This is a genomic window from Streptomyces sp. NPDC057486 (assembly GCF_042802415.1).
Taxonomy (GTDB): domain Bacteria; phylum Actinomycetota; class Actinomycetes; order Streptomycetales; family Streptomycetaceae; genus Streptomyces; species Streptomyces yanii.
Genome location: NZ_JBHVEE010000059.1, coordinates 1 through 55,305, shown reverse-complemented (window position 1 = coordinate 55,305; position 55,305 = coordinate 1). Strand labels below are relative to the sequence as shown.

At 68.7% G+C, this 55,305-nt stretch carries 56 protein-coding genes and 7 pseudogenes (1 of these 63 only partly in view); 28 read left to right on the top strand and 35 right to left on the bottom strand.

Annotated elements, in window-relative coordinates:
* From ACFU6I_RS25875 to ACFU6I_RS25865, 3 genes are all read right to left on the bottom strand, one after another.
* Window positions 1-99, bottom strand: the beginning of a protein-coding gene (locus ACFU6I_RS25875; protein WP_384370996.1) for an LLM class flavin-dependent oxidoreductase. Its footprint begins 768 nt before the window's first position; 99 of the gene's 867 nt are visible here — the first part of the coding sequence; the start codon lies at window positions 97-99; its stop codon lies off the left edge, out of view.
* Window positions 100-142: 43 nt separating this feature from the next.
* Window positions 143-598, bottom strand: a complete 456-nt coding sequence (locus ACFU6I_RS25870; RefSeq protein WP_384370994.1) for a hypothetical protein — start codon at window positions 596-598, stop codon at window positions 143-145.
* 359 nt (window positions 599-957) lie between these two features.
* Window positions 958-1,395, bottom strand: a complete 438-nt coding sequence (locus ACFU6I_RS25865) for a hypothetical protein (RefSeq protein WP_384370992.1) — start codon at window positions 1,393-1,395, stop codon at window positions 958-960.
* 341 nt (window positions 1,396-1,736) lie between these two features.
* On the opposite strand from ACFU6I_RS25865, the gene ACFU6I_RS25860 reads away from it, so the two are divergent.
* Window positions 1,737-2,213 (top strand): transposase, encoded by a 477-nt coding sequence (locus tag ACFU6I_RS25860; protein ID WP_384370990.1) that lies wholly within the window; start codon window positions 1,737-1,739, stop codon window positions 2,211-2,213.
* Between the two features lie 303 nt (window positions 2,214-2,516).
* Here ACFU6I_RS25860 and ACFU6I_RS25855 read toward each other — a convergent pair whose 3' ends face one another.
* Window positions 2,517-3,440 carry a Ku protein gene (locus ACFU6I_RS25855; RefSeq protein WP_384370988.1) on the bottom strand — a complete coding sequence of 308 codons (924 nt, stop codon included), beginning with the start codon at window positions 3,438-3,440 and terminating at the stop codon, window positions 2,517-2,519.
* Window positions 3,441-3,630: 190 nt separating this feature from the next.
* Between ACFU6I_RS25855 and ACFU6I_RS25850 the strand changes: the two genes are divergently transcribed.
* Window positions 3,631-3,837 carry a hypothetical protein gene (locus tag ACFU6I_RS25850; RefSeq protein ID WP_384048069.1) on the top strand — a complete coding sequence of 69 codons (207 nt, stop codon included), beginning with the start codon at window positions 3,631-3,633 and terminating at the stop codon, window positions 3,835-3,837.
* Window position 3,838: 1 nt separating this feature from the next.
* Here the strand turns inward: ACFU6I_RS25850 and ACFU6I_RS25845 are convergent, their stop codons facing one another.
* A complete protein-coding gene (locus ACFU6I_RS25845; protein ID WP_384370986.1) occupies window positions 3,839-4,081 on the bottom strand; it encodes a hypothetical protein in 243 nt (80 codons plus the stop codon).
* Window positions 4,082-4,417: 336 nt separating this feature from the next.
* On the opposite strand from ACFU6I_RS25845, the gene ACFU6I_RS25840 reads away from it, so the two are divergent.
* From ACFU6I_RS25840 to ACFU6I_RS25820, 5 genes are all read left to right on the top strand, one after another.
* Window positions 4,418-5,032: a transposase gene (locus tag ACFU6I_RS25840; protein WP_384370984.1), complete on the top strand. Its 615-nt coding sequence runs from the start codon at window positions 4,418-4,420 to the stop codon at window positions 5,030-5,032.
* 435 nt (window positions 5,033-5,467) lie between these two features.
* On the top strand, window positions 5,468-6,187 hold the full coding sequence (locus ACFU6I_RS25835; protein WP_384370982.1) for a hypothetical protein: 720 nt from the start codon (window positions 5,468-5,470) through the stop codon (window positions 6,185-6,187).
* Window positions 6,188-6,348: 161 nt separating this feature from the next.
* A complete protein-coding gene (locus ACFU6I_RS25830) occupies window positions 6,349-6,528 on the top strand; it encodes a hypothetical protein (RefSeq protein WP_384370980.1) in 180 nt (59 codons plus the stop codon).
* Between the two features lie 215 nt (window positions 6,529-6,743).
* Window positions 6,744-7,079 carry a hypothetical protein gene (locus tag ACFU6I_RS25825; protein WP_384370979.1) on the top strand — a complete coding sequence of 112 codons (336 nt, stop codon included), beginning with the start codon at window positions 6,744-6,746 and terminating at the stop codon, window positions 7,077-7,079.
* A 197-nt stretch (window positions 7,080-7,276) separates the two neighbouring features.
* Window positions 7,277-8,665 (top strand): hypothetical protein, encoded by a 1,389-nt coding sequence (locus ACFU6I_RS25820; RefSeq protein ID WP_384370977.1) that lies wholly within the window; start codon window positions 7,277-7,279, stop codon window positions 8,663-8,665.
* Window positions 8,666-8,749: 84 nt separating this feature from the next.
* Here the strand turns inward: ACFU6I_RS25820 and ACFU6I_RS25815 are convergent.
* Together ACFU6I_RS25815 and ACFU6I_RS25810 are read right to left on the bottom strand one after the other, a co-directional pair.
* Window positions 8,750-9,292 (bottom strand): annotated as a pseudogene (locus ACFU6I_RS25815) (flavoprotein).
* Window positions 9,293-9,383: 91 nt separating this feature from the next.
* A complete protein-coding gene (locus ACFU6I_RS25810; RefSeq protein ID WP_384370975.1) occupies window positions 9,384-9,518 on the bottom strand; it encodes a hypothetical protein in 135 nt (44 codons plus the stop codon).
* Between ACFU6I_RS25810 and ACFU6I_RS25805 the strand changes: the two genes are divergently transcribed.
* On the top strand, window positions 9,517-10,548 hold the full coding sequence (locus ACFU6I_RS25805) for a phosphotransferase (protein ID WP_384370973.1): 1,032 nt from the start codon (window positions 9,517-9,519) through the stop codon (window positions 10,546-10,548). The two genes, ACFU6I_RS25810 and ACFU6I_RS25805, sit on opposite strands and share 2 nt — an antisense overlap.
* On the opposite strand, the gene ACFU6I_RS25800 is transcribed toward ACFU6I_RS25805, so the two are convergent.
* The 6 genes and pseudogenes from ACFU6I_RS25800 to ACFU6I_RS25775 form a co-directional block, all read right to left on the bottom strand.
* The gene (locus tag ACFU6I_RS25800) at window positions 10,545-11,579 is read right to left on the bottom strand and encodes a glycosyltransferase (protein WP_384370971.1); all 1,035 of its coding nucleotides are present in this window, start codon (window positions 11,577-11,579) and stop codon (window positions 10,545-10,547) included. The genes ACFU6I_RS25805 and ACFU6I_RS25800 overlap by 4 nt on opposite strands.
* Window positions 11,580-11,585: 6 nt before the next feature.
* Window positions 11,586-12,200: a hypothetical protein gene (locus tag ACFU6I_RS25795; RefSeq protein ID WP_384370969.1), complete on the bottom strand. Its 615-nt coding sequence runs from the start codon at window positions 12,198-12,200 to the stop codon at window positions 11,586-11,588.
* Complete coding sequence (locus ACFU6I_RS25790; RefSeq protein WP_384371000.1) at window positions 12,194-12,316, bottom strand: hypothetical protein; 123 nt, start codon at window positions 12,314-12,316, stop codon at window positions 12,194-12,196. The genes ACFU6I_RS25795 and ACFU6I_RS25790 overlap by 7 nt, the downstream gene beginning before the upstream one ends.
* A gap of 26 nt (window positions 12,317-12,342) precedes the next feature.
* A pseudogene (locus tag ACFU6I_RS25785) lies at window positions 12,343-12,460 on the bottom strand (IS5/IS1182 family transposase); the annotation flags it as partial.
* Window positions 12,461-12,538: 78 nt separating this feature from the next.
* Entirely contained in the window at window positions 12,539-12,670 is a 132-nt protein-coding gene (locus tag ACFU6I_RS25780) for a hypothetical protein (protein WP_384370967.1), read from the bottom strand.
* A gap of 21 nt (window positions 12,671-12,691) precedes the next feature.
* On the bottom strand, window positions 12,692-12,829 hold the full coding sequence (locus ACFU6I_RS25775; protein ID WP_384370965.1) for a hypothetical protein: 138 nt from the start codon (window positions 12,827-12,829) through the stop codon (window positions 12,692-12,694).
* A 113-nt stretch (window positions 12,830-12,942) separates the two neighbouring features.
* On the opposite strand from ACFU6I_RS25775, the gene ACFU6I_RS25770 reads away from it, so the two are divergent.
* From ACFU6I_RS25770 to ACFU6I_RS25760, 3 genes are all read left to right on the top strand, one after another.
* Window positions 12,943-13,065 (top strand): hypothetical protein, encoded by a 123-nt coding sequence (locus ACFU6I_RS25770; protein ID WP_384370963.1) that lies wholly within the window; start codon window positions 12,943-12,945, stop codon window positions 13,063-13,065.
* Window positions 13,066-13,218: 153 nt separating this feature from the next.
* Complete coding sequence (locus ACFU6I_RS25765; RefSeq protein WP_384370961.1) at window positions 13,219-14,130, top strand: GNAT family N-acetyltransferase; 912 nt, start codon at window positions 13,219-13,221, stop codon at window positions 14,128-14,130.
* A 92-nt stretch (window positions 14,131-14,222) separates the two neighbouring features.
* Window positions 14,223-14,411, top strand: coding sequence for a hypothetical protein (locus tag ACFU6I_RS25760; RefSeq protein WP_384370959.1), 189 nt, complete (start codon window positions 14,223-14,225; stop codon window positions 14,409-14,411).
* 19 nt (window positions 14,412-14,430) lie between these two features.
* On the opposite strand, the gene ACFU6I_RS25755 is transcribed toward ACFU6I_RS25760, so the two are convergent.
* Together ACFU6I_RS25755 and ACFU6I_RS25750 are read right to left on the bottom strand one after the other, a co-directional pair.
* The gene (locus tag ACFU6I_RS25755; protein ID WP_384370957.1) at window positions 14,431-15,270 is read right to left on the bottom strand and encodes a transposase family protein; all 840 of its coding nucleotides are present in this window, start codon (window positions 15,268-15,270) and stop codon (window positions 14,431-14,433) included.
* 64 nt (window positions 15,271-15,334) lie between these two features.
* On the bottom strand, window positions 15,335-15,790 hold the full coding sequence (locus ACFU6I_RS25750; protein WP_384370955.1) for a hypothetical protein: 456 nt from the start codon (window positions 15,788-15,790) through the stop codon (window positions 15,335-15,337).
* A 202-nt stretch (window positions 15,791-15,992) separates the two neighbouring features.
* On the opposite strand from ACFU6I_RS25750, the gene ACFU6I_RS25745 reads away from it, so the two are divergent.
* The 3 genes and pseudogenes from ACFU6I_RS25745 (at window position 15,993) to ACFU6I_RS25735 (ending at window position 18,752) form a co-directional block, all read left to right on the top strand.
* Entirely contained in the window at window positions 15,993-16,436 is a 444-nt protein-coding gene (locus ACFU6I_RS25745; protein ID WP_384370953.1) for a hypothetical protein, read from the top strand.
* 203 nt (window positions 16,437-16,639) lie between these two features.
* Window positions 16,640-16,937: pseudogene (locus tag ACFU6I_RS25740) on the top strand (hypothetical protein); the annotation flags it as partial.
* Between the two features lie 414 nt (window positions 16,938-17,351).
* Window positions 17,352-18,752 (top strand): hypothetical protein, encoded by a 1,401-nt coding sequence (locus ACFU6I_RS25735; RefSeq protein ID WP_384370951.1) that lies wholly within the window; start codon window positions 17,352-17,354, stop codon window positions 18,750-18,752.
* Between the two features lie 303 nt (window positions 18,753-19,055).
* Here the strand turns inward: ACFU6I_RS25735 and ACFU6I_RS25730 are convergent.
* The 4 genes and pseudogenes from ACFU6I_RS25730 to casB all read right to left on the bottom strand — a co-directional run bounded on the left by ACFU6I_RS25730 (window position 19,056) and on the right by casB (window position 22,187).
* Window positions 19,056-19,743 (bottom strand): annotated as a pseudogene (locus ACFU6I_RS25730) (Ku protein).
* Window positions 19,676-20,425 carry a type I-E CRISPR-associated protein Cas5/CasD gene (cas5e, locus tag ACFU6I_RS25725; RefSeq protein WP_384370949.1) on the bottom strand — a complete coding sequence of 250 codons (750 nt, stop codon included), beginning with the start codon at window positions 20,423-20,425 and terminating at the stop codon, window positions 19,676-19,678. Before cas5e ends, ACFU6I_RS25730 begins: the two are co-directional and overlap by 68 nt.
* Window positions 20,422-21,549, bottom strand: coding sequence for a type I-E CRISPR-associated protein Cas7/Cse4/CasC (gene cas7e / locus ACFU6I_RS25720; RefSeq protein ID WP_384370947.1), 1,128 nt, complete (start codon window positions 21,547-21,549; stop codon window positions 20,422-20,424). The genes cas5e and cas7e overlap by 4 nt, the downstream gene beginning before the upstream one ends.
* On the bottom strand, window positions 21,549-22,187 hold the full coding sequence (gene casB, locus ACFU6I_RS25715; RefSeq protein ID WP_384370945.1) for a type I-E CRISPR-associated protein Cse2/CasB: 639 nt from the start codon (window positions 22,185-22,187) through the stop codon (window positions 21,549-21,551). Before casB ends, cas7e begins: the two co-directional genes overlap by 1 nt.
* A gap of 64 nt (window positions 22,188-22,251) precedes the next feature.
* Here casB and ACFU6I_RS25710 point away from each other — a divergent pair, with 64 nt between their 5' ends.
* The 5 genes and pseudogenes from ACFU6I_RS25710 (at window position 22,252) to ACFU6I_RS25690 (ending at window position 30,553) form a co-directional block, all read left to right on the top strand.
* Window positions 22,252-22,398, top strand: a complete 147-nt coding sequence (locus tag ACFU6I_RS25710) for a hypothetical protein (RefSeq protein WP_384370943.1) — start codon at window positions 22,252-22,254, stop codon at window positions 22,396-22,398.
* Between the two features lie 714 nt (window positions 22,399-23,112).
* Entirely contained in the window at window positions 23,113-23,568 is a 456-nt protein-coding gene (locus ACFU6I_RS25705; protein ID WP_384370941.1) for a S1 RNA-binding domain-containing protein, read from the top strand.
* 702 nt (window positions 23,569-24,270) lie between these two features.
* Window positions 24,271-24,618, top strand: a pseudogene (locus ACFU6I_RS25700) (ATP-binding cassette domain-containing protein); the annotation flags it as partial.
* 40 nt (window positions 24,619-24,658) lie between these two features.
* Window positions 24,659-25,804 carry a HupE/UreJ family protein gene (locus tag ACFU6I_RS25695; protein ID WP_384370939.1) on the top strand — a complete coding sequence of 382 codons (1,146 nt, stop codon included), beginning with the start codon at window positions 24,659-24,661 and terminating at the stop codon, window positions 25,802-25,804.
* Between the two features lie 45 nt (window positions 25,805-25,849).
* Window positions 25,850-30,553: a PQQ-binding-like beta-propeller repeat protein gene (locus ACFU6I_RS25690; protein WP_384370937.1), complete on the top strand. Its 4,704-nt coding sequence runs from the start codon at window positions 25,850-25,852 to the stop codon at window positions 30,551-30,553.
* Window positions 30,554-30,557: 4 nt separating this feature from the next.
* Here the strand turns inward: ACFU6I_RS25690 and ACFU6I_RS25685 are convergent, their stop codons facing one another.
* From ACFU6I_RS25685 to ACFU6I_RS25670, 4 genes are all read right to left on the bottom strand, one after another.
* Window positions 30,558-30,983, bottom strand: a complete 426-nt coding sequence (locus ACFU6I_RS25685) for a hypothetical protein (protein WP_384370936.1) — start codon at window positions 30,981-30,983, stop codon at window positions 30,558-30,560.
* Window positions 30,984-31,437: 454 nt separating this feature from the next.
* Window positions 31,438-32,196, bottom strand: a complete 759-nt coding sequence (locus ACFU6I_RS25680) for an SDR family NAD(P)-dependent oxidoreductase (RefSeq protein ID WP_384370934.1) — start codon at window positions 32,194-32,196, stop codon at window positions 31,438-31,440.
* Window positions 32,197-32,252: 56 nt separating this feature from the next.
* Window positions 32,253-33,221: an alpha/beta hydrolase gene (locus tag ACFU6I_RS25675; RefSeq protein WP_384370932.1), complete on the bottom strand. Its 969-nt coding sequence runs from the start codon at window positions 33,219-33,221 to the stop codon at window positions 32,253-32,255.
* Window positions 33,222-33,294: 73 nt separating this feature from the next.
* Complete coding sequence (locus ACFU6I_RS25670; RefSeq protein ID WP_345509812.1) at window positions 33,295-33,612, bottom strand: antibiotic biosynthesis monooxygenase; 318 nt, start codon at window positions 33,610-33,612, stop codon at window positions 33,295-33,297.
* 144 nt (window positions 33,613-33,756) lie between these two features.
* Here ACFU6I_RS25670 and ACFU6I_RS25665 point away from each other — a divergent pair, with 144 nt between their 5' ends.
* Both ACFU6I_RS25665 and ACFU6I_RS25660 read left to right on the top strand, forming a co-directional pair.
* Window positions 33,757-34,662: an AraC family transcriptional regulator N-terminal domain-containing protein gene (locus tag ACFU6I_RS25665; protein WP_384370930.1), complete on the top strand. Its 906-nt coding sequence runs from the start codon at window positions 33,757-33,759 to the stop codon at window positions 34,660-34,662.
* 157 nt (window positions 34,663-34,819) lie between these two features.
* Entirely contained in the window at window positions 34,820-35,461 is a 642-nt protein-coding gene (locus tag ACFU6I_RS25660; RefSeq protein WP_384370928.1) for a class I SAM-dependent methyltransferase, read from the top strand.
* Here the strand turns inward: ACFU6I_RS25660 and ACFU6I_RS25655 are convergent.
* Window positions 35,413-36,303 carry an AraC family transcriptional regulator N-terminal domain-containing protein gene (locus ACFU6I_RS25655; protein ID WP_384370926.1) on the bottom strand — a complete coding sequence of 297 codons (891 nt, stop codon included), beginning with the start codon at window positions 36,301-36,303 and terminating at the stop codon, window positions 35,413-35,415. The two genes, ACFU6I_RS25660 and ACFU6I_RS25655, sit on opposite strands and share 49 nt — an antisense overlap.
* Window positions 36,304-36,497: 194 nt before the next feature.
* Here ACFU6I_RS25655 and ACFU6I_RS25650 point away from each other — a divergent pair, with 194 nt between their 5' ends.
* From ACFU6I_RS25650 to ACFU6I_RS25635, 4 genes are all read left to right on the top strand, one after another.
* Window positions 36,498-37,040: a (2Fe-2S)-binding protein gene (locus ACFU6I_RS25650; protein ID WP_384370924.1), complete on the top strand. Its 543-nt coding sequence runs from the start codon at window positions 36,498-36,500 to the stop codon at window positions 37,038-37,040.
* Complete coding sequence (locus tag ACFU6I_RS25645) at window positions 37,037-38,026, top strand: FAD binding domain-containing protein (RefSeq protein WP_384370922.1); 990 nt, start codon at window positions 37,037-37,039, stop codon at window positions 38,024-38,026. Before ACFU6I_RS25650 ends, ACFU6I_RS25645 begins: the two co-directional genes overlap by 4 nt.
* A 45-nt stretch (window positions 38,027-38,071) precedes the next feature.
* Window positions 38,072-40,246 carry a xanthine dehydrogenase family protein molybdopterin-binding subunit gene (locus ACFU6I_RS25640; RefSeq protein WP_384370920.1) on the top strand — a complete coding sequence of 725 codons (2,175 nt, stop codon included), beginning with the start codon at window positions 38,072-38,074 and terminating at the stop codon, window positions 40,244-40,246.
* A gap of 73 nt (window positions 40,247-40,319) precedes the next feature.
* Window positions 40,320-41,303: an XdhC family protein gene (locus tag ACFU6I_RS25635; RefSeq protein WP_384370918.1), complete on the top strand. Its 984-nt coding sequence runs from the start codon at window positions 40,320-40,322 to the stop codon at window positions 41,301-41,303.
* A gap of 36 nt (window positions 41,304-41,339) precedes the next feature.
* Here the strand turns inward: ACFU6I_RS25635 and ACFU6I_RS25630 are convergent, their stop codons facing one another.
* The 3 genes from ACFU6I_RS25630 to ACFU6I_RS25620 form a co-directional block, all read right to left on the bottom strand.
* Window positions 41,340-41,501: a hypothetical protein gene (locus tag ACFU6I_RS25630; RefSeq protein WP_384370916.1), complete on the bottom strand. Its 162-nt coding sequence runs from the start codon at window positions 41,499-41,501 to the stop codon at window positions 41,340-41,342.
* 66 nt (window positions 41,502-41,567) lie between these two features.
* Entirely contained in the window at window positions 41,568-41,912 is a 345-nt protein-coding gene (locus tag ACFU6I_RS25625) for a transposase (protein WP_384370914.1), read from the bottom strand.
* Between the two features lie 217 nt (window positions 41,913-42,129).
* Entirely contained in the window at window positions 42,130-42,708 is a 579-nt protein-coding gene (locus ACFU6I_RS25620; protein ID WP_384370912.1) for a TetR/AcrR family transcriptional regulator, read from the bottom strand.
* 92 nt (window positions 42,709-42,800) lie between these two features.
* On the opposite strand from ACFU6I_RS25620, the gene ACFU6I_RS25615 reads away from it, so the two are divergent.
* Complete coding sequence (locus ACFU6I_RS25615) at window positions 42,801-43,247, top strand: anthrone oxygenase family protein (protein ID WP_384370910.1); 447 nt, start codon at window positions 42,801-42,803, stop codon at window positions 43,245-43,247.
* Window positions 43,248-43,570: 323 nt separating this feature from the next.
* Window positions 43,571-43,996 carry a DUF4267 domain-containing protein gene (locus ACFU6I_RS25610; RefSeq protein ID WP_384370908.1) on the top strand — a complete coding sequence of 142 codons (426 nt, stop codon included), beginning with the start codon at window positions 43,571-43,573 and terminating at the stop codon, window positions 43,994-43,996.
* On the opposite strand, the pseudogene ACFU6I_RS25605 reads toward ACFU6I_RS25610, so the two are convergent.
* The 6 genes and pseudogenes from ACFU6I_RS25605 to ACFU6I_RS25580 all read right to left on the bottom strand — a co-directional run.
* A pseudogene (locus ACFU6I_RS25605) lies at window positions 43,994-44,485 on the bottom strand (transposase); the annotation flags it as partial. The gene ACFU6I_RS25610 and the pseudogene ACFU6I_RS25605 sit on opposite strands and share 3 nt — an antisense overlap.
* A 70-nt stretch (window positions 44,486-44,555) precedes the next feature.
* Window positions 44,556-44,984, bottom strand: coding sequence for a hypothetical protein (locus ACFU6I_RS25600; RefSeq protein WP_384370906.1), 429 nt, complete (start codon window positions 44,982-44,984; stop codon window positions 44,556-44,558).
* A gap of 189 nt (window positions 44,985-45,173) precedes the next feature.
* Complete coding sequence (locus ACFU6I_RS25595; RefSeq protein ID WP_384370904.1) at window positions 45,174-46,406, bottom strand: MFS transporter; 1,233 nt, start codon at window positions 46,404-46,406, stop codon at window positions 45,174-45,176.
* Between the two features lie 57 nt (window positions 46,407-46,463).
* The gene (locus tag ACFU6I_RS25590) at window positions 46,464-47,048 is read right to left on the bottom strand and encodes a DUF5825 family protein (protein ID WP_384370902.1); all 585 of its coding nucleotides are present in this window, start codon (window positions 47,046-47,048) and stop codon (window positions 46,464-46,466) included.
* Complete coding sequence (locus tag ACFU6I_RS25585; RefSeq protein ID WP_384370900.1) at window positions 47,045-48,952, bottom strand: RiPP maturation radical SAM C-methyltransferase; 1,908 nt, start codon at window positions 48,950-48,952, stop codon at window positions 47,045-47,047. Before ACFU6I_RS25585 ends, ACFU6I_RS25590 begins: the two co-directional genes overlap by 4 nt.
* Before the next feature lie 53 nt (window positions 48,953-49,005).
* A complete protein-coding gene (locus ACFU6I_RS25580) occupies window positions 49,006-49,131 on the bottom strand; it encodes a hypothetical protein (RefSeq protein WP_256223277.1) in 126 nt (41 codons plus the stop codon).
* Between the two features lie 194 nt (window positions 49,132-49,325).
* On the opposite strand from ACFU6I_RS25580, the pseudogene ACFU6I_RS25575 reads away from it, so the two are divergent.
* Window positions 49,326-50,303, top strand: a pseudogene (locus ACFU6I_RS25575) (IS110 family transposase); the annotation flags it as partial.
* A gap of 195 nt (window positions 50,304-50,498) precedes the next feature.
* Here ACFU6I_RS25575 and ACFU6I_RS25570 read toward each other — a convergent pair.
* The gene (locus ACFU6I_RS25570; protein ID WP_384370898.1) at window positions 50,499-52,868 is read right to left on the bottom strand and encodes a hypothetical protein; all 2,370 of its coding nucleotides are present in this window, start codon (window positions 52,866-52,868) and stop codon (window positions 50,499-50,501) included.
* Window positions 52,869-53,229: 361 nt separating this feature from the next.
* On the bottom strand, window positions 53,230-55,305 hold a 2,076-nt coding region (locus tag ACFU6I_RS25565; protein WP_384370896.1), incomplete at its 5' end, for an Ig domain-containing protein.

The following is a 55,305-nucleotide window of genomic DNA, read 5'->3' as shown; positions in this document are numbered from 1 at the left end:
CCCGTCCCACCCGGACTCCTCGGCTGCCGCCGCGACGGTTGCCACGTTTCGGGGGTCGGCGAAGTCGCCGAAGTTCGGGATATTGATCGAGAAGCGCATCCGGGCATCGTGGGCTATCCCCACCTGCCCAGGCAACGGGTTATCAAAGGTGCACGGCGTACCGGCCGTCTGGCTGTTTGCGCAGCCAGCCCCGCTCGGCGAGCCGGGTCAGCTTCCCCCGCAGCGGCTCCAGCTTGCCCCGCACCCCGATGTCCAGGCCCAACGTCTTGCCGACGGCCCGGGTCACCACCGGCGCCCGGGCCTGACGGACCGCGGCCAGGATGCGCTGGTACTCCGGCGGCAGCACGGCCTCGTCCACGCCGCCCTCACGGTGCGGGACCAGCAACACCGCACGTCCCGCCACCTGCACCTCGGCCGGTGCGGCTGCCGCCTGCTCGTCGGCGAACTGTTCGGCCATGCGCCGCCAGACCCGCTCGGCGACGGCGAGTTCGTCTCGCTCGTCCCGCACCTGATCAAGCTGCTTGACCAGCTGTTCTTCGAGTTCGTCCAGTTCCGCGCGGCGCGCGGCGATCCGTTCTGCGATCTCGGACTCCACCATGAAGCGGAGAGTAGGTGGCGCCGAGGCCGCGGCGCGGAGGAAACCGTAAAGTCGCCCCCCCAGACACCCCGTCAGATGATGACGACCGCAGACTCTCGCTCGCGGCCAGCGTGAGTACGCCCCACACCCCTCACGCCAGCCCCTCCGACCAGCACGTTCGAAGCTGGCGAAGGTTCAGTGAACGGCGAAGGGGTCGTTCGTTCACGGCCCGAGGGCATCGAGCGGCTTCACGCGGTGGAAATCGAGCTGCCACGCCACCGGGTGTTCCTCTCCAGGCCAGAGAGCGACCAGAACGCAGGTGTCGTGCTGCCCACGTGACGGCCGCCGTGCCCGAATCGTTGAGGTGAGCATGGGGGCGATTAACGGATGCCCTTCAGTCGGCGACACAAGGTCACAGTGGGCGCCGCGATAGCAAGCGCAAAGAAGACGCCGGCGCTGATCACGTACGATTCCGTCTGACCTTGACCGAGCGCGTACAGACCACCGGCTGCACCGCCGCCAGCAAGGCCCAGTGTGGGTGGCCAGTAGCCAGCGGCCAATCCGATGATCACCACCGCCATCGCCGGCATGCTTGCGAGAAAAAGCACCCACCCATGCAACTCGTAGCCGTCCGCTGCCACGCAGCCGCCGCGCGGTCCCCGCCTGCAGCCACCCTCGATGAGCCCGGCGATACCCCAGCTCACAGCGAGCCCCACCACGACGCCGATCGGGACCCACCACCAGCTTGTCTCGTCGAACGACCCGTTTCCCGACGAGCGCCCCGCGCCCGTCCTCGCCTTCCCCCTATGTCCCAGCACGGTGTGATTGTAGGGACCGGCGCAAGGGGCGGAGCAGATTCCTCAAGGAGTTCCCCGAGAGAGCTGTGCACGCGCAGCCGGACCCTCCTCCGGCAGTGGAGGGCGCGCGAAATCCGCCACAGGTGACCTGTCTCGCTGAAGGTGAGCCAGTCTCGGTCCATGTGAACCATCTGGTCGCACGTCTCAGAGCCTGTCGGGTGGCTGATCATGTGTGATGCGTGACGGTCGTGATCTGCCTTCGGGGCGTGGCGACGGCCCCGGAATGATCACGTGGTGTGTGCCAGTGCGACAACTCCGAGGCCGTCAGCGGCCCATGCTGTCCGTCCAGCCTGACCGATGAGATGTGGGAGATCATCAAGCCGCTCCTTCCCGTGCGTGACCTGCGAAAAGGCGGCGGGATGCGCAGGTACGGAGACCGGTTGGTGCTCGACTCGGTGTTCTACGTGCTGCGGTCGGGCTGCCAGTGGCGGATGCTTCCGCGCGATCTGATGCCCTGGGACGCGGCCCACCGCTGGTTCACCAAGTGGCGCCGGGACGGTACCTGGGACCGCGTCCATGACGAGCTCCGCCGCCGGGTCCGGATCGGGGCCGGGCGGGATCCGCAGCTTGCCGTCGAGGCCGAGTTCACCGACCAGCGCGACCCCGGACAGGCACTCGGTGGGCAGCTGGCCGGCTGCGGACAGGGTGGTGCAGGCGATCGCGAGGTCCAGGCTGGGGCTGCAGACGTCGTGCTCGCCGATGCGCATCTCAGCTTCGCCGGGCCTGGTTGCGCTCGCCGGCCTTCGCCTGAATCCGCGCAATGTCCATCCGAGCCCTGACGAGGACGGCGACTACGGCGAGGCCGCAGCTGCTCCGCTCGCACGGAGAGGACTCGTCGTCGTAGGCGAGGACGATCACAGTCCTCTCCGCGCGAGCGGAGGTGAGCCGATCGCCAGGCCGATGTAGACGCTCTGGTTGGCGTCCTTTCCGCGCGAGCGAAGCCGGATGCGTCCGCGTCGCCAAGGAGTACAAGGCCCCCCGTCGCGCCAGCGAAAGACGGACGTCAACGAGAGCTGACCGGCCAGTGCGCCGCCGCGTAGTGCTCGGCGATGCCAGGCACCGATCTCGGGGTGCTCGCGCAGTCAGGCGCTGCGCGGTTTCCGCCCAGCAGTCTTCTTCGCCGCAGCTTTCTTGGCTGGCGTCTTCTTCGCTGTCGTCTTCTTCGTGGCGACCGTCTTCTTGCGGGGCGTCATCTCGTGGACGGTGGCGCGCTCGCCGGTCTCCCCGCGGGCCTCGCGGGCCTTCTCCACGCTGGCGTTCAGGGCGGCCATCAGGTCGACGAGCTGTCCGGGCTGCTGCGCCTCGCCCTCAGCCGGTTGGGCCGGTTCCTTGCCTTCAGTCTTCGCCTCGATCAGTTCCTCCAGGGCGGCCCTGTACGCGTCCCGGAACCCAGAGATGTCGTCGGCGGTCATGGAGTCGATCAGCTGCAGGGCTCGCTCGATCTCGCCCTCATCCAGCTTGGTCTCCTTCGGGGCCAGCTCAGCGGAGTCGCGGATCTCGTCCGGCCATCGCATCTCGTGGAGCACGATGACGTTGTCGCGGACGCGCAGCAGGCCCAACCGTTCGCGGTTGTGCCAGGCGAACTTCGCGACGGCCACCTTGTCGGAGCGCTCCAGCGCCTTGCGGAGCAGGGTGTACGGCTTGGCGGCTACCTGCCCATCGGCTGCCAGGTAGTAGCTGTCACCGATTCGCACCGGGTCGATCGAGTCGGCGTCCACGAACGCCATGATCTCGATCGCCTTGGCTGTGGGCAGCGGCATCTGGTCGAGCTCTTCGTCCGTGACGGCAATCGTTTCGTCCTTGGTGAGCTCGTAGCCCTTGCCGATCTCCTCCTGCGGCACGACCTCACCGTCGATCTCGCACACCTTCCGGGTGCGGACTCTGCCCATGTCCTCCAAGTGGACCTGGTGGAAGCGGATCGAGTGATCCTCCGTAGCCGCAATCACCTTGCAAGGGATCGTGACCAGGCCAAAGCTGATGGCCCCGCTCCAGATCGTCGACGGCATGCATACCTCCAGGCCCCCCTGCGGTCCGGTCGGGCGGCAGTCCAGCCGCAGCCGGGAGAGACATCTCGGCCACCACCCGCACACCGATCCTCGTGCCTCATACACCGATCCTCGTGCGTCTTACACCGATCCGCATGCCGGACTGGGCCAGCCGGATGCGGCCGCCGACGCCCCGGGCCACCCTGGAGGCATGAGCGCCCCGATAGTCGTTTACGGCCCTTCCTCAGCAGGCGGTCGGGCGGTCACCATCAACGGTGCGATCGCTGGCCTCGCCCGCGACGACCGTGACCTCGTCGAGTTCCTGAGGTGGGCCGGCCTCGACGACGCCTGGGATCTCCTCGACGACCCGCACTGGATCGAGTGGCGCGGCGGACGGGCTCACCGGTACGAAGGTTGAGTCAGGTGCGGTACACCAGGAACAGGAGCACCCCGACTGCGATTGCGGCGGTGATCCACCGCTCGATGGAATCCATGTCCGCCCATCCCTGGGTGCGGTGGCAGTCGATGCGATCGCCGACCGGGGTGCGGCCCCCGTGATCGCTGTCTCGGTGAGCGGCCTGAGCGTCGAGCGCTTCGCCGTAGGTGCGAACGCGCGGGGACGTGGTGCGGCACTGTCCGCACCAGTGGCTGAACGATGCCATATCGGGCTGTCTCCTCGATATTGGTCACGATGCTGTGCCTTTCACGTGTACCGGGGCCTGGGGGCGGAGGGTGGTCACTTCGGGGTTTTTGGGCCAGGGGGTGTAGCTACGGGGCCGCTACGGCTGTAGGGGTGACCGCTACGTCGCAGGTCAGAGGCGTAGCTACATCGGTAGCTACAGATCCGGCGGGGGTCGGGGGCTGGAGGTCGGAGAGGGGGCCGAGTACACGTTCGAGGTCCTCTCGGTGGACCCCACGGGTGACGCCCTCAGGGCCACCGGGGATGGCGCACTTCGGGGCGCGCACGGAGGCCCTGGTGGGGACGCCCCGCACGTGCAGTGCGTTGCGCACCTGGATGGGGCCGCGGGTGGTCACCGATCCGGCCTCCCGGAGGGCCTTCACGACGGCGTTCAGGCGTAACCGGCCAGCCGCCCAAGGGCCGCACCTGGGGCCGGCGCGGAATCACTCCCACGGTGCGGGTGTCCGGCCGCAGCCGTGGCCGCCTCTCGGTGGCCGGTCTGCTGTGCTTCCGACCAGGCCTGCCCGCCCGCCTGTGCTACCGGCTTCGCCGGCACACCGGCCGCAAGGGCGATCGTCGCTCGATGAGCGAGATGGACTACATCCGCTTGCTCGACGGCGCCCACCAGCTGCTCAAGGCCCCGCTCATCGTGGTGTGGGACCGCCTGAACACTCACGTCTCGAAGACGATGAAGGCGCTCGTGACCGAGCGGGCATGGCTGACGGTCGTCCTTCTGCCCGGCTACGCACCCGACCTCAACCCGGTCGAGGGCTTATGGGCGCATATCAAGCGGAGCCTGGCCAACCTGGCCACCCGCACCCTCAGTGAGCTGGAGACACTGCTCCGCAAGCGGCTCAAGTCGTTGCAGTACCGGCACCGCATCCTCAACAGATTCCTCGCCGGAACCGGCCTCACCCTCGACAGACCGAACTGACCTCGAAGCGCCGAAGTCAGTAGTCACGGGCCTGGTGTGGACTGCGGGCGGGGTCTTGATCGTTCTGGGGTGATCGCCTGTCAGGTCCGCTCCTGGGTTCGTCCGGATTCGCCGACACCTTCGGTAGCCGTTCCGTTCCCCTTCTGGCCAAGGACACCGAGCGCGTCGTTGACTTGTTGGAACACAGCAACGGTTTTGTGAAGGGACAAAGACGTGCGCGCACGGGGCATCAACTACGACACCGGGTTCCTCCCTGGGGCAGAACTCTCCCGTAAGAGCTTCATCCCTGAGACGGTCCAGCACGACATGGTGGTGATCTCCCGGGATCTCCACTGTGACGCCGTTCGTATCTCCGGGCGAGAGCCTGAACGGCTGAGCATCGCTGCCCGACACGCTGCAGACGCTGGCCTTGAAGTCTGGTTCGCCCCCTTTCCCGTGGACCTTCCCCCCGACCAGTTGCTCCTGTTCTTCGCCGACTGCGACCGTCGGGCCGAAGCCGTACGGGAGGCTGGCGCCGATGTGGTGTTCGTTGCCGGCTGCGAGATCAGCGCGTTCTGCGGCGGTTTCCTCCCGGGCGACACCTACGGCGACCGTATGCGGGCCATGGCTGCCGCCGACATGGAGTGGTGGTCCTCCCTCGGTCCGGTGCAGGAGCGCCTCAACGAATTCCTCGCTCATGTCGCCGGGAGTGTCCGCACCCACTTCGGGGGGCGGGTCACGTACGCCTCCGCTCCCTGGGAGTTCGTCGACTGGCGTCCGTTCGACCTCGTCGGCATCGATGCCTACCGGGCTGCCTACAACGCCGACAGCTTCCGCGACGAGCTGCGTGCGCACCTCGCCCACGGCAAGCCCGTCGCGGTGACCGAGTACGGAACCTGCGCATACCAGGGCGCGGGAGAGCGCGGCGGCATGGCCTGGCAGGTGCCGCACGGCGCGGTGCCGGACGAGGAAGAGCAGGTGCGCTACTTCACCGAGCTGCTGGACATCTTCGAGGAGGAAGGCGTGGACACCGCGCTCTGGTTCACCTTCGCCGGTTACAGCAGGCCGGGGGAGCAAGACCTTGGCTCCTACGGCGTCGTCCGGATGCTCGATGAGACCCGCTGGGAACCGAAGAAGGTATTCCACACAATGGCAGGCAGGTATCAACGTAGCTGAAGCGCCAAGCCCCCAGCCCATGGCCGTGCCTGCTCTGCAGCGCCCGATCGTCCGTCAGGTCTGGGTGGGGACTGCTCGGAATCGCCGACGCGGCCGGTAGTCGCTCCCTACGCTCCGGAAGAACCGCTGGATGCGGTGAGGTGCCGGGAGGCGAGTTCGGGGTGGCCGATGTGCCGGTGTCGGTGATGGAACGTCGGGTAGTGCTGGAGGAGCGGGCGGAGCAGTTACGCAAGGAACTTGCCGGGACCGAGGCGGAGGTGGCCAGGATGGAAGCGGCCGAGGTCGTCTTCCGGCAGTACCCGGCCGACCGGGAGGACGGCCATTCCGGTCAGGAAGCCTGAGACCAGGCGTTGGAGGAGCCCACCGGCGGGAATGGTGCACCTGTCGCGGCCACGCCGGGGAGCCGGAGGGATGCTGCTGGTGCCGCACCGCACCGAGGGCATGGGCGTCGAGACGCTGCCGGAGGACTACCAAAAGCTCATGGCGATCGTCGCCGGTCGCACCGAGCCGGACCGTAGGCGCATCAGAATCCGCACTTCCCTTAAGGAGATCCCCCATGCCCGCCCCCGCCCCTCGACCCCACGTCATGGCCCTACTGTTCGACACGGACTTCGACCGACCGTCGGGTACCCGTATCTTCCGACATCTCGACGGTCGCCCATTTACCGATGAAGAACAGGCGCTCGCCGATAACGCCACTCTCGAAGAATTCCAGGCCGCCGGTGTCCGCGTCCACAACCCCGAAGCCGGCGCAGCCGCTGCCGAACTCGCGAAGCTGGTGCATTCCTACGCCCTGCGGAATCACCACGCCCTCGTCCAGTTCATGACCCACGAGGACATGCCCGAGTACGACCGGCTGTGTGGCATCGTCGTCGCGGGCGCCGATTCATGATCCACAAAAAACTGAGAGAACAGGCCAGAGGCCCATAACAGGAACAGCCGGCCGGTGGCGGGGCCGCCCCGCCACCGGCCGCGCGCTGTCCAGGACAGCCTGGGCCACGCGCCCCTGCGCACTTGCGTGCGCCACTCTCCCCGTCCGTACGGTCCAGTTGATGGCGAACTGCCCACTCACACCATGAGGGAGAGCTGTTGAAGCCGACCGAGGAAGTGCTCCAGGACCTGACCCAGTCCTCGAACGTCTCCGTCCACTCCGACGACTCGCTCGTAGGCAAGGTGGAGGCCGCCATCGCGGCGGACGACGAGAAGCGGAAGGAGAACGAGAACGAGCCGCTCCGTCGGAAGCCCGTCCTCGTCCCGATCCGGCAGACGGAGCTGCCCCGGCAGTTCGAAGTGACTCTCTGGGACGTACTCCACAGGCTCGCCCGGGCCACCTCCCTGTCGTGGCGCGGTGCGGGACGGGGACTGGCGGAGCACTGGGGTGCGCTCAAGTACACCCAGGCCCTGGCCGGCGGCAGCGACTCGTTCCTCGGCCTCACCGACGAAGGCCACCGCATCGCGGACCACTACAAGTCGCTGCAGTCCGGCGAGCTCGGCGTCGGCTTCGCGCTCACCTTCGCCGAACACATGCTGCGCCACCGTTTCCCCGACCACTCGGTGACGATCATCCCCGCCGGCACGGCATTACGGGCAGGCTGGGCCCTCACCAGCAGGGACAAGGGCGAGAAGGTGAAATACCGCTATCGTCCCCAGTATTTCGCCGAGATCTGGCGACCGGGCGAGCCATCCTTCGCCATCCCTCTCGCCTGCAAGGGCAACCACGGCAACTCCGCCACCTCCGCCGACCAGCTGGCCTCCGCCTCTGCCCACGCCGAAGCGGTCCACATCGGCGCGTGGAACAAGACTCCCAGCCTGCTGTTCAGCACGGAGCTCCCGACGGACGGGGGCACGATGACCGTCCACGCTCTCCAGGCACCGGGCCACGGAGGCCGACTGTCCCCGGCGGAGGGCCGGCAAGCGAACCTGAACGCCCCACCGTTCCAGGCGAACGTGATGCCTGACATCCACCCGCCGGCCAAGGGCCTGGTGGCGCCCGATCCGGTACGGGGCTGCCACGTGCAGCCGAAGGACTACGCCTGGTTCCACGAGTCCCTGGCCCACACCACGGCGGCGGGCCTCATGGCCTTCACCGGCTCCGGCCGGGCCACCGCCCGTCACCTGACCGACCGGCAGGGCCGCAAACGCTTCACCGGTCTCGAACACGCCGCCAGCACGAGCGTCCAGGACGCCGCCCACACGCTACTCGGGATCGAGTACGTCGGTACCGACCACGTCTTCCGGCTGAACGGCCCCCGCGTCGAGGCGTTCTCCGGCGTGGACAAGGACGTCTTCCGTCTCCTCGCCAGGGGCGACGTCGAGGAGTACCGCGCCATCGTCCACGCGGGCCGCCACACCAGCCCCCGACTCACCTTCGACAAGGACTGGGGCGGCCCCGTCTCCGTCCACGCCGACGGTTCGGTCTTCGCTCTGCGGTTGCTGCCGGGGCAGGACGAGGAATCCTGCCAGCACTCGTCTCGGTGACGTACCTCTGACGGCAGGTCCGTCCGGATGGCCTCTGGGCGGAGCGGACCGCTTGACGGCCAGGAATGCGCGCCTCGACCCGAGTCACCGTCCGAAGAGACCTGCGCTCCTGTCCTCCAGCAACTCCAACGCCTCCCCCCACCGGAAGCGTTCCGCTCCCCCGCCCGCCTTCGGACGGTGCGGCTCGTACGACCCGACCAGCACGCCCATCTCCCGCAGCTGCTCCAGGTTCCGGCCGTACGCCGGATGCGCGGCCATGGCCGCGTTCACGCACGGCAGCACGGCCGTCGGGATCCCCAGCCCGTACGCCTCGCACAGGATGCCCAGGGCGAGCGTGCCGGCGATCCCGGCGGCCCACTTGTTGATGGTGTTGAACGTGGCCGGGGCGACGGCGATGGCGTCGACGGACGGGAGCGGGCGCGGATCGCCGGGGCTGCGCCACGCCGAGCGGATCGGGTAGCCGGTCCGGGCCTCGATCGCGTCGGTGTCGAGGAACTTGAGACCCTGGGGTGTGGCTACGACACCGACACCCCAGCCTTACTCCTGCGCGGCGGTGATCAGCTTGTGGGCGTCACCCGCGATGCCGGCGGCGCAGACGACGACGTACAGGAACGGCTGTGCGGTCACTCGACGACTCCCAGTCAGCAGACGATCGTACAGAGGCCCAGGAAGCGTACGCGGCCGGTCCGTTCCTCCGGCGGCCCCAGCGCTCACCTCGTCATTGTCTCCTTGCCCGGATACCGGTCCTCGCTCGTGCGACCCCGTCGAGCACCATGGTGGTGATCTTTGCGCGGACTTTCTGCGCGAGCACTCCGAGCTCCCGTATCGTCGCCGGGGTGACCGGGGCTTCCATGACAAACAGGGTGAACCTCCCTTCCGATGATCTCGCCGTGCTGATCGGCGCGTTCGGGCTCGGCGAGGTGACGGCCCACCGCCACCTCGCCGAGGGCTTGATGAACGTGAACTGGCGGCTGGAGACCACCTCGGGCTCCTTCGCCCTCAAGCGGGTCACGGACGTGCCGCTCGACAGGCTGCGTCGGAACCTCGCGGTACTGCCCGGGCTCGCCAAAAACGGCGTGCCCGTGGTCGTGCCCGTGGAGGCGTCGTCCGGTGGTGTCGTGGTCGAGGCCGGGGGCAGCGGGTACTGCCTCTTCCCGTGGGCTTCCGGAGAGCACGTCCGCGGAACGGACCTTTCCCTCGCCCAGGTGGAGGCGCTCGGTGCGCAACTTGCCCGGCTCCACCTCGCGCTCCGGCGTGCCGTCGGCCTCGAGCGGCTACCGCCTGCTTCCGCAGCGGTGCGGGCGGAGGTCGTCACGCCCGAGCGGGCCGTCGAGAAGGCCGACCGGCTGGCCTCCGCCGTCCAGGAGGAGGGGGCGGGTGATCCTTTCGACGTCCTTGCCGACGACGCCCTTGTCAGGCGTCGGGGACTGCTCGGCGAGTACGCGCACCTGCGCCCGGGCGACGACGTCCCGAGGGGGCCGCACGGCTGGACGCACGGGGATTTCCAGTACCGGAACCTTCTGTGGGCAGGCGGCGAGCTGACCGCCGTCCTCGACTGGGACCGGCTCGGTGTCCGCCCGTACGCGGAGGAGGTCGTCCGTACGGCACAGGTGCAGTTCGGAGTGGAGGGCGTCTTCAACCTAGAACAGGTGTCGGCCTTCGTCACCGGCTACCGGTCAGCGGTCCCGTTGGAGCCGGCTGCCCTGCTCGATGCCGCACGCCGCCTGTGGTGGAAGCGGATGACGGACTTCTGGCAGCTCGAATTCCACTACTACCGGCACGACCTCTCCTGCGACGACCTGTTCGTCGCCGACGAGGCGCTCCTCCACTGGTGGACGGAGCGCCTCGACGGGGTGGAACGGACGTTCACCGGGGCTTCCTAGATCCCCATCCCCCGGAGCTCGGGCAGGCACGGGCGGGTGAACCGCATCGCTCGGTGCCGAGCCTGTCTTCCCAGGGCTTCGGCGTCGGTCTCGCGGATCGCTCGCCCCCACTCTTCGAGTCCGGCGGTGACGGGCAGGACGATGCCCGTGCCGCCGATCGCCTCCGGGATGCCTCCACGGTCGGTCCCGATGCTCGGGACACCGTGGAGGGCGGCTTCGACGATCACGCGTGGGAAGGCGTCCTCCACGGTGGAGGGGACCAGCAGCAGACGGTGGCTGCGGTACAGGGGTTCCATGTCGTACAGGCGGGGCACGTAGGTGACGTTCGGGTAGGCGGCGAAGTCGGAGGCGGTGTCCCACCAGCCCTCGACGAGGGTGAAGCGCTGTTCCGGCATGAGGCGGACGAGCCGGTGCAGGAGGTCCGCGCCCTTGGCGGATATGGGGTTGATCAAGAGCACGGCGGTGGTGCGGTGGTGTGCTTCCGCGGTCGGCCCTGGCGGGGAGAAGGGCGGGTACATCAGCTCGATGCGGGTTCCGGGCGTGTGTGGCACCCGGGTTCGGACGAACTCCGACACGGCCAGTCCGTAGTGGGGGCGGCCTGCGAGCACGCCCAGGCCCGTGGAGGAGACGGAGTGCAGCAGGCCGGCCACGAGCGCGGTCGGCCGGGCCAGTGCGGCAAGCTCCGCCGAGCCTTCCTGCGAGGTGAACACGGCCTCGGGGCGGAGCGCGGCCAAGAGGTCTCCGAAGACGTGCTCCACGTTGTTCTGCGACAAGGCCGCGCATTGGATCCCGTTCCACCGGTAGTGCAGAGCGCCGTCGACCTCGTCGTACGGGACGTGCTGGGCGTCCAGATGCACTCGCATCCCGGGGAGTTGGCCAGGGCCGCCCCAGGGGGCCTCGTACGAGCCGAGGTATGTCACGTGCCAGCCTGCGGCGGCGAGTTCCTCGGCGAGGAGCTGCTGTGTGACCTCGGCACCGCCGATGAGGAACGGGGGCGGGGTGCGGCGCCAGGCGAAGAGGGCGGTGGGCATCGGCGGTCACCTCGCCCAGTGGGTGACGAGGGCTTCCACGGCCTGGGCGACATCGTCCGGGCCCGCGTTGGCCGCCAGGACGGTGATCTCTCGGGCCACGGGCGGTCGGGGTGGGCGGACGAAGTAGTCGCGGGCGTGCCGGAGGAATCCGGGCTCGTGGAGGAAGTAGTCGGACTCGGCGGCAGTGTGCCCCGCTGTCTTGCGGCGCAGGTGGAGGGCTTCGGCCTGCACGTCGAGATAGAGGGTGTGGTCGGGGCGCAGGAAAGGCAGCGCTCCGAGCCGTTCGTGGAGCCGGTGGTGGACGTCGTACCCGAACAGGGCGTGCAGGGCGTACGTGTGGGCGAGGAGCGTATCCACGGACCGGTCGAGGACGACGAGGTCCCGGCCGCTCTCGGCGGCCTCGGCGACCCTGGTGGCCTCGATCTCCATGAACCTCTCGAAGGCTGCGAGTTGGGCCGCCGCGGAGTCGGTGCGGGCCGGTGGGATGTCGTCACGGTGGGCAATGTGCTTGACGTAGCAGTCGGAGACGAACGCTCGCGAGCCGAGATCGGTCTGGCGGAGGTGGCGTATCGCCGTGGACTTGCCGGCGTAGGAGGGTCCTTCCAGAGCGATGATCAGCACGTCCGCTCCTCCGTCCGGTAGAAGCGTTCGGCGTAGAGCCCGGGGCCGTCGAGGAGGTCGGACGCCGTGGTGAAGGCGTGCCGGATCGGCCGGTACATCTTCCGAGCCGGGTGCATCTGCGAACCGTGCATCCGCAGGACGGTCGGACCTTGCTGAGGACGCGCCAGTTCTTCAGGTGCGCGAAGCCGTGCTCGACCGGGGCCCGGACCGCGGCCAGCACCTTATTTCGACAGCTTCTGGCCCCTGGTCAGGGGCTTGTTGTCGAGATCGACGCCTCCGGCAAGATCTACGTGGCCTGGCAGGACTTTCCGCACCAGCTGCTCATCCAACGACATCGTCTACTCGACCTCGACGAACGGCACCACCTGGTCCGCGGTGACCCGGGTGCCGATCGGCGCGACCAGCAGCACGGTGGACCACTTCATCCCGGGCTTCGGCGTCGACCACGCCACCTCGGGCAGCACCGCCAAACTGGGGCTGTACTACTACTTCTACCCCAACAGCAGCTGCACCGCGTCGACCTGCCAACTGGAGGTTGGCTTCACCTCCTCCACCGACGGCGGCGCGACGTGGAGCGCGGCGCAGACGGTGGCGGGCCCGATGTCGCTCTCGCAGATCGCCTCCACCACGCAGGGCTCCGTGGTGGGCGACTACATGTCCACCTCCGTGGTGAACGGCAAGAGCGTGGCCATCTTCGCGGTCGGCCAGACGCCGACCGCGAGGCCAGGCCTTCGACGAGGGCATGTACATCGTGGGCGGCGGCCTCGCCGTCCTGGCGGGCACCGTCGCCACCCAGGCCGACCCGGTCGTCTACACCGCGCACACCGCCAACGGCAACGCCAGTTTCTACCGCAACGCAAACTGACCTGATCACAGGCCGCTGACCTGGTAGCACAAGGGGCCGGCCGGCCCGCGGCATCCCACCGCGAACCGGCCGGCCCTCCCTCATCGTCACCTACTGCCGCGGCGCCGCCTAAATCCGCTGGCCCCCATCGCCTCGTCCTGCGACAGTGCGAGGATGGACTGGAGAGCCGTATCCCCCGCGGACGTCGACGCCCTCACCGAGTTGCTCGGCCGGGACGAGGAGGCGACGGTCGGCCGCCGCGAGAGCGGGCCGGCGGAGGTGCGCAGCATGCTGGCAGCCCCCGGCCTCGACCTGGCCACCCGCACGTGGGCCGCGTCGGCCCCCAACGGCAGTCTCCTCGGCTTCGCCGCCCTCCACCCCGCGCCCCAGCCGGGCGAGCTGCGCGCCCAGCTGGTCGTAGCCCCGCGCCCAGAGGCACCTGCCGTCACCGCCGCGCTCCTGGACCGCCTCGACGCCTGGGCCGCCCACGATCTCCCCACCCACGACACACCGGTGACGCTCTATCAACTTCCAGGATGCCGACCCCGCGACCAACTCCTCAGCCGCGGCTGGACCGTCGTCCACAGCAGCAGCCGTCTCACCGTTGCCCTGGACTTCCTCGGCCTCCCCGAACACCCGGCATCCACGGCGCCCACGGTGCGCGTGGCCCGGAACGAGACCGACCTCCGCACCGTCCATTCCGTGCTGAACGAGGCCTTCACCGGCGACCCGGAGCACCCCCACCCGGACTTCGAGGACTTCCACCACGCCCAGCGCCGACGCGAGGGCTACAACCCCGACCTGTGGCTCCTCGCCGAACTCGACAGCGTCTCCGCCGGCGCCCTCATCGCCCGCGACCCCGTCGACCGCGCCTGGATCGCCTGGTTCGGCGTCCACCCTGCCCACCGCCGCCACGGCCTCGGCGCCCAACTCCTCGCCACCGCCTTCAGCCTCCTCCACGCCCGCGGCCACCGCACGGTCGGCGTCGACGTGGACACCCACAACACCGGCGCCATGCAGGCCTACACCTCCGCCGGCATGACCCTTCTCGGCGCGGCCGACCTGTGGCGCAGGACCTACGTCTGAACCCGGCGCCCGCCCTGCGTCTGGCAGGGCGACGCCGCCGGTGGTAGGCCCAGGCGAGAGCCAGAACGATCGGACCCCACAGCATCGCCAGCGTGATGCACACCCGGGCCAGCAGCATCCACCAGCCGTTATTGAACCCCACCTCGGGCACCAGGCCCACCCAGGCGAGCGGGCAGAGGTCGAACATGGCCACCAGCGCCATGGTGCGCATCGTGAAGGAGCGGGTCACGGGCCTGGTGTGCGTCGGCTCCGGGGTACTCATGCTGGTGACGGCCGGGTGACTTCGGTGGAGTTCGTCGGTCAGCGGGCGACCTCCCGGTTCGTCAAGACGAGCAGGGCCCGCACCAGCGCGGTCGCCCACTTCGGGTCGGTACGGACCTTGCTGAGGACCCGCCAGTTCTTCAGGTGCGCGAAGCCGTGCTCGACCGGGGCCCGGACCGCGGCCAGCGCCTTATTCGACAGCTTCTGACCCCTGGTCAGGGGCTTGTTGCGGGCGGCCTTGTAGCCGGTGATCACCGCCGGATCGGCGTCCGGGCCGCTGTCGTCGAGGCCGACGAAGCCCAGGTCGCCGATCGCGCCGAGGCCGGCCGCGCGCAGGTGGGCGGTCAGTCCGTCGTGGCGGCAGGCGGTGATCTCCGAGGTGCGTCCGGGCCTCACCGCGCTCACCCAGACCAGGCGGCCCTTGTCGTCGGTGAGCGCGATCACGAGCAGACCGTGGCACTTGTGCTTGCCGGAGTAGTTCTTCCGGGTCTCGGTCCCGGTGCGACGGCGGGTGCGGATCAGGGAGCCGTCCAGCAGTACGACTCCGCCACCCGATCGGGCGATCTTCTTCAGGGCGCGGTCCAGGCGCGGGGCGCGGGCGGCCAGCAGGCCGACGACTTCCCGCACCCACCGGCTCACGGTGGTGCGATGCACCCCGTTCCCGCCGGCCAGGTCGCCGGGACGCTGGTCACAGCGCAGCACCGCCAGCACGATGGCGGCGATCTTCCCTGCGGGCAGGGCCCGCCACCTGGATCCGACCTTTCTCAGGTGGCCGCGGATCAGGTCGGCGAGCCAGTTCAAGGTGGCGCTCGACAGCGGCAGGCGGGCGGTGTAGACAAGACCGTCGGGGCCCTCGGTGAGACCGTTGTTTTTCTTCACACCAAACTCAACTGCCTTCGGGGGCCCTCTAGTTACGCCACTGCGGCATGCAGGGTCGGGACGGCTACAGGCGCGCGGTGAACTTCCCGTCGCCCAGTTTGCGCAGCCAGCCGCGGTCCGCGAGCTTGACCAACTTCGCCCGCAGCGGCTCCAACTTCCCGCGCACCTCCACTTGAAGGCCCAGCTCCTCGCCCACCGTCCGCACCTGCACCGGCCCGCCGACGGCCCGCACGATCGCCAGGATCCGGCGGCAGTCGCCGGGCAGCGCGGTCTCGTCCGGGCTGTCGCCGCGGTGCGGGACCAGCAGCACCGCCCGCCCGCCGACCTGCACCGACGCCGGTGCGACGGCAGCCCGTTCCCCGGCGATCTGCTCGCTCATCCTCGCCAGAACCCGCTCGGCGACCGCGAGTTCGTCCCGCTCGGCCCGCACCTGGTCCAGCTTCCTGACCAGCTGTTCTTCCAGACTGTCCAGTTCCGCGCGGTGCGCGGCGATCCGTTCCAGCACCTCGGGGTCCACCATGCCCGGGAGCGTAGGAGCCCCCGGGCTGGAACGGACCAGAACCCGCGAAGACCTCCCTGCCCGACGATCTACACGGCAGACTGCCCCGCGCGACCAGCACGAGCACCCGCGCACAGAGGCACACCAGGCCCGTGACCTGCCACTTCACGATGCACACCACTCACTAGCGCTCTCGGCCTGCCCCATCTGGCCCACGATGCAGATGGGGCACTACGTACCGTTACCATCACCCCGCGGCGACAGCCACGCTCACAGCGACCAGGTAGAGCACAGCGAAGATTGCGGGAACCGCCAGTTCAACGTTCGTGAGCCGTCGGACACCACACACGCAGACTCGCACTGGGACGGCTACCACCCCGGCTACAAGACCGCCGCCGACTACGCCAAGAGGACCAGTGAAACAGAGCTCTCGTACTGTCAGTCCGACGAGGCAGTTGCCTCGGTGTGCGACCACCCGTGGAATCGCCGCTATCCCGAGAGTGCGGGGCGCCGCGACTGCGCCAGTGACATGCCCGCCAACCTGAACTCCAAGCCCGACGCACGCTCCGGGTGGAACAAGGGCTGCATCGTCGGCGTGACGTTCGCCGTACCTGACGTCGTCACGTACGGCGCGGACCCCTCCCCCGAGCTGGCGACGAGCCCATAGGGCGTTCCTTGGCTGCGCGCATGCTGGCCCCCAGCGCAGTTGCGTTCCCTCTGGAGTGACCACACCTCGTACCTGCAAGAACGTGCCGAATCGACAAGCGACGTAGCAGGAACGCGAGCCCTCTCGAACGTCGCGTGCAGCTCCTACCTGGGAGCCTTCAGTTCACCAGGTACATGTCGGTCACTCAGGAAGAAACGCACCCCGGTCACTTCTCGACCGAGAGCCGCGGCGCCGCGCTCGGCTTCACGTACAACGTCGGCGTGCTCGGTGGCGCGGTCGTGCCCGTGCTCGATGCCCATCTCGCGTCCGGCATGGACCTGGGGCGTGCCCAAGCGGTGCTCACCTTCGCCCGGACCGTCATCGTCGTCGTCCTCGTAGGGCTTCGACGTGCCGGGACGGCTGAACCGCCACACCGACCCGGACGGCCCGGGCGACCACCTCGCCGAGACCGCGTCGCACCCGAGTCATAACCTCCCGCTGACACGTACCTCTGAATCGTGAACTACGCATGCTGGCGGCACAGTCCGAGGCGAGAGCTTTGCCGATGCCAGGCGTGCCAGTCGATGGCATTCCCGAAGCAGAGGCCCAAGGGCTTGCACCACACGTCGGCCGCTGGCAACCTGACTGCCAGACAGCAGACATCTTACGTCTGCTGTCTGATTCATGAGCTTTGCGTCAAGGCAAGGAGAGCACATGAGCAACGAAACCTTCAGCGGAGTCTCGAGGCGGGGCGTACTGCTTGGCGGCCTGACTGCGACAGCGATGGGCGCTGCGGGCACCCTCGCTGCAGCAGGACCATCGACGGCCAGGTCGCGGACTGTCCCCACGGTCAGCGTCTCTCCGCTGGCTGATCCGACGAGTGGGCCGCACAAGTATTTCGCCTTCGACACCGGCCTTTGGAACGGCCACCGGGGAATGGCAAACTGCCAGATCGAGATGGGCAGTTTCGTCAAGGACGAGGAGCACAACCCCCTGTTCAGGGAAGGGATTTTCGAGAATCCCCGGTTGCCGTGGGAGCCGCGCTTCGACAACGGATACCCGAACGTCTTCTGGGACCCGGAGCACAAGAAGTTCCGCTGCTACTACACGCTCTTCCTCCGCGATCCGGCGTCACTCAACACGTCTCCGGAGGAAAGACGCGGGCGGGACTACGTCATCGCCAACAGGGAAACCGGCTGCTGTTACGCGGAGTCCATCGACGGTGTGCACTGGACGAAGCCCAATTTGGGACTGGTCAGCTTCGACGGCAGCAAAGACAACAACATCCTCTTCGAGCACGTCCAGGGAACGTCCGTCCTCCATGATCCCGCAGACCCGGACCCCACCCGTCGGTACAAGCTGATCACGCTGCGTGAAGCCGACGAAACCTCGCTGTGCGTAGCGTTCTCGTCCGACGGCATTCACTTCAGTGATCTCAAGCCCTGGCCAGCCAACAGCCCTTCCCCTGGCGCGGACTGCCACAACCTGGTCTTCCACGACTCGCGCACAGATGAGTACGTGCTCATCACGCGCCTGTGGGACAGCAACATCCGAGTCTCCGCTATGTCGCGGTCCAAGGATTTCATCAACTGGTCGAAGCCGGTCGAAGTCCACCGGGGCAACGGGTTCGACTCCCAGATCTACTCGATGCCGGTCTTCGAGTACGGCGGCCTCTACCTCGGTCTCGCCTCGCTGTATCGGGACGGCGACACCACGCTCCCCCACTACGACACCGTCGACCTGGCACTGCAGTGGTCCATCAACCTCACCGAGTGGAACAACGTCGCCCTTGAGGACAGCACGTTCATCCCACAGGGCAAGGGCATGGGGAAGTACCCGCGCGGCGACTTCGACAGCAGCGTCATCTTCTCCTCGATCCCCGTAGAGATCGACGGCAGGCTGTACTTCTACTACATGGGCGGCAAGGGCCAGCACACCGGTTGGCGCGAGTCCGCACTCGGCAGGGGATACATCGAAAAGGACAAGTTCGCCTGCTACGGCAGCCGCAGCGGGAACGGGCCCTCCTCCATCACCTCACAGGGCTTCAACTTCTTCGGAGAGAACGTCGAGTTGCTCGTCGACGTCGAAGAAGGCGGTTGGGCCAAGGTAGACCTGATGAACCAGGCAGGGACCGTCGTCCAACGCGGCTTCGAAGCCGACAACAGCAGACTCCGAGAGCTCGGCAACGGATGGCATCAGCTTACTTGGCAGGACTCATCCGTCATGGACCTCAATCGTAATTCCTTCTACGCAATGAGGATCACGATGCGCAAGGCGAAGCTCTGGGCAATCCAGGGTGACCTGTACGTGCGCCCGCTGAAGTACGCCAAGCTGTGACACGCGTACATCGGCTCTCGCTGGGCTCGTAGGGCCCACCGAAGTTCTACCGCCAGCGACGCAACACGTGTCCGACATCCCGGCCAAAAGCTCCAGGCGACGAACCTTGCGCGGGCCATCTATCCGGTGGCCCGCGGAAGCGACGCAAGAGTGCTGATGTCGTCGTGATGGGTGCGTTTCTTTCTGAGAGACCCCATGACTTGCGCAGATGCAGAGATGCCCAGCTCATCGACGTGGTGTCTCGGTCGGGGCGTCGCCAGCGATCGCGAAGTCTCTCGAGCCGCCCCAGTTCCCGGAGTCCCGTCACTCAAGAAGAAACGCACCCTCCGGCGCAGCCATCAAGTCCACGACGGGCACCGGCTCCTCCGGCTCCGCCAGTTCGCCGCCCGACTGCTTCGCAACGACTAGCTGCTCCAGCGCGGCCGCGTACTCGTCGTGAAGGTCTGCGATGTCCACGCCGACGAGCTGGTCCATCAGCAGCTCGGCGAGCTCCAGCTCCCGGTCCGTCACGGACAGGTCGCCCAGCTCCCGGATCTCCTCCGGCCACAGCAGCGTGTGCAGCACAAGCATCCCGCGCCTCGGCCTCAGCACCGCCACCCGCTCCCTGGTGCGCAGGGTGACCTTCGCGACGGCGACCGTGCCGTGCCAGGGCTTCGACGAGCAGCGCATAGGGTCGCTGCCCCGTCTTGCCGGCCGCCCCGACCCAGTACGGCTTGGAGTACAGCACGGGGTCGACGTCGCGCTCCTGGATGAACCCGAGGACGTCGACGGTCTTGCGTGCCGGCAGGGGCAGCACCGCCAGGTCCTCGTCGAGGAGGACGACCGTGCGGCCGTCGGGCGCCTCCCATCCGTGCGCAATCTCCGACCGCAGCACCTCCCGGTCCTCCAGCTCGCACACCCGCCGGTGCCGGACACGGGCGCCGTCACTCGCATGGACCTGGTGCATCCCGGCGCCATGCGCCTCGGTCGCAGCGAAAAGCTGGACGGGGATCGTGACCAGGCCGAACGAGATGTAACCGGTGGCTGCGCTGGTGCTGGGCGAAGCTGACGGGATGGTCGTTTACGGCCAGGACGTCGACCTTGTCTTCCGGCACATCGGCCGGGGGCTGCTCATACAGGAACGTGACGGGCACGGTGTCCGGCTCGGGCCGCTCGGGTTCGCGGCTGAGCGGCACATGGTGGCGTAGTTCGCTCAGGGGGTCGGGGACGTGGGCGCGTAGCAGGAACGGCTCATCGGGGACGCACGAGCGGCGCCCGAGGTAGGGCGCCCAGTGCGGCCGGTGCAGGGCCTGGGCGATGCGCTGGGTGTCGGTGTCGGGGCCGGTGACGGCGATGGTGAACACGGCGTCGGCCAGGTAGTGGCGCCGGGTGATCACAGCGGCGCCTTTGTTGCTGCCGCCGCTGGTGGCCGCGGTCTGCGCCTTGGGGAAGCCACCGCCGACGGTGTGGTAGTCGACCAGCCGCACCCCGGGGCGGTCCACGCGCACAGTGAAGTGGAGGCTGTCGTACCGCTCGATGCCCTGCTCGCCGCGCCCGAGGCCTTCGGCTGCGGCGAACATCCCGGTCAGCGCGGACCGGGTCGGGAACGGTGCGCTGTCCCGCACTGGGGTGAACGCTGAGCGTTCACCCCAGGACTGCAGCGGGCCGGCCAGGCGCAGCAGCAGTCCGCTCACTGCTGCTCCCCCGTCTCGGGCAGGGCTGCCTCCACGGCTGCCTCGATCAGGGCGTCGAAGGAGTCGTGGGCGGTGCCCAGCCCGGGCATCTGCTCGTCGGGGGCGATGGTGGCGTGGCCGTGGAAGGGGCGGTGGCGGTCGCCGGTGAGCCGGTTGATGTTCCCCGCGTACCCTGCCAGGGCCGCCCGCGACGGCCTGGCGTATCCCCCGGTTGCGTCGGCGGTGACCGGGGCTTCGAACGCGGCGGCGAGGGAGAGCGGGCGCTGTTCACGCACGGCCAGGTAGGCGAGGTCGGGGAGGGTGTGCGGGGCGGTGCTGTTCTTCTTCGCCTGGGGCAGCGACATCAGGAAGTGTTCGGCGAAGGACGCAAGAACAGTGCGGGCTGCCTTCCGGTCGCCCTCCAGGTTCTTCACCAGGTCGGCGACGTTGACGGTGGCGTACCGATAGAAGACACCGGAGCTGAACTCGGCGGTGTCCAGGTGGCCGCTGCCGGTCTCGGCTTCCCCCAGCCAGTCGTCGACTGCGGTGAAGTAGTCACGCTGCGGTTCGGAGGCGTGCGTGGTGAAGGCGTGCGCGACCTGAGCGGCGCCGTCGACGTTCGCGTCCGGCAGCTCGGCCAGCATGCGGCCCAGCAGACTGATCGAGGCGGTGCGCCGTTTGAGGATCTCCTCGATCCTGGCCGGCGGCAGCAGCTGCCCCGGCTTCTTCTTGCTCTGCCCCGTCTCCAGGTCGCCGCGATGCTCCTCGCACACGGCGGCAAGCTCGCCGATGGCAGTCTCGGGCAGGAACAGCAGCACCGAGGTGTGGCCGGCGGTCTCCGTGCCGATGCCCTTCTTACCCGCACTCGCTGCCACCTGGGCCCCGGCGAACGCTGCCAGCTCCTCGGGCCAGCCCGCCTTCATCAGGGCCTGGCGGAGCTTGACGGGAACCAGGCGGGTGCGGGCGGCCCGCTCACCGAGGTCCCGCTCGACCCCCTGGCGGATGACCCGCTTCCATGACTGGCTCGAGACGCGGATACGAGGCGCACTGCCGTACTGCACCTGCTTGGGCGACCCGAGGTCGTCCCGGTTCAGGTTGGCGGCGGGCACGGACTGCAGGGCTGAGAGGTCGACGTACAGGGACATCAGTTGTTCTCCTCAGTGGAATTGGAAGGGGTCGCAGCGAGGTCATCGTCCTTGGCGCCTGCGGTACGGAAGTAGGCCTCCAGCCAGCGGGTGGCGATCCGGTTGCGGTCACGGTTCCACCAGGAGAGGTCTTCCAGCAGCACCGCCCAGTCCACCGCGACGCCCCCGGTGAGCAGGTGCCGGGTCAGTGCCGGCAGCCGGGGGTGGATGGCCTCGCTGCTCTGGCGGGCCATCAGGTGCAGGTCTCCTTCGGCGGAGTTCGGCTTAATGACCCGCTTGTTCACTGCCTCGGCCAGTGCGGCGCCGAGATTCGCGCGCTGGTACCAATCCGGTCGGGGCTGCCCGTTGTCGGCAGCGTGCGCGGCGGCCTCGCGGGCCGCGCGGGGGCGAGCAGCGATCAGTGCGGCCACCGCATAGTGGGCGCGGCGCGAGTCCGCGTGCATCCGCTCAGGCAGCCGCGGGACGAGGTAGCGGTGCAGGTAGTTACAGCGGTCAACGGGCAGGCCCAGACCGGTGCGCAGGTCAGACTGGGTCTTCTTGACCCGGCACAGGTCCAGGACGTGGGCGACGAAAGCGTCCGAGGCCCGCTCGGACTTTCCTTTCAGCGGTGCGGTCAACGCAGGTACGGAATCAGACATAGGGCATCCCCGGGTAGGGCCACTGGAAAGTAAGGGCGCAGGAGGTTCAGGCAGCCTTGGGCGGTTGGAGGAGGCTGCGGATGACGACTTCGGGCTGGACGGACTCTTCCCGACCGGCATGGCTGCCTTCCATGACGGAGCGGAGGTGCCGCTCGATATCGGGCTGGAGCTGGTGCGGGTCATGCTGCGCGACAGCGGTGCCTGGTGCTGACTGGAGATGGAGGGCTCGTTCGCAGTCCACGTGGGATGGGACCAGTACCTCTACGTCGGCAGCAGCCGGCCCTGCGAGGAGGCGCTGGCCCGGACTCGCGCGCTCGGGCTGTTCCCTGAACGCGTGGACGCGTCTCCCTACGATGTGGAGGCCGATGGCGAGGACGTCCAGCGCCCTGGTGGCGACGATTTCTGGGCCGGTCTGCATTGGGCAGTCGCCACGGGCCGTGCCGGAATCCTGGAAGAGAAATACATCGAAGGCGCCTCACGATGGCACCGTCTGACCGGTGACAACATCGACATGGTTCGCTCGGAGCTCGCACCCCGGGCCCGTCTGGCCGTCTGGCCGTCTGGCCAGACCTGTCCTCCGACATCGACGCGGTCCTCGGCGCCCTCCCCGCCGAGGGTCTCGCCGAGTGCGTCTGGCAGGACAAGGACGGCCAGATCCGCAGTGCTGTCGCCGACGAGAGCGAATTCTCGGAGCTGGTTACCCGGATTTCTGACGCCGACGCTGCAGCGCTCCTGTTTGTGTATGCCGATGAGCGTATGCCTCTGTTCACCGCTGTCATGCCAGACAGCGACGGAGCGGTGCGGGCCCGATGGCAGACCGAGCCAACGCGAAGCGACCGGAGTTGGGCCTTCCTCAAGAACCTCCATCGAGGGGAAATCGTCACCGGCACCGTGACCCAAATCGCCAGCTTCGGCCCTCACCTTCGTGGACATCGGCAGCTTCGAGGCGCTGATCAATATTGCTGAGCTCTCATGGCGTCCCATCAGCCACCCTTCCGACGTCGTTGCCGTCGGTCAGAGGATCAGCGCTGAAATTCTTGACGTCGACCCGATCCGCGAACACGTGTCGCTGTCACTGAAGGCCCTGCACGAAGATCCAATGCGGCTGCTGACCGGGCAGATCGGCCAGACCATCGTCGGCCGAGTAACCAAGCTCGTACTGTTCGGCGCGTTCGTACGCATTGAAGAGATGGAGAGCAGTTTCGAGGGGCTGGTGCACAACTCCGAACTGGGTGAGGAACAGCCGGACCATCCGCAGCTGGTCGTTCAAGTCGGTGACGCACTCCCAGTCAAGATCCTGAACATCGACCCGGTCCAGCGCCGCATCACGCTCTCTCACCCGCAAGCGATCTCCGCCGGACAAGACGACCCCGGTGCCTGATACAAACATGCCCCCGAGCCGGACGCCCACAGACGCGTCGTCATCCCTGGGTTCTCCGCCGTCCACGAACTCCGCGCCATCCAGGCCCGGGTCCGCGAACACTTCGGCGGCTCCGCGCTTGCCTTCATCACCTGGCTCGACGCCGAACTTCCGCCCGCTGCTCAGGCCGCATGACCTGACGGACTGCAGAACATGAGTACCCCGGCGATCACACCGCCGGGGTCCTGCTATCCCTTTCGGGCGTATCTCGGCTGACCCTCGTCTACGCCGGTCGGCGCCCATGGCGACACGGCTGCGCCGACAGGCTGCTGCGCGCCGACGTCATCCTCACCATGCCCACCGAGCGGGACGATCCTCGCCGCCTTGGCACCGGTGCTGCTGCCCTTGCCGTCCGGCTGCGGGCCCGCGTGGGCGGTTCGGTCCTGCCTGAGCGGTGACATCGAGTGACCATCACGCCCCGGTGACTGACTTCTCGTCAATACGCTCTCGGCCCCTCCGTTCAGGCCGCCGATTGACTCCCCGATCGACCCCCAGCACCACGCAGCGTTCGCAATCGTAATTTCTCCATCCACTCCTCTGCTTTTGATCAAGCAATTGCAAAGGGTGCTGGTCGTTTCGTGTTCCATCAACATTCAACTCGCGATCCCTGTGAGCGGCCTGAGCAGTCCCTATGGTCCTTGAGGCTCTTGAAGGAAGGGACCCATGGATCAACTCCGGGCAATCCGGGCTCGCGGCATCACGAAAGGTTTCGGCGATGTCGTCGCCCTCGACGGCACAGACCTCGACGTGACGCAGGGGCAGATCCATGGCCTGGTCGGACCGAACGGCGCCGGGAAGACGACCTTGCTCGGCCTCCTGCTGGGGCTCGCGGTTACCGAAAGTGGCCGCCTCGAGGTCCTGGGCACACCGGTCGGGCGGGCACTCGACGCTCCCGACGGTGTCGCCGGCTTCGTGGACGGTCCCGCTCTCCACCCCTCGCTCACCCCACATCAGAACCTCGCCGCGCTGGCCGCACTCCGCGGCCACGACGCGCGCACGGCGGGAATCGAAGGATGAAACGCCCGCCCTCCCCCATCTCGGAGTTGCAGCTGTGCGCCTGAAAGCGTTCCTTACCACCCTCGTTGCCGCCGTCGTGACCGTGCTCCTGTGCGGCGCCCCGGCGCAGGCGCACGTCCGAACGACCTCCGTCGCCATCGACCTCCGCAGCCACGGTGACGGCGTCGCCGCCGTCGTCGACGTCGAGTACGACGTCCTCGGCAAGCTGCTGAGCCTCGACGGCCTGAGCAGCAACACTGGGTTGCCCAGTCCGGACGGGACGGTCGCCGACGTGCCCACCGATACGCGGCGGAAGGCACTCGACGCGCATGCGACCGAGGTAGCGGCGTACGTAGGCGGCCGAGTGCGACTGAGCCGTGGCGCGATCGGGTGCACCCCGCAGGACGACCACCGCGTCGAGCTCACCGACGCGGGCGCGGTGCGGGTGTCGCTCACCTACGACTGCCCTGCGTCGGGTGCATTCACCGTCCGCAGCGATATCTTCCGCGCCTCCGACGGAGTCGTCGACGACACCACCACGAAGGTGGCTTACGACGTCGACGGGCACCGCGGTACCGCACTGCTCGACCTCGCGCACACCAGCGTCACGGTCGGCCACACCGACCTGCTCAGCGAGATCCCGCGGCTCGTTCGCCTGGGGTCCGAGCACCTGCTGTTCGGCCTCGATCACGTGCTGTTCCTGCTCGCCCTCCTGCTCGGTGCGAACCGGCTGCGCGACGTGGTCCAGGTCGCCTCAGCGTTCACGCTGGCCCACTCGGTGACCCTCGTGCTCGCGGCGATCGGCTGGATCAGCGCGCCGACGTGGATCGTCGAGCCGCTGATCGCGCTGTCCATCGCGTTCGTCGCGATCGACAACCTGCTCTCGCCCCGCGCCGCCCACCGGCTACCCGTCGTATTCGGGTTCGGGCTCCTGCACGGGCTCGGGTTCGCTGGCGCGCTGAGCGTCGATGGCCAGTTGTCGGTCTCGACGCTGGTTGACCTCGTCTCCTTCAACCTCGGCATCGAGCTGGCCCAGCTCACCATCATCGCGGTGGCCTTCCCGGCTCTGCTGTTCCTGCGTCGGTCGGCGACCGCACCCGCCGCAGCCCGCACCCTCACGCTCGGGACCGTCGCGGCAACCCTCGCCGTCGCCGGTTCCGGTCTGGTCTGGTTCGTCGAACGCTCGCCCCTCCTGACCTGACTCCCCCAACCGTCACCCCCCAACCACACTCCCCGAAGGATTCCCATGTCCCCGTCCAGATGGACGCACGCACGCATGCGCGCGGTCCTGTACGTCACCACGCTGGGGCTTGCCACCAGCGTCGTGGCGGGCCCGCTCACGTCGTACGTGGCGACCGCCATTGACCCGCCGGAGGCCACCGTCAGTGGCGTCGTGTACGTCGACGCCAACGGCGACGGCGCTCGGAACGACGGCGAGGCCGGTCTGGCCGGCGTCCGCGTCTCCGACGGCGTGGTCGCCACCACGACCGCAGCCGACGGCACCTACTCCCTGACGATCTCGACCGACCGCCGCACGACCGACATCGTGTGGGCCAGTCAGCCCCGCGGCTACCGGTTCAGCCTCGACCAGTTCAAGGAGCCCAGGTTCTGGGCCAACCTCGGCCAGCTCGGCGACGGCGCGACACCCGTGGCGGACTTCGCCCTCGAGCGCGACCGGATCTCCGACGGGGACAACTTCTCGTGGGCGAACATCGCCGACCCGCACGTCAACGCGCAGCTGCCCGACCAGATCCGCGAGATCAACTCGACAGGCACCGACCTGCGCTTCATCGCGGTGAGCGGTGACCTCACGAACAACGCCAGCCAGGCTCAGTTCAACACCTACCGCAACGGCACCGCGCAGTCGAACGTCGGCGTGTGGCCGGCGGTCGGCAACCACGAGTACGGCAGCGGCTCGGCGTACGCGGCCAGGATTGAGAACTACCGCACGAACGTCGGCCCCGAGTGGTACTCGTTCAACTACGGCAACCGCCACTTCGTCGTGCTGGAGAACAACGGCTCCGCACCGTTCGACGAGCAGCTCCAGTGGCTGCAGGACGACCTCGCAGCGGGCGTCCCGCTCGACGACGACCCGACCAACGACATCGAGGTCGTCGTACTGACCCACCAGCCGATGAACGTGCCGTTCGGCTCGCCGTCGACCTACGACGCCTTCGGTGACGTTCTCGAGAAGTACGAGGCCCAGCTCATCCTCGTCGGTCACGAGCACTCCAACCACGTCGAGAACGACTCGGCGTTCGCCTCGACCGCCAAGCACATCCAGACCGTGTCGAGCTCCTACACGATCGACAACGCGCCCCGCGGCTTCCGCTACATCCACATGGCGGGCTCCGGCTTCGAGAACCCGTTCCGGATGTACGGCGAGAACGAGCACCTGACCATCGTGAGCCCGGCCCCCGGCTCGAAGGTCCCGGCCGCGGGCTTCCCGGGAATCCAGGTCAACGCCTACGACACCGGTGACGAGGTCAAGTCGGCCCGCTACCGCATCGACGGCAAGGGCGTATGGCGCCCGCTGCGCGCCACCGGGGAGTTCACCTGGCAGAACAACCTGCCGGAGAACCTGCAGACCGCCGGCAAGCACAGCATCGAGGTGACCATCACCGACCAGGCCGGCAAGGTCTGGACGAAGTCCGCCGAGTTCACGCTGACCAAGGAGCCCGCGCTCGCCCCCGTCGCCGCCGGTGACTGGACCCAGCACCACGGCGACGCCGCCCACTCCGGCGTCGCGCCCGCGCAGGAGCCGGGACGCCGTCTCGCCTGGAGCTACCGCACCCCGGGCACCTTCCTCACGGGCTCGCCGGTGATCCACGACGGCGTCGTCTACGCGGGCACCCGCGACGAGAACGGTGACGGCAACAGCCGCATCCATGCCGTCTCCCTCAAGAGCGGCAAGAAGCTGTGGGACTTCGAGGTGCCGCAGTCGATCCACGGCAGCCTCGCCTACGGCGACGGCCTGGTCTACGCGCCGACACTCGGCTCGGAGCTGTACGCCGTCGACGCCACCACCGGCGAGCTGCGGTGGAAGGCCGTGCCGGAAAAGGCGCCGGCCCCGAACAACCAGCGCACCTACGGCTACTACTCGCCCGCCGTCTCCGGACACACGGTCCTCTGGCCGTACCAGACTCGCTACGGCATCGGCAGCCAGGGCGTCCTCAAGGCGCTCGACACGAAGACCGGCAAGGAGATCTGGGCCTCGCCGATGTCGGGCAACCAGATGAGCGACGGCACCCCCGCGGTCATGGACGGCACCGTGTACGTCGGCAACCAGACCGCTGACCGGGTACTCGCATATGACCTCCAGACCGGCGAGCGGAAATGGACCGGCACCGAGTCCCTGGGCAGCTGGCAGGACGGCGTACCGACGGCGGCCGAGGGCAAGGTCTTCATCGGCGCCGACAACGGCATCGCCGCCCGCGACGCCCGGACCGGCAAGACGCTGTGGACCTACAAGAGCCCGCACACCTCGCTCGTCTCGAGCGGCTCGACCCCGAGCGCCGCGGCGGTCAAGGACGGCGTCGTCTACATGGGCTTCCCGACCGGTGCGGTCGTCGCCCTCGACGCCGAGACCGGCAACGTGATCTGGGACCGGGTCCTGCCCGGCGACATCTACCACGGTGGTGTCATGTCGAGCCCGGTCGTGGCCGGTGACACCGTCTTCGTCGGCTCCAACAACGGCCGCTTCTACGCGCTCGCCGCCGACACCGGGCAGCAGCTGTGGAACCACGAGATCGGCACCTGGGTCGGCGCCGGTCCCGCGGTCAGCGGCAACACCGTGGTCGCGGGCTCGTGGGACGGCAACCTGTACGCCTACGTCCCCGGTGGCGAGGCGGCGCAGCGCTGGGCCACCGTGACCGGCACCGTCACCGACCCGGAGACAGGTACGCCGATCGCGGGCGCCAAGGTCACCGCCACGGCGTCCGGCCAGGAGACCACCGTCACCAGCACCGACGCCCAGGGCCGCTACAAGCTCGGCCTGCCGGCCGCGACCTGGACGGTCACCGCCGCCAAGCGCGGGCTGATCGCCGACGAGCGCTCCGCCCGCACCGTCGAGGTCGGGGAGGCCGGCAACTCCACTGCTGACCTCCAGCTGATCAAGGTCACCCGTCCGGTGGCCGGTGTCTCGACCTTCGCGCCCGACTACGGCAACGGCAGCACCCGCACCGACGTCGTCACCGGCAACAAGTACTACTACCTGGCCAACGACAAGATCCGGGCGTCCGTGACGCCGTACACCGCCGGCAACAACGGCGTGGGCGGTCTCGGCCAGGGTGCCCTGGCGGACCTCATGCTGAACGACGCCAACGGCGCCGAGACGCTCGACTGGGGCGAGATGCTGCTGCGTCCGGACCTCAACGGCACGAAGGACTCGTGGGACCGCCCGAACGACCAGATCGACTTCCCGGAGCTCGCCGTCGACGGCGCTGCGGTGGTCGGCAAGGGTGCCTACCGCGCGAACAAGGCCGTCCAGGCCCAGGTCCGCTACGAGACCCTGCCCGGCGCGCCGGTCGTGAAGATGACGGTCAACCTGACCAACACCGGCACGACCGACTACAAGGGCTACTTCAACTACATGATCGACCCGGACAGCTCCGTCGACAACGGCCGGATCCCCGGCGTCGCCGGCACCAACCCCGGCTTCAAGACCTCGGGTTGGACCGCGCCTTTCGTCTACGTCGGTGCTGACACGGCGACGACCAACGGCCAGCCGGCGCACGCGCTCGCCTGGGCGCAGGACACGCCGTACGCCGTCGGCGCCTTCGGCTACGTCGAGGGTCTCTACTACGACGCCTCCCTCACCGCGGGCGCGTCCAAGCAGTTCAGCTTCTACCACCTGACCGACTACGCGACCGCGGGTGGCGACCCCACGCGCAACCTCGCGCGGTGGGTCGACGAGCTCGACCTGCACGACCCGGCCGTCCCGGACGCCTCGCGCGCCGCCGGCACCATCACCTCGGCCGGTGCTCCGGTCGCCGACGCCCGGGTCGCCCTCGAGCAGGCCGGCAAGGTCGTCGCCTCGACCACCACCGACGCCGCGGGCAAGTACGCCGTCAAGGCTCCGGCCGGTGCGTACGACGTCAAGGTGACCGCGCTGGGCCACCTGTCCGCCGCCGGCTCGGTCACCGTCCCGGAGACGGGCAACGGCACCGCCGACGTCACGCTCGCTCCGGTCACGGTCGAGGCGAGCTACGGCAAGCGGATCGGCTCCGGTCTGGTCGAGGCCGGCTACGGCGACGTCATGCTCGAGAACGACAAGCTCTCCATGGCGATCGCCGACGCCTACAACGACAGCCAGCTCAGCGGCGGCACCCGCGGCAAGCCGGTCGACATCGCCGTACGCGGCATGGCCGACCAGTTCGACTGGATCAACCTGCCCTACGTCTCGGCCACCCAGCCGACCGGCGACAGCGCGTGGGACATCCGGTCGGTCGCAGCCACCGACGTCAAGATCGTGCAGGCGACCGGCGACCAGGCGGTCGTCCGCGTGTCGGGTCCGGTCAAGGGCTTCACCGGTTTGACCGCGACCACCACCTACACGCTGAAGCCGGGCGACACCTACGCCACGGTGACGACGGAACTGCGCAACACCGGCTCCGACCCGCTCAACGTGTGGACCGGAGACGCCATGGACCACGACGCCGCGGGCCAGGCCAGCATCATCCCGGGCGCCGGCGTGGTGGCGCCCGGTGCGACCGCGACCTACACACCGACCAAGCCGTACATCGGCATGACCGGCACCGACCCGCAGGTCTTCGGCCTGGTCTACGGGACGCCCGCGAGCGCCTTCGATGTCTACGCAGCGGGCAACTGGGTGATGAGCCGCTTCCAGGTCGAGGTACCGGCGGGTGGCTCGTACACACTCACCCGGCGCCTCGTGGTCGCCCCGGGCACCGACGCCATCGGCATCCTGGACGCCGTCCCGGCGCCGTGACGGGTTAGCTACACAGTACGACCGCGTTCAGGGCCGGTCCGGATCCGTCCGGGCCGACCCTACGGGCTTCATGCGCGGTGCTGCCGGCAGGAGACGTGACGCTGTTGCCGTCGGCGGATGCCTTCTCGCGTCGCAGGCAGTGTTGACTCTGCTGCGCAATCCGGCCGAGCAGCGGCAATCCGAGCGAGAGGAGGGCGCCAGCGCGGTGCCGGTCCTCGCGCTGGGCGCGCAGGGCCTGGTGGACCTCCCAGAGCCGGGCCAGGGCGGCCGGGTTCCGGTCCTGCACCTCTTCGAGCAGCGGATCTGTAACCAGGTCCAGGCAGGGACTGAGCAGCGCGCAGGTGGCCGGGGACGGCGGAGCGGGGTCGGTTCCAGAATCGCCACGCACTCCACGTGCGAGGTCATCGGGAAGGTGTGCGGTTTGACCCATTCCAGGAAACATACAGGTCAGAGGGGAGGCAGTTGCGAGGGTGAAATCCAGACCCCCACGGAGCCTCGTGCGTCATACGTGCGTCATCGCCACAGTTGTGGGTCAGACGCGCGCGGATCCCGATCGATACCTTGACCACGGGTTACGCGGCGGCAGGCCGTGCAGCTGGGACGGCGCGAGTCCAGCCTCCCCGGCCTGTCCTGTCGGCTGGCGACCGCCGCGCCCGGCCGGTCACCGCCCGCGGCCTGGCTCTGTCCTGGGACCCGACACCGCCCCGCCTGCGAACAGCCGATGAATCACCCGATCCCGCCCGCCGAAGCCGACCTGACCGTCGACGGCACCGGCCTGCTCTGCGTCACCCTCCTGCTCCGTCTCCGCAGGCAGATCGACGGCGCACCGCCGGGCACCGACAGCCGCACGCCCTGCAGCACGTTTGTGAGTGATCCTCTTTTGGCTAGAGGTTGTAGCCGCCCGATACCTCGATGTTCTGAGCGGTGACCCAGCGGCTCTCGTCGGAGACCAGTGAGGCGATCATGACGCCGATGTCGTCGGGTTCACCGACCCGGCCGAGTGCGGTCCTCGCGGCGAGGGCCGGAACAACCTCAGGGAACCGGGTGAAGGCATCGTCGGCGATCCGGGTGCGGGTCGATCCCGGCGAGACCGCGTTGACGCGGATGCCCCGCGTGCTGAATTCCTTGGCCATGTACCGCGTCAGCACGACCAGGCCGCCCTTCATCGACGCGTATGCCGCATAGCCGGGCTCCAGGCCGGCCGTCGCCGCCGCGTTGCTGCTCGTGTTGACGATGGCCCCGCCGTCCGCCAGCAGGGGCAGCAGCCTCTGCGTCAGGAAGTACGGTCCCTTGAGCAGGACCCGCATGAGGCTGTCGAACGCCTCCTCGGTCGTGTCCTCGATCAACGATGTCTGCGCGAAACCTGCGTTGTTGACCAGGTAGTCGAAGGTGTCGCGCTGCCAGGTGTCGCGCAGCACGTCGGCCACCGTGTCGCGGAAGGCCGCCAAGGTGGCGGTCTCGCCGACATCCAGCGGCAGTGCGACGGCCGTGCCGCCCTCCTTCTCGATGGCGGCGGCCGTCTCCTGCCCTCCTTGCGGGTTGTTGCCGTAGGTCAGGATGACTCCGGTTCCGCGCTTGGCGATCTGGATCGCTGCGCTTCGTCCGATGCCGGAGCTGGCGCCCGTGACGATGGCGACCTTCATGGTGTTCCTCCTGGGGAGCGGTCGTGCGTGGGTTATGTGTGACTGCGTGGGCTGCGCTATGCGGCGGGGTTCGGGGGCAGGACTCGGGCGAGCCAGTCTGTGCGTGCCCGGCGGGCCGTGGCCGAGATGTGGGCCTGGGGGTACAGGGCGTCGAACCCGTGGAAGCCGCCTGCCCAGACATGGAGTTCGGCCTGACCGCCGGCCGCCCAGATGCGGATGGCGTAGTCGGTGTCCTCGTCGCGGAAAACCTCGGCGGAGCCGGTGTCGATGTAGGCGGTCGGCAGGCCCGAGAGGTCGTCGGCCAGCGCGGGTGATACATAGGCGGGTACCTGGTCATCGGTGAGGTCGCCGAGGACGCAGCGCCACCCGAACTCGTTCATCTCACGGGTCCAGACGCCGGGCCCGTCCGAGTACTGGCGGCTGGAGGCGCTGGTGTTGCGGTGGTCGAGCATGGGGCCGATCAGCACCTGCGCGGCGATCGCCGGGGTGCCGAGGTCGCGGGCCAGCAGGGTGACGCCGGCAGCGAGGCCGCCGCCCGCGCTGGCGCCCGCGACGACGATCCGGGCGGGATCGATGCCCAGTTCGGCGGAGTGGTCGGCGACCCAGAGCAGTCCCTGATAGCAGTCGTCGACCAGGGCGGTGCCGGTGGCCTCCGGTGCGAGCCGGTAGTCCACGGAGACCACGACCGCACCGAACTCGTCAAGCCACTCCAGCGGGATGTCGATCTGCGAGAAGCGGTCGCCGATGACCATGCCGCCGCCGTGCATCCAGTAGATGCAGGGTGCGGCGGTGGTGCGATCGTTGTTCGCGGGGCTGAAGACCGACAGGGGGATCGGGGCCCCGTCCTTGGCGGGCACGGTGATCTCGCGCCGGTCGACTGACCGGTGTGCGAGGAGGGAGTCGACGGGCGTCGAGGGGAGCTGGCGTAGGTGCGCGAGGACTTCCGGGGTGAGCTGGGGCATGAGGGGCATGTCGGCCAGCAGTTCATGCAGTTCGGGGTCCAGGTCGGGTCGTGCCGTGGTCATGGTCGCCGCCTTTCAGGGGGTGGTGCCGGAGGTCGGGGAAGGCCGGGGGCCTGGGCGTGGGGCGATCGGCGGGTCAGAAAGCGGCCTTGCCGCGGACCGGCACGTAGTCGGTGTATTCGGACTCCTTGGCCAGCAGTCCGTCGATCTGCGCCACGATGGCTTGGGCGGCCTCGCCCGCGAAGATCCGGTGGTGGTCCTCCTCGCTGGTCCAGCCCTCGGTGACGTGGACGACGTCGGGGTCGGACGCAGAACGGGAGACGAGGTAGACGACGCAGTGTTCGCTCGCGCCGGGGCTGCCCTCGTCCAGACCGGTCGACAGCAGGTCGACCAGTCGGTCGCCCATGCCGGGCTTGGCGGTCAGGGTGGCGTTGAAGCCGTAGTTGGCGATCATTGAGTGCCTTCTTCTCGGCAGTGGAGTGAGGTGATTCCATTCAACCGAGTTGACCTGCGGAAACGTTAGAACGATGCTCGCTCGTACTTGCACGATCCTCGTGGTCATGGGAGCCGCGGTGCGGAATGGTGCTGCAATGGACGCATGCACCTCGAAGAGCTCCACAGCCTGCTGACCCGGCATGCCCGGCCCGACTGGACCACTGCCATCGACGGCGTCCTGATCTCGAAGGTCGACCGGTCGGATCCGCCGGCGCCCTCGATGTCCGGCACGGTGCTGGCGGTCATCGCCCAGGGCTCCAAGCGACTCGCCCTGGGCGACCGCGTGTACGAGTACGGCGCCGGGCAGTACCTGGTCGCATCCGTCGACCTGCCCGTCAGCGGGCAGTTCACCCGGGCCGACCCCGGGCAGCCGGCGCTGGGGTTCGGACTCGTGCTGGAACCGTCGGCTGTCGCCGAGTTGCTGTTGCAGGCCGGGCCCGGAGACGTCCCCCGCACCGGCGGAGGAGCGCCGTCGGGGATCGTCGTCAGCGATGCTCCGGCCGCGCTGCTCGACGCGGTGGTCCGGCTGCTGCGCCTGCTCGACGAGCCCCGCGACCGGGCCGTACTGGCCCCGCTGGTCACACGCGAGATCCTGTGGCGCCTGATCACCGGCGACCAGGGCGCGACAGTCCGCCAACTCGGCCTGGCCGACAGCAGCCTCAGCCACGTCTCCCGGGCCGTGCGCTGGGTCCGCGAGCACTACGCGGAACCCTTCCGGGTCGAGGACGTGGCACGGATGTCCGGAATGAGCGTCTCCGCCTTCTACCGCAACTTCCAGGCGGTGACCGCGATGAGCCCCATTCAGTTCCAGAAGCAGATCCGGCTGCAGGAGGCCCGGCTACTGCTCGCCACCCACCCGGGCGATGTCACCGGAGTCGGCCACCGCGTCGGCTATGACAACCCGTCGCAATTCAGCCGCGAATACCGCCGCCAGTTCGGCGCGCCCCCCAGCCGGGACGCCGCCCGGCTGCGTCAGGCCGTGCGTACTCCCGCGGGTGTCCTTCCCTGATCCGGACTGGACCCCCATAGAGCATCGTGCAAGGGGTGGCGAGGATCATTCTATGGTTTCCGCAGGTCGCAGCGGTTGAATCGAATTGCCGATTCTCCCGCGGAGCGGATAATCGTCCGGCCGGCCGCGGATCCCACCACACCCCAAGGATCACAGCATGAGTGAAACAGTGGTTCTCGCCCGCGAGTTCCTGCGCAGTCCGCTCCGCACAGCCTCCCTGATACCGAGTTCGTCCCGGCTGGTCGAGCGGCTTGTCGCCGCCGTGCCGGAGCGCGGCGAGCCCGTGGTGGTGGAACTCGGTCCGGGCACCGGACCCGCCACCGCGGCGATCCAACACAAACTGGCAGGCCGCGGACGCCACATCGCGGTCGAACTGAACGAACGGCTCGCCGCGCATCTGGTTGAGCGGTTTCCCGGCGCCGAGACGGTCGCCGAGTCCGCCTGGGAACTGCCCCGGATCCTCGCCGACCGGGGCCTTGGCGCGGCAGACGTTGTGGTGAGCAGCCTCCCCTGGTCGGCGTTCACCGGTCCGCAAGGCCAGTCCCTCGTACCGGCCATCGCGTCGGTGCTGTCCGAGACCGGGGTGTACACGCAGTTCACCTACACGTTCGCCCACTGGGCCCCGCCGAGCCGCCGCAGGCTCGCCCAGTTGCGCCGGGCGTTCGAAGAAGTGGTCGCGAGCGGGACGGTGTACCGCAACCTGCCTCCCGCCCTCGTTTACTCCGCGCGCAGGCCGCGCGTTCCGGCCTGTCAGCCCGCGCCGCCGGCCGCGCCCATAGCGAATCGAACAGCGTCCTGACTGGGTGGCGCACCGAAAAGGCGTCGATATTCCCGGCTGAACTGGGACGGGCTGTCGTACCCCACGCGGTATCCGACGTACGCGATGTCTTTCGGGTGTTCCGTCAGCAGGAGCCGGGCCTGATGGAGTCTGATGTTCTTCTGGAACTGGATGGGGCTCATCCGGGTGACGGCCTGGAAGTTCCGGTAGAAGGAGGACGCGCTCATTCCGACAAGCTCTGCCACGTCTTCCACCCGAAACGGTTTCCGGTAATTCTCGCGAATCCAGTGCACGGCTCTGGCGATATGGGAGAGCTTGCTGTCGGCAAGACCTATGTGACGGACCGTCGCGCCCTGCTCGCCGGTGATCAGGCGCCACAGGATCTCGCGTTTGACGAGGGGGGCGAGCATGTCCCTGTCCCGTGGCCGGTCGAGCAGGCGCACCAGTCGCACGACGGCGTCCAGGAACTCGTTGGAGGCGTCACTGACGGCGATGGCGGGGGGTGCCGTGCCGTGCGGCGGAAAGGTGCCGGGCGCCGTCTGCAGCATCATCTCGGCGACGTCCGACGGATGCAGGAGCAGGCCCAGTCCCAGCGCCGGCTGCTCCGGGGTGACAGCGAGGAAGCGGCCGGTGACGGGCACGTCGACGGATGCGACCAGGTACTGCCCGGGGCCGTACTCGTACACGCGGTCGCCCAGCGCGAGACGCTTGGCGCCTTGGCCGATCAGTGCCATGACCGTTCCACTCATGGAGGCGTGGTGTTCGTCCGACTCCTCCCGGCCGATCCTCACGTTCTCGATGGCGGTCGTTCCGTCGGGTCTGGCGTGACGCGCCAGCAGAGTGCGGAGTTCGTCAAGCGGCATGGACCGATTGAACACCGCCGCCGCGAAACGGTCCAGCCATCCGTTCCGGCTCCGGCTGACGCGAAATCATCGAGAGGATCAGGCAAGGGCTCGCCACTATCGGGCAAATCAATTCGCGGAGAGGCTGCTTGAATAACTGAAGGCTCTGGGGCTTGCCGATCGACGGTTGGCTGTATTGAGGAAGGGCAAGCGGAATGGCGGAAAGTACCCGCAGCAAGATACGACTTCACGTCAACGGCAAGACTCACCGCCTGGACGTCGACAATCGCCGGACATTGCTCGACGCGCTGCGTGAGGACACCGGCCACACAGGGCCGAAAAAGGGCTGCGACCGTGGGCAGTGCGGCGCCTGCACGGTGTTGCTGGACGGCCGGCGTGTGGTGTCGTGCCTGACGCTGGCCGTCGCCGTCGACGGCTCGGACGTCACAACGGTCGAGGGTCTGGCGCACGAGGGTGAACTGCGACCGTTGCAGCAGTCGTTCGTGCAACTCGACGGCCTTCAGTGCGGCTACTGCACGCCCGGGCAGCTCTGTTCCGCGGTCGGCATGCTGGCCGAACACGCGGCGGGCTGGCCCAGCGCGGTCACCGCCGATGTCTCACCCGATGCGCCGGCGGGCGAGTTGGACGCCGAGGAGGTGCGCGAACGCCTGAGCGGCAACCTGTGCCGCTGCGGCGCGTACCCGTCGATCGTGCGGGCCGTGCTCGAGACGGCGGCCCGCGAGGAGGTGGCGAGATGAAGGAGTTCAGCTACCAGCGGCCGAGCCGGGTCCGAGACGCCCTCGCTCTGGTCGCCGACGAGGACGGCGCCCGGTTCCTCGGCGGCGGAACGAACCTCGTCGACCTGATGAAGGACGGAATCGAGACGCCGACCCGGCTGGTGGACGTCCGTCGGCTGCCGCTGGACGGCATCGACGACGCGCCCGACGGCTCACTCGTCATCGGCGCGACAACTACCAACAGCGACCTGGCGGCCCATCCCGAGGTGCGCCGACGGTATCCGGCGCTCAGCCAGGCCGTGCTGGCGGGCGCGTCCGGGCAACTGCGCAACATGGCCACGGTGGGCGGCAACCTGCTGCAACGAACCCGGTGCGGCTACTTCGCCGACGCCTCGCAGCCGTGCAACAAGCGCAGCCCCGGCAGCGGGTGTTCCGCGATCGCCGGAAAGCACCACAACCACGCGATCCTCGACTGGACCGACCACTGCGTGGCCACCCATCCCTCGGACATGACCGTGGCCTTGGCCGCGTTCGACGCGGTCGTGCGCTACGAAACCCGGGACGGTTCCCACGAGATCCCGCTGTCCGAGTTCTACCTGCCGGTCGGCGAGAGTCCGCACCGGGAGACGGCGCTTCCCCCGGGCGCCCTGATCACCGCGGTCACCCTGCCGGCCGCCGCGGCGTCCCCTCGTTCGCGCTATCGCAAGGTCCGCGAGCGCGCGTCCTACGCCTTCGGGAACGTCTCCGTCGCCGCCGCGCTGGACGTCGACCAGGGCATCGTCAAGGGGGCCCGGATCGCGCTCGGCGGCCTCGCCTCCCGGCCCTGGCGCGCCCACGCCGCCGAGTCCGCCCTGCGGGGCGCCCCCGCCACGGCCGACAGCTTCCGGGCCGCCGCCGACGCGGAGTTGTCCGCCGCGCGGCCGTTGCGCGACAACGCGTACAAGGTCGGCCTGGCCCGCAACCTCATCGAGGCCGTCCTGACCGACCTCGCCCGCAGGGCCGAGTGACGCACCGATCCCGTCGCCCGCCGTCGCCGTGAAGGAGATCAGCACATGAACACGTCCTCGACCAGCGCAGCCCCGACAACCGCCGTGCACCCGGCCGCCAGGCCGAGCACCGCCCCGTGGAACGGCGTGGCGCACCCGGGCGCGATGGGGGTGGCCCGTCCCCGTATCGAGGGACCGGGCAAGGTCACCGGCAGCGTGCGCTACGCGGCGGACGAACCGATGACCGACCTGGCCTACGGCTGGGTCGTCACCTCCACAGTGTCCCGCGGACGCATCCGCGCCGTCGACGCCTCCGCCGTGCACGCCATGCCCGGCGTACTCGGTGTGATCGATCACCACAACGCTCCCCGGCTCAACCTGGAGGCAGGATCCTTCTTCGGCCCCGACGGGGGCATACACCTGCTGCAGAACGACGAGGTCCCCCACGCCGGCCGGCCGGTCGCACTGGTGGTGGCGGAGACGATGGAGCAGGCCCGGTCAGCGGCCGCGGCGCTGCGGGTCACCTACGACGAGGAACCGTACGACGCCGAATTCTCACTTGAGCACCCGTCCGCGCGGCCGGCGACGTCGTTCTTCGGAGAGGACGCCACCGTCGGTGACGTGGAGGCGGAGCTGGCCGCGAGCGCTGTGGTCGTCGACGAGCGCTATGTCACGCCCGAGCAGCATGGCGCCGCCATGGAGCCCCACTCCGCGACCGCCTGGTGGGAGGACGGGCGGCTGCAGATCATCGACTCCAATCAGGGACCCTTCCTGGTCGCCATGACGGTGGCCACGTTGTTCTCCCTCGACCCCAAACAGGTACGAGTCCGCTCTCAGCACGTCGGTGGCGGCTTCGGGTCCAAGTCGGGCGGGTGCGGCCCTCAACTGGTTCTGGCGGTGATGGCCACCACGGTGTTCGGCCGTCCCGTGCGCGTCACCCTGAGCCGGAATCAGGTGTTCCTGACGGTATCGATGCGGCCGGCGACCGACCAGCGGGTCCGGATGGGGGCCGACACCGACGGCAGTCTGCGGGCGATCGACCACGAGTCGGCCTTCGAGGTCTCGAAGCTCGCGGACTACCTCGAGAACTGCACGGAGCTCACCAACACGCTCTATGCGGCAACGGCGATCCGTACCCGACGCACCGCGGTCCCCATCGACATCCTGCCGCCGTACTCGGTACGCGGGCCAGGCACGGCACCCGGATCGTTCGCGCTCGAATCCGCCGTGGACGAGCTGGCGGAGCGGCTTGACATGGATCCGCTCGAGCTTCGGCTGCGCAACGAGCCCACCGTCGGCCCGGTGTCCGGACTGCCCTTCAGCCGCCGCAACCTCGTCGCATGTCTGCACGAGGGCGCCCGCCGGTTCGGCTGGGCCACACGCGACCACCGGCCGCGGACGCGGACGGAGGGATGCCTGCTGATCGGCACCGGGATGGCGGCCACGTCCTTCAGCGCGGGGGCCCTGCCCGCAACGGCATCGATCACCGCCGAGACCGACGGCGCCTTCACCGTGGCCATCGGTGCCAGCGACATCGGCACTGGCGCACGCACCGCACTGACCGCGGTGGCGGCGCAGGCGCTCCGCGTGGATCCCGAACAAATACGGCTCCTGATCGCGGACAGCGATCTCGGCCCCACCTGGAACGCCAGCGGATCCCGCGGGACGACGTCCTGGTCCTGGGCGATCACCGAGGCCGCGGCGAAGCTGCGCTCCCAGCTGGGCGACGCCACGCTGCCACTGACCGTCTCGTGCGACACCACCGAGTCGCTCGGTGCGCTTCCACCCATGGAACGGCACTCCTACAGCGCCGTGTTCTGCCAGGTGACCGTCGATCCGGCCACCGGCGAGGTACGCGTGCGGCGGCTTCTAGGCATGTTCGCCGTGGGCCGCGTCATCAACCCGCTCCTCGCGCGCAGTCAACTGGTCGGGGCCATGGTCATGGGGCTGTCGACAGCCCTGCACGAAGAAGGCGCCCGCGATCCGGCGACGGGACGGCACATCACCACTGACCTCGCCGGCTACCACATCGCCGCGCACGCCGACATACCCGACATCGAAGCCGACTTCGTACCCGACTACGAACCCGGCGACCCGTCAGGTCTCAAGGGCGTCGGCGAAATCGGCACCGTCGGCACGGCGGCCGCGATCGCGAACGCCGTCTGGCACGCCACCGGCCGCCGCCAGCGGACCCTCCCCATCCGTCCGGACCGCGTGATCGAGGAACAGCCAACGTCGTGAACCGTCCGCGAGAAGGGGTGCTGGGACCGCTGCCGTCGCAGCCCCCGGCCCGGCACTGGAACAGGAGGTATGCATGCTGCGCGAAGTGTGGCCCTTCGTCGACACCCACCGTCGGGCGGGCCGGCCCGTCACGCTGGCCCGACTGGTGGGCCGTGACGGTCCCGGATCACGACCGCTCGGCGCCACCATGGCCGTCGCCGCGGACGGTACGTGGCGCGGCTCACTGTCGGGCGGCTGCATCGAGGGAATCGTCCTGGACGCAGCCCGCGCCGTCCTGGCAGGAGCCGCGCCCCATGTGACCGCGGTGTCGCCCGGGGACGACCTGCTGCCCTGGGAGGACGCTCCCGCCTGCGCCGGCGAACTGCGCGTCCTCATCACGCCCGCGCCACCCGAGCCTGTGCACTCCGCCATCACCACGGCGCTGACCGACGACCGTCCGCTCACTGTGCGGGTCGGGCTGAGGCTGCCTCACCGCTGGTCAACAGCATCCACTGTCGGCCAACTGACCGACGTGGGACCCGCGTTCACCGAGGAACTGACGGGTCGGCCGCGGCTGCTGCTGGTCGGCGCAACAGATCTCGCCGCAGCCCTGGCCACCCTGGCCGGGACCTTGCACCGCACGGTCGTCGTCCTGGACCCGCGGCCCGGCCATGTCGCCTCCGGGGCCTTCCCCGGCAACGCCGACGTCGTCCGTGCCTGGCCGGACGAGTGGATCGCCCGCCATCCGCTCGGCGTACGCGACGCGGTCGTCACACTCAGCCATGACCCGCGCATCGACGACCGCGCTCTTCGCGCCGCTTTGGCAGGCCCCGCCGGGTACGTCGCCGCGCTCGGCAGCCGGGCCACCCACGCGCAACGCCTACGGCGCCTGGCCGACGCGCCCGGACTGGACCGGCTGACCGGCCCGGCGGGCCTCGACCTCGGCGGAGCGTCGCTCGCCGAGAGCGCCCTGTCGATCCTCGCCGAGCTCGTGGCGGTGGACAACGGCCGCTGCGGGCGGCGTCTGCGCGACGGCGATCTGCCCGTCCGGGCCACCACGGCCGCGGCTCACACTTAGCCTCGATCTGCTCTGAAAATGCCGAGACTGCCCAGGTCACGCGCTCTGGTGGGGCTGGATGGACACGTTGTAGCCCAGCTGCGTGAGCTGGCCGACGAGTCGACGGGTCTGCCGAGACTTGTGGATCCGGTTGATGAAGTGGTCGGCTCCGAGGTCTTGGTAAGGGATGTCCCGGGTGAGGATGTGCCATATGGACACGAGGATCGAGTGTTCGACGGCGACGAGGGCCCGCTTCTTGCCTCGATGACCGACGAGCCGCCGGAATTACGCGGAGAGGTAGGTGCTCTTCGAGCGGGCGGCTGCCGCGGCGGCGATGCCAAGGACTCCTTTGAGCCAGGCATCGCCGTGGCGGGTGCGGCCGCTGGTGACCTTGCCGGCGGACTCGTGGTTGCCCGGGCAGACTCCCGCCCACGAGGCGAGATGGCCTGCTGTGGGGAACCGCTGCATGTCGACGCCGATCTCCGCTATCACGATCTGAGCGGCCGTCACGCTGAGGCCAGGGATTGTAACCAACAGCTCCACCTGCCGCTGGTACGGCTGGAGCCGACGGTCTACCTCCGCGGTGAGCTCGTTGATCGTGGCTGTGGCGGCATCGATCCTCTGAAGCATGGCGCGGGCAAGGAAGGCGTGGTGATCGCTGAAGAATCTGGTCAGTGCCTGGATCAGCTGGGCTTCTTTGTCTCTCAGTTTGCCGAGCGCGAGCTGGGGTGCGGGGTCCAGCGATCTGTGGCTGCGCCGTGCGGACGCGAGTGACCCGAAGCGTTGCTGTAGGCGGGCATCGGCGGGGGCCCGAGGGCCCCGGCCGCGTGCCCGCCGGGATGGTGTGTCAGAGCACGGCGAGCCGGTCCACCAGCAGTTCCACCCTCTGCGCGGCGTCCTCCGGCGGCAGCCGTCCCGCCCGGGTCAGGGTGGCCAGTCCGTGCAGGGACGCCCAGAACACCTCGGTGAACAGTCCCGGGTGGACGCCGTCCCCGGCGACCTCGCCGAGGCTTTCCAGCAGGGCGGCGAAGGCGTCCTTCAGCGGCTCCGGGGTGTCCTCCTGCGCGTACGCCAGGCCGCCGTCGAGCTGGAACAGGGCGTCGTAGACCGCCGGGTTGCGTGCGGCGAAGTCGAGGTAGGTGCGGGCGAGGGCGGCGACCCGCTCGCGCGGGCTGTTCGCGGCGGACGTCGCGGCCCGCACCGCCACGGCCATCTCGGCGGCGCCTTCGAGGGCGACGGCGCCGATGATCTCGCGCTTGCCCCGGAAGTGGCTGTAGAGGACGGGCTGGCTGTATTCGATGCGCTCGGCGAGCCGACGGGTGGTGACCGCGTCCCAGCCCTGCTGCTCGGCGAGTTCGCGGGCCGTCGCCACGATGAGGCGCTCGCGGACCGCCCGTTCGCGTGCCTTGCGTTCCTGTACTGACATAACTCAAATCCTAGCACCGCTAGACAAGCAAGCGGCAGTAGTACTAGCGTTGCTCGCATCGGATAGCAGCGCTAGATCCTGGGAGGGGCAACATGCTCAGCGCACTCGAGGTCATCACCACCGTGGTCGTCGGCCTGATGGTGGGGGTGGAGTTCTCCGTCGCCTTCGTCATGAACCCGATCTTCAACGCCCTCCCGGAGGACAGTAACCAGCAGGCCCACTCCCACGGGGGCCGGATGCTCGGCGCCGTGATGCCGTTCTGGTATATCGGCTCACTCGTCCTCGTCGCGGTCTGGGCTGTCGCGGGATGGCACCACCACGGCACCGGCCTCGTCATCACCGCCGGCGCACTGCTGATCGTCAGCGTGATCATGTCGATCCTGCTGCTCGTCCCGATCAACAACCGGGGCAAGACGTGGACCCCCGACAACCGGCCCGCCGACTGGAAGGAGCAGATGAACCGCTGGGACCGCTACCACTACGTCCGCGTCGCCATCATCATCGCCGCCTTCACCCTGCTCGTCACCGCCCTCACCTGAGCCCACAGCCGCCCCGACATGCACTGGTTTGCCCCTGTATGTCGACAGCTTTCGCCCCGTCGGGGTGAGCCCGACAGGGCTTCGGATTTCTGACCCCGCGGGCCGACGCCGCACCGGTGGCGCACAACCCCCACCCCCGGGCGGCAGGTGCCACCGAAATCCCGACATTCGGGAATGCAGCTGCCGCTCAGACCCCACCACTGCGATCCCGACAAGCTACGCCCCTCGATCAGCCGCGTCCGCGCGGCCTGATCAGGCCCCACACGACTCAACAAGCTCCACGAAGCTCACCAAGCCGACGAAGACTCGCAAGGAGAAGAACCATGTCGCTGAAGAAGATCAACACCGTCCTGGCCGCCGCCTTCATCCTCTTCATCCTCTGGTTCGGGACGGAGTTCATCCTGAGCCCGGAGACGACAGCGCCGGGCTTCGGCCTGCCGAGCTGGCCGACCGGCGACGGCGACGGCTTCCTGATCATCAAGGGAATCCGCGACGTCGTCCTGGCCCTGGTCCTGGGCATCCTGCTGGTGACGGGCCACCGCCGGGCGCTGGGCTGGGTGCTGCTGGTGGAGGCCCTCGCCGCGTACGGCGACATGACCACCGTGCTGGCCCACCACGGCTCCGTGGCCACCGCGCTCGGCATCCACGGCCTGACCGCGACACTGATGGTGGTCAACGGCCTGCTGATAATGCGCGAGACCCGCAAGATCGCGACCGCTCCGGCGACGCCCGCCCCGCAGCCCGCCTAGTACTCCGTCCAGGTCCACGATCACTTGGCGGTCCTTGTCCGGCGCCTGGTTCCGGGCCAGCTTCCCTACATACTCGCGGACATCGGCACGGGCGGTGCGGATCGCGTCCAGGGCCTTCGGCCCGGCTGCGGCGAGGGTGCCGACCAGACGAGAGACGGTCGGGTCGGAGGTCACCGGCCCGAACACGGCAGGCTCGGCCCGCAGCATGCCGACATCGGACAGACAGTCTCCGCCCAGCGCGACTGCGGGCGCCATATCCAACAGGATCTTGCCCGGATCGTGCACCGCCCGAGGGCGTCGCCAGGGCGCGAGCGCCGCCGATATCGCGGTATCGAGTCCACTCTTGCGGACGGTCTCGACCAACAGCACAGCACCGGCATGGGAGACCACCCCGTGACCGCCGCTCTCGATACGGACACGCGGGTACGTCCCGCTACGCTTCCTCACCTGGAGAGCGCCTCTCTTTGGGGTGGGCAGGACCCTAGACATACCCTATTTTCCCAGTTCAGAGGCGTTCTCCGGTAGGTCTGACCTACGGCTGAACATCAGCTCAGACGTGTCACAGGACCCAGGATCGAGGCAGTTCCAGCAAAGGTTTGCCTTCGATCAGCCGCGGTCGCCGGGAGTGCCATCGCGCGTCGTCTGCCTGGCCGTTCAGGGGCACGGTAGCCCGTTGGAAGCGGGCATCCAGGGCGTCGAGCTCCGCTTGCCGCGCGGACCGAATCCTGTCGGTGAACACGGGCCACGCCTCCGCGAGCCAGCGACGGCAGCGACGGCAGCGACGGCAGCGACGGCAGCGACGGCAGCGAAGCCTGTCCGCGTACTCCCAGATGAGTTCGGCGTCGAACCCCTCTTCGGTATCCTCCACCGACGCCTCCCACGCCTCCATCATGGCGTTGAGCGTCACTATCCCGTACCGCGCCGCCAATCCTCGGCTTGCCCGGTGCACCGACTCGTAGTCATCTGCGCTGAGCGCCTCCATGTCCATGAACACAGCCTGTCAGCTGCGACACGCCGGATGGATGCGTCACCCAACAGGTGAAAGCACCGTGGCCAACATGACGACCGGGCCGAGATGCAACAGCCCAAATCACAGGCAGTGGAAGCAACCGGACAAGAGATTGATCGAACAACCGTCATGAAAGCCCGCGGTTAGGCGGGAGGCCGTCGTGAGTGACTAGCGGCGGCTCTCCGCCGCCGCATCCAGGGCCCGCTCCGGCACCGTGACGCCCGCTCCCGTGGGTGCCCAAAGGGTCGCCGCGGAGAGCAGGGTCACCGCCGCCGCGCCCATGAGCATGGGTACGTTGCCGAGCCAGGCGGCCAGCGCGCCCCCCGCAAGGGCTCCGACCGGCACCGTCGTGAGCAGCACCGCCTGCACGAGTCCCGCGACGCGGCCCTGCATGCCGTCAGGGGTGACCAGTTGCTGCGTTGTCGTCATGGAGATCATCCATACGGTGCCGGAGAGGCCGTAGCAGACCTGGTACGCGAACAGCACGGGGAAGGCGAGGCCCAGCGACGCGGCTGGGATCAGGAACACGGCAGCGCCTGCCGCGAGTCCGAAGATCTGCGTGGCCCGCCACAGCCCCGAGGTCCTGGCGAAGCGTCCGGCGAGCAGGGCACCCGCCAGAGTGGCCGCGCTGTAGGCCGCGTACGTAGTGCCCAACTGCCAGGCGGGCAGGGCAAGATCGTGGGTCGCGTAGAAGACGTAGAGGGCGGCCGCCGCACCGCTGCCGAGGTTGAGTCCAGCACCCGCCAGGACCATGCGGCGCAGCCGGCGCTCGGCGCGCACCACCGCGAGTCCCGTACGCAGCGAGCCGGCCAGGGACTTCGCGCGGGCGGTCTCCCGCGAGCCTGTCAGCGCGTCCAGCGCGGCGGGCAGCGCGAACAGAAAGAGCGCCTCGATCGCGTAGGCCGCACTGCCCGCGAGGAGCGCCGTGTCGACTCCGAGGAGCCCGACCATGACACCGCCGAGCGCGGGCCCGCCGACCTGTCCGCTCGTACGGGCCGCGGTCAGGGCCGAGTTGGCGGCGAGGAGCCGCTCCGGTCCGACGACGCGCGGCAGCGCTGCCTGGAGCGCGACGGAGAGCGTGAAGGTCAGGGTGCCCGAGACGCCTGCGACCACGTACAGGTGCAACAGGGTGACATGCCCCACCGCGCCGGCCAATGGGATCGAGCCGACGATCAGGGTCTGCAGGGTGGTCACCCACACGAGGAGGCGGCGCAGCCTGATCCGGTCGACGATCGCTCCGGCCAGCGGGCTCAGCACGGCGCCGGGCAGATAGGTCAGCGCCAGCAGCGCGGCCGCCGCGAACGGCCCCGCGTCGAGCTCGGTCACGGCCAGCAGGGGCAGTGCGAGAGCGGTGATCTGCCGCCCGACGGAGCTGGCGCCCTGCTCGCCGCACAGCAGCACGAAGGGACGGTGGCGACGCAGGGGGACCGTCCCGTCGGCCCGTGACGCGCCCAACCCTCAGATGCCCGTGCAGGGAACGGGCCAGCGGTGCAGCCGCGGCGGCAGGGCCACCGCCCAACCGTCGGCGACGAGAGCGAGCCGCTCGGCCGCGAGCAAGTCGACGGCCTCCCGCTGCACGGCGTCGAGTTCACCGAGCGCCGTGGGCTCCTGGACCGTGGCGAAGGTGGCGAGCAGATCCGGGTGGTCGAGGGTGAACCTCGCCGAGGCGGGCCGCTCTCTGCGGTCCATGACGGTGATGAAGTCCGGGCCGCGGCGGTGGTAGAGCATGCCGGCGGGGAAGGCGGCGTACGAGGTGCGCCAGGCCATCAACTCAACTGGTTCGCCAGCCCGTTCAACGGGTGGTGGGAGGTGGTGCAGCATCCGTACGTACGGGGCGTCATGCCCGTCAAGCGGGTCGTCGCCTCGCGCCCGGTCTTCGTAGGCGATCTCCCAGTGCGTACGGAACCGTTGGCTCTGGCACTCGCGCAGGAACTGGACCGCCACCGCCGTCTCGCGCCCCGCCCCGCCCAGCCACAGCGGCACGTCCACGAGGACCTGTCGGCCGACCACACGGTGGGGGACGGTCGCGGGAAGCCCGGTCATCCGGCCACCTCCTGACGGTCCGTGGAATGCGGAGCCGGGTCGGGGTCGATGCGGTCCGGTACGTCCCATGTAGGCAGGGACACGTACGTCCGCCCGTCGCGGAACACCAGCCCCGTCGCCTGAGCCTGCTGGATCCACCCGCACAGCTCCTCGGCCGGGATGTCGTGTCCGTCGCCGGTCAGCAGCCGGTGCAGCGCGGGCTCCGTCCGCCCGTCCTCGAGGCGGCGCAGCGCTTGCGCCTGCCAGCCGGTCAGCCGGTGGGTGCGGCGGGGCCAGCCGTGGCGCCGGTCGTGTACGAGCAGTACGTCCACGCCGTCCTCCGGCTCCGCTTCCTCCATCACCAAGCTCGATCCGTGATGTCCGTCGCGCCATGCCGCGACAGCCCGCTTGAGCCGGCTCTCGGTCTCTCCGCCGATGCCCGCGTCGTCCGTTGCGAACAGGTAGACGAGGTCGGCGAGTTCGGACTCGGGCAGCTCGTAGACATGGTGGTACATCTCGGCTGGGCGCCGCTTACCGAAGCCGAACCCCGGGTCCGCGAAGTTCGGGCTGAACCGCTCCAGTTGGATGCGGTGGGCGCCGCCCGGGGGCTGCAGGTGGACGAGCGCGGGCAGCTGGTCGACGACCGGGGCGTAGTCCTGGACGGTCTCGCCCGGGAAGCCGTACAGGTAGTTCCAGGTGACGGTCAGCGCGTGGTTCTCGCACTCACGGAGTGTGCGGACGTTGCGGGCGCCGCTGACGCCCTTGTCCATGAGGTCGAGGACCCGGTTGCTCAGGCTTTCGATGCCGGGCTGGATGAGCACGGCTCCGGCCCGCCCGAGGAGGGCGATCTGTTCACGGTTGAGGTTGGACTTGACCTCGTAGTGCATCCGCAGGTCCCAGCCGCTCTCGGCGGCGAGGGGCAGGAAGTCCTTGAAGTACGCCATGTCGATGATGTTGTCGACGGTGACGACATCGAGGATGCGGTGCCGTCGTACGAGGTGGTCGATCTCGCTCCACAGCTGCTCGCCCGACTTGGCGCGGAACGCCATGGAGGAGCCGTTGAGCCCGCAGAAGGTGCAGTGGTGCTTCTCGCCCCACCAGCAGCCGCGTGCCCCCTCGACCACCAGCTTCGGGTAGACGTATTCGAGGACGGGGGATGCGTCGAGGGCTGCCTGCCACTGGTCGTAGTCGGGCGCGGGGATGTCGGAGGGCGCCACGGTGCGCCGGGACTCGGTGTTCGCCCGCGAGACCCGGCCGTCCGTCTGCCCTTCCCACCAGCACAGGCCCGGTACGTCGGCGGGTGGCGTGTCGGCGTCCAGGTGGCGCAGGAGCGCCGGGAAGGCGTACTCGCCCTCGCCGCGCACCACGTGGTCGACGAAGGGATGGTTGCGGTGCAGGGCGTGCCCCATCGGGCCGTCGCAGTTGCTGCCGCCGAAGACGACGGTGAGCCCTGGACGGCGGCGCTTGAGCTCCCTGGCCAGCGCGAGCGAGGGCACGTTCTGCATGAACGTGCTGGTGAACCCGACGACGTCCGGTCCCTGGGCGAGCACTTCCGTCGCGCACTCGGCGATGAAATCGGCCGCGTGGACCCGCATGTCGGAGGCGGTGTCGATGCAGAGGCCGCGACGTGTGGCGTACTCCTTCAGCCGGGCGACGCCCCAGCTCTCGTCCTCGTACAGCACACCCGAGAAGACCCAGTCACCGAGGCCGTCGAAGATCGAATCGCTGCCGATCGCCTCGTAGTCACCGGGGCGCAGCCGCCCTCCGGACTGCTCGAGGAGGAACTCCGCCCAGCGCAGCGAGCCGTGGAACTCACGCACATCGTCGTCCGGGCGGACCTGCCGCAACAGCTGGTGCAGCAAGCCCACTTGGAGAGAGGGCAGATCGATCGGGTGCCACGGCATGGTCACCAGCTGAACGCGCACACCACTCTCCCCCGTCCCCTCGACATCCCGCCCACGCTCACGTTCCCGCCCGGTCAGCGGGTCGGCGGGCGCTTCTCCATGACGGCGGGCTTGCGGTTCGTGCGCTCCTCTTCGCGGATCACTACCTTTTTGATCTCCACGACTCTCCCCTGGTCGACAACCTCGAACTCACGTGCCACACAAAGCAGTTCACCTTACGGGGCATCACATGCGTCCCACAAGAACCCCGACGGCGGAGCGGCCTGCCCGTCAGAGGCCGTGCAGCACGGGATCACCGAGAGCGACTTTGGGGTATTCGGGGTCGCCCTGCTCATGGCCCTCGATCGTGAGGGTGGCAACGCCGGTCAGGCCCACGGTCACCTTCACCGACAACGGGCAGGAGGTCCTCTACATCCCTGGCCGCACGGTCCACCACGCATCCGGCTTCTACCGGGGCGACGGGAAGACAGATGCCAAGGATGCCTTCGTCATCGCCGACCAGGCCCGCATGCGCCGCGACCTCCAGACCATGCACCGCGGCGACGACATAGCCGTCGGCCTGCGCATTCTGACCTCGCGCCGCCTCGATCTGGCGGCGGACCGCACCCGAGCGATCAACTGGATGCGGGCCCAGATGCTGGAGTACTTCCCCGCGCTGGAGGGGGCCTTCGACTACAAGACCTCGAAGGCGTCCCTCGTGCTGCTGACGGGTTACCAGACCCCGGCCGCCCTCCGCCGCATCGGCAAGAACCGCCTCGCGACCTGGCTGAAGAACCGCAAGGTCCGCAACTCCCAGCTCGTCGCGGCCACCGCCATCGAGGCCGCTGAGGCCCAGCACACCGCCGTCGCCGGGGAGAAGCTCGCCGCGGTCGTGGTGGCCAAGCTGGCGAGGGAGGTGATGGCCCTCGATGAGGAGATCACCGAGACCGACATCCTGATCGAGGGCCGGTTCCGCGATCACCCAAACGCCGAGGTCATCCTGAGCATGCCCGGCCTCGGTCCGGTCCTGGGCGCCGAGTTCATCGCCCACACCGGTGGGGACATGAGCGTCTTCGGCAGCTCCGACCGCCTGGCCGGTGTCGCCGGCCTGGCCCCGGTCCCGAAGGACTCGGGACGCATCAGCGGGAACATGCGCCGATCACGCCGCTACTCCCGACGTCTGTTGCGCGTCTTCTACATGTCCGCGATGGTCACGGCCAGGTGCTGCCCCACCTCAAAGGCGTACTCCAACCGCAAAAGAGCCGAGGGCAAAGGCCACGGCCAGGCCGTCATCGCCCTCGCGCGCCGCCGCCTGAACGTCCTGTGGGCCCTCATACGCGACGGCCGAACCTTCGAGATCACCGTGCCGCCGAGCCCTGTCGCACTGGGCTGACACGCTCACCGCGAGTCACCAGCCAGGCTTGACAACTCCATTGGGAATCCTTTCCTTGGTGGGGGTCCGTGAGGTGCTCCGCCCGCGGGCACAGCGGGCCAGGTCCCGGCGGACTTGATCTTTGAAGGTGCTAGCCGCCGGCGATCCGGACGGTGTGCAGGTGCACGCCGTCCGGACGATCGAACGGTGCGCTGGTCACCTGGACCCGGAGGACGGCAGCGCGGCGGGCTTGACCGGCGGGGACACCGGTGTGACGTTGTGGGGGGTCACGACGTACCACGTGAAGGTCATCGGCGGCAGGGTCACCTCGAGTTGGACGTTGCCGTTGGAGTCGATCGTGAGGTTGCGAGGCCTGCCCTCCCCTTCGCGGTAGACGTCGACGCTGGTGTCGGTGGGTGTCGCGCTGGGGTAGCTGCCCGACCAGCTCGGCTTCGGGTAGTGCTCGACGGCCGGATACGGGCCGAAGACAGGGATGATCTTGGTGTCGAGGTACGACCCCGGGACCGGCTGAGGCGCCTGGGCCAGGTCGGTCATGCCGGTGTAGTAAAGCGGCGCGGTCAGGCTCTGGGTGCGCTCCTCGTCGGTCTGGTTGAACACCGCCACAAGAGCCCGCTCGTTGCCTTCGGAACGTGCGTGCATGAACGCGTCGATGCCCGTACCGCGGGCCAGGTTCCCGGGCTTTTGCCGGGGCGGGATCAGATGCACGATGTCGGCGGTGACAAGGCCGCGGTAGGTCTTGTACACGTCCACCCAGTACTTCACCACCGACCGCACGTCGGGGTCGCCGTCGTCCATCGTCGTGCCCCGGAAGGCCGGGTTGACGCCGGCCAGGAAGCTCTGGCCGATTCCCCAGCTGTAGTCGAACAGGTTCTTCTTGAGGGGTTTGAAGGCGGCGGCGGTGCCGCCGCCGTGGTAGACGTCGATCGGCATGAACGTCCAGGTCGCCGACGGGCACTTCTCGTACGTGCCGTTGTAGATGTACTGCCGGCCGTGCAACAGCTGCTGCTGACGCGGTTGGCTCCAGCCGCTCTCCTGGTAGCCGATGGCGTTCTTGTTGCTGCCGTTGAAGTAGTGCCAGTCGGGCGCGTTGATGTAGGTGCCGCGCTCGCGCATCGTCCTGTAGAGGTCATTGCTGAAAGTCCATTGCTTGTAGACCGTGTCCGCACCTCCGTCGGCGTAGGCATGATTGGTCTCATCGCAACGGAACATGGGCCATGGCCCGTCGAGCTCGACGCAGCTGAGCCCAGTGGTGTCGAGAGTGTTCTGGATCCGGTGCTCGAACTCCGCGAAACCCTTGGTGCCCAGGCCCATCACGGTGCCCCATGGGGTGTCCACACAACTGCTCTCGGCTGAGTCGAAGATCGTTCCGGTGGTGAGCAGCACGTACCCGCCCGGGGTGACGCCGCGAGCGCGCACGGCGTCGAAGTCGGCCTTCTTCCGCGCGAGGTAGGCCTGATCGGTGCTCAGCATGTCGAACCCGCTGCCGAACGACTGGATCATCAGCTCGAAGCCTAAGGCGACGGTGTCGGCAGCCGAGTCCCGCAGGGCGGTCGGGTTGTCCGAAATCAGGTGGTAGAAGAGCGGGTTTTCGGTGATCTGAGGCGCAAGCGTGCGGTACATCGCCTTGATCTCCATCTGCTGCGCCTCGTAGTAATCGGTGCTGTGCAGCAGCTGGAAGCTCCGGAATCCGTCGAAGTGCCCGCCCCAGTACGGCTCCTCGGTCCCGATGCGGTAGGCCGGCCCCTCCTTGTAGAGGACGGTGTATGTCGTGTAGTCGCCGTGGTCGGTGGCCGTGTAGGTGCGGTCCTTGTCGTTGTTCCGGTACACGTTGTCGGTGCCGCCGTGGTAATCGGTGTCCAGGTAGAGCCGCCCCGCCAGCTGCGAGCGCACGTGGAGCCGGTCGACCGTGAGCTGGTCGATCACGACCGGTGTCGCGCTGCTGTTGTCCACCGAGACCTTCTTCATGACGGTGGCGATGCCGTCGTAGATCTCATAGCGCGCGGTCACCGTGACGCCGTCCAGCTTCGCCGCAAGGCTCGGGTGGGGGCGGAAGGTGACCAGGAGCGCCTTGCCCTTGGCGGGCCACGGCCGCTTCTCGGCGTACGGCTTGAGGGTGACCCCGTCCTTTTCGTAGGGGGTCCACTCGTACGGCTTCTGCGTGCTGTCCTCGATCCGGTGCGAGGCGTAGACGAAACCACCGGACGCGTTCGTGCCTCCGACGTCGTAGGTGGTGCCGTCCAGGACGATCGTGGCCTCCGCCTCGCCGGTGTGGTCGAGCATCTCCTGGCCCGTGCCGAGGTTCTTCAACGAGGTGGTCGTGAAGTTGGGTGCGGTGTGGAAGGAGCGTCGCACGATCCCGTTGGCCATCGTGACGGAGCGACCGTGGACGGAGATCGTCGACGGCGTGGTCACCGGGTGGACGACCCAGTCGTTGCCCGGCATCGGGCTCAAGGTCGCGGCGCTCGCACCGGCCCGGGTGGCAATGGGCACGACCGTGGCGACAACGCCGGCCGTGGCCATGGCGCGTAACATCTTGCGACGGGTCAGTTCCTGATCACTATGCATCGGCTTTCCCTTCGACGAGAACAACGCTCAGAGCGGCGTGATCTCACTGAGACGATGAGCGGATGGATGACAGCGAGCTGTGACGGCCGTGGAACGCCTCTTTCGAGGCAAGCCGATTCAGCCCTTCGTGGTGCCCCGGCCAGGCCGCGGGCGAAGAGCTTGTGAGGCGCGAGGGGGGAGGCCACGAGGGGGGAGGCCAGAACTGCAGGGCTGCCCGCGCCAAGGCGAACACCGCCTCGACGTCCTGCTATGGGGGGCCGATGGTGTGCCCACACGTGGGCGTTCGCCCCTCGGCGTACGCCCACGTGCAGGTCTCATTCAGCGTGCCGATGATCCGCCGTGCGCGTCCGGCCCGACCGGGCTACTTGGCGACGTCGATCTGGTAGTCGCGCTGGGCCTGCGGCTGGCCGGAGCTCTGGTATGCCGTGACCGTGAACCGCGCCGTTCCCTGGGTGACCGGGGTTCCGACGATCCCTCCGGTGTCGGCGTTGAGCACGAGCCCATGGGGCAGAACCCCCGAGGTCACCGCGTATCGCGTGGTCGCCGGCGTGTTGGTCTTCACGGTCGCTTCGTACAGGGCGCCCTTGGCCGCCGCGGGCAGCGGTCCGGCGTCGAGCTTCGGGGTCGGAACGACGACGGCCTGGGGGTTGCCGACCGGCTTGCCGTCAGCGTCCAGCTCCTGCAAGGACCATCGCTTGCGCGGCTCGACCACGGTCAGGTGCCAGTTCGTCGACAGGTCGCGGAACCGCACCCGCTGCTCCGCGGTGAACGCACCCAGGTTGCGGGCCGTCTCCCATTGCTGGATGGCATCGAGCAGCCGCGTCGTGTTCTCCCCGCCCGACACGAGGCTGGAGACCGAGCTCTGGAAACCTGCCCCGGCGTTCAGACCGGCGCCTCGAGCCAGCTTCCACTCCATGGTGAGCAGACTGTCCGAGCCCTTGAGGCTGATCCAGCCGAGCATTCCGGGAAGGTAGTTCGCCTGGAGGTATTTGTTGTTCTTGAACACCTGCTCCATCGAGGTGCTGCCGACCTCGCCCCAGCTGGCCCGGGTCAGCGCGTCCCAGGTGTTCGAGGTCATCCGGCTGGTCTCGGAGATGAACCGGTCCTTGGCATCGATTCGCCGGAACGTCCCGTTCACGAGGTGAGCCATGCCGTAAGCGCCCCAGCCGGACTCCGATGCCGACTCCAGGCCGTCCCACGACATACCGGTGATGCCGGTGTTGTTCCACGCGGTGGTCAGCCTGTCGCTGATCTCGCCGAGGACGGCATGGTTACCGATCGCGCCGCCGTAGCTGTTGGCCACGATTCGGGCGGCGCGGTCGCCCGCAGCGTGTGAGACCGCGACCGATCCCCATCGTGCGCGCTGCACACCGGTCAGCTTCCACTCCTTCCCGACCTGCTCGGCCGCTCCGTAGCTGACGAATTCGTCCCCAATGCGCAAGTAGCTGTGGTGCACTCCCGCAGCAAGCAGCGCGCCGGAGTCGAGATACACGGTGGTGTCGCCGGTCGTCAACGGACGGGTGAGCGAGGCGGTGCCCCCCGTCACGAGCCGGTTGTCGGCGGGTGCCTTGACGTAGGGGTCTTGCGGGCTCAAGGCCCAGTCGTAGGGCTCGTCTCCGGTGCCGATGAAGTCCGACAGGGTGTGTACGCCGAGCTGCACACCGTTGGCCTTGGCGATGTCCACGGCTGCCGCGGCCCCGGCGTCGCTCCCGCCCAGGCTCGAGTCGAACTCGTAGTGGCCGCTCGACTCCCATGGGCCGTAGTTGCTGGTGAGTGAGTAGATGCGGTCCATACCGGCCGCCTTGGCGAATCGGGCCGCCGCCGGAATATTGTCGGTCTTCAGGTCGCCGAGCACCAGCCACGACTGGCTGCTCGCCTGTGAGGCCTTTTGCCACTGCCCGTTCAGCCGTGGGTAGGGCAGCTTCTCGCCCGCCGCGATGTAGGACAGGATTGTCGGCGTCGCCTCGGGCGAGGCTCCGAAGAGTGCCATCCTGGAACCGGCGATCTTGCCGTCGCGGCCGGGCAGCGGCCCGACCGGGATCGGATAACCGTGTACCTTGCGGTGGCGTTCCTTGGTGTAGTCGAAGGTGAAGGCGCGCAGTACGGAACCCCAGGAGGTCACGCCTGCCGCGCTCCACTCCTCCAGAGAACCCACGCTCACGTGGTCCGGGTCGTGGTCAACCTCGCTCTCCCAGCCCATGTCCTGGTACTCCTGCGGCCAGGCACCTTCGGTACGGTCGGTCAGCGGACGGAGCCCTATTGCGAAATCGTCGTCGCGGACCACGCCCACTGCTGTGCCGACCGTCTCGGAGATCGACGTGGCCAGTGGGCCCCACAGCAGGGTCTGCACATCGACGTCCTTCGGCGCGTCGACGGCGACCACCTCGAACGTGCTGTAGCCGGCCTTGCAGACCACCTCCACCTGAATCGTCCAGTC

Coding starts and splice junctions, on each gene's coding strand:
- ACFU6I_RS25870 (WP_384370994.1), bottom strand. CDS start 598: ATGGTGGAGTCCGAGATCGCAGAACGGATCGCCGCGCGCCGCGCGGAA.
- ACFU6I_RS25860 (WP_384370990.1), top strand. CDS start 1,737: ATGTGGGAGATCATCAAGCCGCTCCTTCCCGTGCGTGACCTGCGAAAA.
- ACFU6I_RS25855 (WP_384370988.1), bottom strand. CDS start 3,440: ATGCCGTCGACGATCTGGAGCGGGGCCATCAGCTTTGGCCTGGTCACG.
- ACFU6I_RS25850 (WP_384048069.1), top strand. CDS start 3,631: ATGAGCGCCCCGATAGTCGTTTACGGCCCTTCCTCAGCAGGCGGTCGG.
- ACFU6I_RS25845 (WP_384370986.1), bottom strand. CDS start 4,081: ATGGCATCGTTCAGCCACTGGTGCGGACAGTGCCGCACCACGTCCCCG.
- ACFU6I_RS25825 (WP_384370979.1), top strand. CDS start 6,744: ATGCCCGCCCCCGCCCCTCGACCCCACGTCATGGCCCTACTGTTCGAC.
- ACFU6I_RS25805 (WP_384370973.1), top strand. CDS start 9,517: ATGACAAACAGGGTGAACCTCCCTTCCGATGATCTCGCCGTGCTGATC.
- ACFU6I_RS25810 (WP_384370975.1), bottom strand. CDS start 9,518: ATGGAAGCCCCGGTCACCCCGGCGACGATACGGGAGCTCGGAGTGCTC.
- ACFU6I_RS25800 (WP_384370971.1), bottom strand. CDS start 11,579: ATGCCCACCGCCCTCTTCGCCTGGCGCCGCACCCCGCCCCCGTTCCTC.
- ACFU6I_RS25790 (WP_384371000.1), bottom strand. CDS start 12,316: ATGCACCCGGCTCGGAAGATGTACCGGCCGATCCGGCACGCCTTCACC.
- ACFU6I_RS25770 (WP_384370963.1), top strand. CDS start 12,943: ATGTACATCGTGGGCGGCGGCCTCGCCGTCCTGGCGGGCACCGTCGCC.
- ACFU6I_RS25765 (WP_384370961.1), top strand. CDS start 13,219: ATGGACTGGAGAGCCGTATCCCCCGCGGACGTCGACGCCCTCACCGAG.
- ACFU6I_RS25750 (WP_384370955.1), bottom strand. CDS start 15,790: ATGGTGGACCCCGAGGTGCTGGAACGGATCGCCGCGCACCGCGCGGAA.
- ACFU6I_RS25745 (WP_384370953.1), top strand. CDS start 15,993: ATGGGGCACTACGTACCGTTACCATCACCCCGCGGCGACAGCCACGCT.
- ACFU6I_RS25735 (WP_384370951.1), top strand. CDS start 17,352: ATGGCAAACTGCCAGATCGAGATGGGCAGTTTCGTCAAGGACGAGGAG.
- cas7e (WP_384370947.1), bottom strand. CDS start 21,549: ATGTCCCTGTACGTCGACCTCTCAGCCCTGCAGTCCGTGCCCGCCGCC.
- casB (WP_384370945.1), bottom strand. CDS start 22,187: ATGTCTGATTCCGTACCTGCGTTGACCGCACCGCTGAAAGGAAAGTCC.
- ACFU6I_RS25690 (WP_384370937.1), top strand. CDS start 25,850: ATGTCCCCGTCCAGATGGACGCACGCACGCATGCGCGCGGTCCTGTAC.
- ACFU6I_RS25685 (WP_384370936.1), bottom strand. CDS start 30,983: ATGGGTCAAACCGCACACCTTCCCGATGACCTCGCACGTGGAGTGCGT.
- ACFU6I_RS25680 (WP_384370934.1), bottom strand. CDS start 32,196: ATGAAGGTCGCCATCGTCACGGGCGCCAGCTCCGGCATCGGACGAAGC.
- ACFU6I_RS25675 (WP_384370932.1), bottom strand. CDS start 33,221: ATGACCACGGCACGACCCGACCTGGACCCCGAACTGCATGAACTGCTG.
- ACFU6I_RS25670 (WP_345509812.1), bottom strand. CDS start 33,612: ATGATCGCCAACTACGGCTTCAACGCCACCCTGACCGCCAAGCCCGGC.
- ACFU6I_RS25665 (WP_384370930.1), top strand. CDS start 33,757: ATGCACCTCGAAGAGCTCCACAGCCTGCTGACCCGGCATGCCCGGCCC.
- ACFU6I_RS25660 (WP_384370928.1), top strand. CDS start 34,820: ATGAGTGAAACAGTGGTTCTCGCCCGCGAGTTCCTGCGCAGTCCGCTC.
- ACFU6I_RS25655 (WP_384370926.1), bottom strand. CDS start 36,303: ATGCCGCTTGACGAACTCCGCACTCTGCTGGCGCGTCACGCCAGACCC.
- ACFU6I_RS25650 (WP_384370924.1), top strand. CDS start 36,498: ATGGCGGAAAGTACCCGCAGCAAGATACGACTTCACGTCAACGGCAAG.
- ACFU6I_RS25645 (WP_384370922.1), top strand. CDS start 37,037: ATGAAGGAGTTCAGCTACCAGCGGCCGAGCCGGGTCCGAGACGCCCTC.
- ACFU6I_RS25640 (WP_384370920.1), top strand. CDS start 38,072: ATGAACACGTCCTCGACCAGCGCAGCCCCGACAACCGCCGTGCACCCG.
- ACFU6I_RS25635 (WP_384370918.1), top strand. CDS start 40,320: ATGCTGCGCGAAGTGTGGCCCTTCGTCGACACCCACCGTCGGGCGGGC.
- ACFU6I_RS25625 (WP_384370914.1), bottom strand. CDS start 41,912: ATGCTTCAGAGGATCGATGCCGCCACAGCCACGATCAACGAGCTCACC.
- ACFU6I_RS25620 (WP_384370912.1), bottom strand. CDS start 42,708: ATGTCAGTACAGGAACGCAAGGCACGCGAACGGGCGGTCCGCGAGCGC.
- ACFU6I_RS25615 (WP_384370910.1), top strand. CDS start 42,801: ATGCTCAGCGCACTCGAGGTCATCACCACCGTGGTCGTCGGCCTGATG.
- ACFU6I_RS25610 (WP_384370908.1), top strand. CDS start 43,571: ATGTCGCTGAAGAAGATCAACACCGTCCTGGCCGCCGCCTTCATCCTC.
- ACFU6I_RS25600 (WP_384370906.1), bottom strand. CDS start 44,984: ATGGACATGGAGGCGCTCAGCGCAGATGACTACGAGTCGGTGCACCGG.
- ACFU6I_RS25590 (WP_384370902.1), bottom strand. CDS start 47,048: ATGACCGGGCTTCCCGCGACCGTCCCCCACCGTGTGGTCGGCCGACAG.
- ACFU6I_RS25570 (WP_384370898.1), bottom strand. CDS start 52,868: ATGCATAGTGATCAGGAACTGACCCGTCGCAAGATGTTACGCGCCATG.